Here is a 57,671-nt window from a genome sequence, read left to right on the forward strand (position 1 = left end):
GGCGGAGGGATCCCGAGGGCCGCTTCAGGTCGCCCGCCGCCAGCAACTGTTGGCCGCCCTGCAACGGGACGGCGCGATGCGCATCTCCGACCTGTCCCACGTGCTGGGCGCCGCGCCGGTCACCATCCGGCGTGACGTTGCAGACCTGGCCGCCGAGGGTCTGGTTCGCCGCGTCCACGGTGGGGTCGCCCTGATCCTGCCGGACGACGCCGCGGCAGCAGACGAGGCACCGGTCGCCGGCCTGGACCCGCTGGTCGGACGCGCCCTCGGCATGCTCGTGCCCTCGTTGGACTACTACTGGCCGGACGTGGCTCGCGGCGTCGAGGGAGCAGCCCGCGAGCTCGACATGCGCGTGGTCCTGCGCGGCTCCTCCTACGACACCGAGGACGACCAGCCGCAACTGGCCCGTCTCGTGGAGCGGATGGGCGTCGACGCGCTCATCATCGCGCCGAGCATGGACGCGCCGAGCGCCGAGCGCACCATCGAGTGGCTCGCCCAGGTCGGCGTCCCGGTCGTGCTGCTGGAACGCACTGCCACGGTAGGCAGCCACCACGCGGTCATGGAGTCGGTGGTCACCGACCACGCACTCGGTGCGGCCATGGCGGTACGCCACCTGACCTCGCTCGGACACCGCAAGGTCGGTCTGGTGCTCGACGCCAACAGCCCCACCAGCCAGCACATCCGGCGCGGCTGGCGCGACGCCACGACCGAGTGCGGCCTCGACTCGGACGCGACAGTGGTGGCCGTGGTGCCCGACGCACGCTCACCGGAGCGGGACACCGTACTCAACGACGTCCTCGACAGGTGCCAGGCGACCGGGACGACGGCTCTGCTGGTGCACGCCGACGCCGAAGCCGTCGCCCTGGTGCAGCACTGCGAGGAGCGGCAGCTCTCCGTTCCCGGCGACCTCTCCATCGTGGCGTACGACGACGAGGTCGCCGGGCTCTTCAGCCCGCCGCTGACCGCCGTCCGACCGCCTCGACGCTCGATCGGACGGGCCGCCGTGCGGCTCGTCGCCGACCGGCTCGTCGACCCCGGCCGCCCCACCCACCGGATCGTCATCAGCCCGTCACTGCGGATCCGGGAATCGACAGCGCCGCCTCCCGCCTAGGTGCTCTTCCGTCCTGGATCGCCACCCGAGTCCAAGCCCCGGACCCTCGAACGAACCGGCCGTCCGCATCTGCCGGAATGGCTTTCCGGACGTATTCCGTCACCGGGTCGGGAATCCGCACCCCGAAACCCCCACGGCGGATGAACCTGCCGTACCGTCCAAGGGCGAGCGGCCCGCCGGGCTGGTCGCCCGGTGGCACCGACGACACTCTCGGTACGGCCACTGGTGGCCACGACCGTCCAGCCGACCGCCAGGAGCAGTCGCGCGAGCGCCACCGCACAGCCGACGCCGCGTTGTCCAGCCGCGGGATCGAATTGAAGGGTTCTTTCTGGGGTCCACTTTTCAACCCCTAATTGAATGGCCAAGCCCTTGCCTGTTTCGCAATTTCCGGGCTATTTTCTCCGGGTTTACCGCAAGCTGTGCGGAGGAGAGCGCCCGTGGATCTCACCCTGACCTTCGACGCCGCGTACGCGGCACACGCCGCAGTCGTCATGTCGACGGTCGCCGAGTCGAACCCGGGCGAGCCGCTCAGGTACTGGCTCATCGCGGCGGACGACGTGTCGACCTCCTCCCGGGCCGCTCTCGTCAAGGCGGCGGGTCCACACGCCTGCGTCGAGTACCTGAAGGTGGACACCTCCACTGTCGACCTGCCCAAGGGGAAGGACCCCTTGATGGCGTACCTCTCCCCGGCGATGTACCTGCGCCTGCTGGTGCCCGCCGCGCTCCCGCCGGACGTGGAGCGGGTGCTCTACCTCGACTGCGACACCCTGTGCACGAACAGCCTCCAGCCGCTGTTCGAGGTGGACATGGGTGGCGTCCCGCTCGGCGCGGTCCGCGACCCGTTCAACCGCCGGCTGTACGACATGGGGGGCATCCCGGGCCTGTCGTCGTACGAGCACCTCGACCCACGGGGGTCCTACTTCAACTCCGGGGTGCTGCTGATCGACGTCGGCCGGTGGAAGGAATGCGAGGCGTCCGAGAAGGCGTTGGCCTACCTCATCCGCCACGCACACGAGTCGCGATACCCGGACCAGGACGCCCTCAACTACGCCACCTACGGCAACTGGCTGCGGATGTCCCACCGGTGGAACGACCTGATGGCCTGGCGGCTGGAGCCGGAGTACGGCGGCAAACTCAGCGACTCGGCCGTGCTCCACATGGCCGGACCGGTGAAGCCGTGGCAGCCCGGTTTCCCCAAGGGCGCCCGGCGGGACCTGTACTGGCGGCACCGGCGCAGCACCGGAGCACTGACCCGGACCTTCGGCAGGTGACCGCCGGTCGCACCCCTGAGGGGTCCCGCCCGACGTGACGACCTGCCACGCCACGTCGGAGAGCTGGGCGTCACGGGTACGGACCCGGTGCCGGAGCCGGGCGTCGTGCCGGCCCGCGCCGGACACCGGATCCGGGACCGGTCGCGGCTACTCGGCGATCCGGGTACGGCCGCTCCACTGGAAGACCACGGGCGTGCCGTCGACGACGCCTGTGGTGTCCCGCTCGAAGTGCTCGTACCCTCCGTAGTGAGGTAGCTTGATCTTGTGCTCCACCAGGGGGACCCGGTGGCTGCGCAGTTCGGCCGGCAGGGTGGTGGGCCCACCCTCCAGGACCGCGTCGACGATCCCGCCGGCCTCCCGGCTGATGTCGGTCCCTACCGGGGCTGAGGGGGCGATCCGGTCGTCATCGTCGACGAAGGGATCCGCCGTCCGGACTGTCGGGGCGGGATCGAAAGAACCTGTCATCGCACGACCTCCGTCGCTCGTCGTTCCGCCTCGCCATGCGCCGGTCCTTGCCGCGGCGCCGGTGCCGACGGGAGGGCCGTCGCGTCCCGTGACACCGGAGACGCAAGCGGCGGGACCAGTGGTTCCGCCGCAGGTGAGACGGCCTCTCGTCCGCCACGAACGTAATCCAGGTCACACTGCGACGAGAACCCTTAGCCGCCCCCTAGCGTGGTTTCACCGGTGTGGCGGGGCCGCGCCGGCCACCGGCGAGCCCGACGGACGGCGCGCCCGCGCAACCTCACTCCCAGCGGAAGAAACGGACCGCCAGTAGGCAGCCGACCACGGCGGTGACCGCCAGGGCCATCAGCTGCGGTACGGCCGGAGCGTCCCCCGCCCAGGCCGCCGCGATGGTGTCCACGGTGGCCCCGAGCGGCGAGTAGTCCCCGATCCTCGCCAGCACTGTCGGCATCTGGTCGCGCGGCAGCCAGGCCCCGGCGAGGAAGAGCAACGGGAAGAAGAGCGTCGGCCCGATGGACTGGGCCGACCGGGCCGAGGGGGCGAGCGCGGCGATGAGCAGACCCAGCCCGAACAGGCAGGCCACCCCGAGAAGGAAGGCCAGCACGAAGCCCGGCACGTTGGCCGGGGCCGGCTGGTCCAGCAGGAAGCGGACGCCGATGGCGGTCACCACCGCACCGGCGACACCCATGGCCAGGTTGACCACCACCTGCGCGACGAGCAGCAGGGCGGGGTTGACCGGCGTGGTGGCGAGCCGGCGCAGCACCCGCCGTTCCCGGTAGATGCCCAACGCCATCGGCAGGGTGAACAGGGCGAGCATCCCGATGGTGAGGGAGAGCGCGAGGGCCGGCAGGAACGTCAGCTCGCCGTGCTGACCGGTGCTCCCCTGCGTCGCCCCGCGCGAGGGGAGCCCGAACACGAGCATCAGTCCCAGCGGCAGGGCGAAGACGAAGAACAACGACACCGGCTCACGCAGGAACAGCTTGGCCTCGACCGCGACGAGCTTGGACAGGGCGTTCACGATGACCTCTCGTCGATCGTCTGGGGGGCACCGGTCTGGCCGGCACGACCGGTCAGGGAGACGAAGGCGTCGTCCAGGGTGGGCTGCTCCACACGCAGCCCGCTGTAGCGGACCCTCCGGTCGGCCAGCGCGGAGAGCACCGCCTGGGCCACGCCTTCGGGACCGGCCACGGTCACCTCGTCGCCGCTGCGACGCACGCCGGTCACTTCGGGCAGCGTGTCGAGCACCGCCTCGTCGAGCGGGTCGAGCGGCCGGAAGTGCACCTGGTGGGCCGAGCCGACGCGGGCGAGCAGACCGGACGGGGTGTCGATGGCGACGACCCGACCACCGTCGATCACGGCGAGCCGGTCGCAGAGCCGCTCCGCCTCCTCCATGAAGTGCGTGACCAGCATGACCGTCACACCACTGTCGCGGATCCGTTCGACCAGGTTCCAGGTGTCCCGCCGGCCCTGCGGGTCGAGCCCGGTGGTCAGCTCGTCCAGGATCGCGATCTCCGGTCGCCCGACCAGCGCCAGGGCCACCGAAAGCCGCTGCTTCTGGCCGCCGGACAGCTTGTGGAAGGCGGTGTCGCGCTGACCGGTCAGCCCGAGGTCGGCCAGGAGTTGGTCGATGTCGGCCCGGTTGCGGTAGAAGGACCGGTACAGATCCAGGGCCTCGCGTACGCGCAGCTTGTCGGGGAGTTGACTCTCCTGCAACTGGGCACCGACCCGCTGGCGCACCTCCGTGCGGTCCCGCACCGGGTCGAGACCGAGCACCCGGATTTGGCCGCCGTCGGCCCGGCGCAGTCCCTGCACGCACTCGACGGTGGTGGTCTTCCCGGCACCGTTCGGGCCGACCACGCCGAATATCTCGCCCTGCTCCACAGTGAGGGAGACGTCCTCGACAGCGACCTTGTCGCCGTACCGTTTGTGCAGGTGCTCGACTTCGATGACCGGCATGGGTGGTCCTCCGTCACGTGCGGCTGCCGTGGTGAGGGCGGGACCCTCGGAATGTCGGCGTCGGTGAGTGGAACGGTCCGGAATCGACCCGGGGGCCGACACCGCCCATCATCCGGGTAACCGCGGCGGTGATCAACCCGTCGGGGGACGGATCGGGGTGTAGACCCGGAACCACCGGCCCGTCAGGGGTTCTACGGGTTCACGCGGAGTGTCCGTCCTGTCCGGTCAGCCGCCGAGGCAGAGGGCGGCCAACTCCCCGATCCGGGTCACAGTGACGTCCGGGGCAGCGGCCCGGAGGGTCTCCGCGTCCGACTCGCCCCAGAGGGCGGCCACCGCGACCACTCCGGCGCTCCGGGCGCTGGCCAGGTCGGCCGGCGCGTCACCGACCATCAGCGCGCGTCCGGGTGGCACGTCCAGCAGGTCGAGGGCCCGGCGGACGATGTCCGGGGCGGGCTTGGGCCGGGGCACCTCGTCCGCGCCGACCACGTGGTCGACCAGGGGCAGCAGACCGACCCGGTCCAGCACGAAGCGGGCCCGTTCCCCGCTGCGGCCGGTCGCCACGGCCAGGCCGATGCCGTGCCCGCGCAGCTCGCGGAGGAGTTCCGGCACGCCGGGCACCGGTGTGACCAGGTGCGCCAGGCGGTTGCTCTCGCGCGCGAACGGCTCCGCCATCGCCGCCGGCAGGCCCATCAGCCGCAGCACCTCCGGCAGGTAGCGACCAGGGTGGCGACAGTACTCGTCGACCGGGACGACGCCCTCGCCGACCACCTCGCGGTAGGCGAGGGTGAACGCCGCACGGGCCACGGCGAGACTGTCGACGAGCACACCGTCGAGGTCGAGCACGACCGCGCGGACCCCGTCGGGGACGACCGTCCCTCCCACCGCCCCCACCGGACCCCCGGAACCGGACACCGGTCCCACCTCCTCCACCACGACGGCACGACGACGCCCGGACCGATCGATGGGGGTGGCCGACCCCGGGCGGCCCGACCACGGTCGGGGCTCCGGCCGGACGCGTAGGGGCCTCCCGACCGCCCACCGACCGTACCGGGGCCGGCGCCGCCACCGGCCGGCGGCACGCCACCGGGTGGCCCGCGCGGAAGGAGCGCCATCGTGCCGCTGCCGAGCTGGCTGTCCTAGTCCACCGACGAGCGGCCGGACGCGCTCCGCGTCGACGACCGGTCGGTGTCCTGGGTGGAGCTGTGCCCCCGGCTGGTCGACGACCTCTCCCGCAACGCGGTGGGCACGGTGCGGAACAACCTGCTCACCGACGCCTGACACCCGCCGTGGTGGCTACCCGGGCCCCTCCTGCCGTCTGGTGACGAGGAGGGGCCCGGCACCATCCCGACCCGGGCGAAACCGGGTCGGGAGGGTGACGGTGGTGAGGATCAGTCCGTCCTCGACCAGGAACCGGCCGGGGAAGGTGGTCACCTCCGTGCCGTCCAGCACCGGCCCGGGCACGAGCAGTCGGGCCGCGAACGTCCCGTCCGGTTCGACCACGATGTCCGCCTCGGAGAAGTCCAACCAGCGGCCGGTCAGCGGGAACCATGCCTTGTAGACCGACTCCTTCGCGCTGAACAGCAGGCGGTCCCAGCACACCGTCGGGTCGGTGGCGCGCAGCGCTGCCGTACGCGCCCGCTCGGTGGGCAGCGCGATCGCGTCGAGCACGCCGTCAGGCAGCGCCGCGTGCGGTTCGGCGTCGACCCCGACGGAGACGACCGAGGTCGCGGGGGCGAGGGCTGCGCACCGGTAGCCGTCACAGTGGGTCATGCTGCCGACCACCCCGGCCGGCCAGATGGGGACGCCCGGGCTCCACCGGGGCCGGACCTGGAGCTCAGGCCGGCGGCTCCTCCGGCCCCCTCACCCTGCCGCGATCAGCAGGCACTTCCTGACCCGACCCTGGGCGCTGCGGGGCAACTCGGTGAGGAAGTGCACGCGCCGGGGCCGGTGCACGGCCGACAGCATCCGTCCGACGTGGTCGATGAGCATCTGCGCGGTGAGTCCGTCCGCCGCCACGACGTACGCGACGATCTCATCCCCGAGGGCGCGGTGCGGCGTGCCCACCACGGCGGCATCGTGGACCCCGGGGTGGCTGAGCAGGACCTCCTCGACCTGCCGGGCGGGTACCGGTCGGTCGCGGCAGTGCACCACGTCGACCCGGCGCCGACCGATGATCTGGTGGCAGCCGTCCGGGCCGACGGTGGCCAGGTCTCCGGTGGCGTGCCACCCGCCCGAGGGGGTCCCCTGATCCGTTCGGCAGACGTAGCCGCTGAACAGGGTCGGCCCGCGGATGCTCAGCTCCCCGGCGGACTCACCGTCGGCGGGCACCGCCTGCCCGTCCCGGCCGAGCAGGCGGGTCTGCACGCCGGGCAGGGGGTTCCCGGCGGTGCCGGCGGTTCCCGGTGCGCCGGCGCGGCCGGTCACCACGATGAGGGTCTCGGTGGTGCCGTAGCCCTGGATGAGGGAGTGCGAGGTGAGCAACCGGATCCGCTCGCTCACCGCCGGCGCCAGCGGCGCGTCGCCGGAGATCAGGATCCGCGCCCCGGACAGGGTGCGGGCACACCCGACATCCCGGGCGATGCGGGCCCACTGGCCGGGTACGGCCAGGTAGATGGTGCCGACCGGACCGGTCGCCGGGAGTCCGTCGGAGTGGACGAGGCGACTACCCACCCGCAGCGCCCCGAACAGGCCGGCGACGAGGCCGTAGGCCCGGAAGAGCGGTGCCTCCTGGACGAGGATGTCGTCGGGGCTCCACCGCCAGGCGTCCGCGAGCAGGTCCAGCTCGGCCGCGATCGCCCGGCGGGAGATGCGGACGCCTCGGGACGTCCCGCCGGCACCGCCGGTGTAGAGGATGACCGCGTCGGTGGTGGGTTCCGCCTCGGGCTGGGCGGCCCAGGACCGCTGCCGCAGGTCGACGGGGACGACGGGGACGGCCGTGCCGTCGGCAGTGGCGGTGGAGGTGGCACCGAGGAAGAGGTTCGCGCCGGACTCGCGCAGGATTCGGCGACGTTCCGTCGCCGTGGCCAGTGGCGGCACCGGCACCAGCGGAACGCCCGCCTGAAGGGCTCCCACCATGCCGACCATCGTCTCGATGCTCGGGGTGGCCTCGACCGCCACCGCCCGGGCCCCCCGGATCCGGTCGGCGACGGCGTTGGCGCAGCCCTGGAGGTCCTCGCTGGAAAGCGTCCTGCCGCCGACCCGGAGCGCGTCGGCCCGGTCGACGCCGGACCCGCGGAGCGCCGGCAGCAGAGTCATCCGAGCTATCCCCTGTCGGCCGCGTCGACGGGTCTCGGCAGTGGCTGGAGCATCGCGCCAGGAACCCTTCGTACTCCGGGTGGGCGGGGGCCTCGGTGTCCGGTCATCTCCCGATCGGAGCGATGCCCCGAAATTAGGCTGCGCCAGGGTCGCGGACAACCCCTAGCTTCGTCGCCGGTCCGTGCCGGGACGGGACGGTACGCAGGACGGCGAGGCCACGGGCGGCAACAGTCCCGCCCACGACGACCGGCGGCAACCGTCCCGCCTGTGACGGTCGGATGGCGATCGGCGACCATCGATCGTAATCCGACTGCGGCCGGGCGAGGACGGCGGAGTCGGATGATCGTACGGATGTGCGCCTATCTCCCCCAATAGTTCCCCGATTCGACCGGAGCCTGAGCGACAGTTCGGACGGGTCGGCGGAACCGTGGCGCGCAACCGCGCCCACCGACGGCCCGGAATCCACGACACCGGGCGAACACCAACCGGCACTGATCGCGGATTCCGGCTCTCCTGATTGGCTCGCTGATTCAGCGGACAGTTCACGGCATGGGGCGAACCGATAGATTCCAGAAAGGCATCAAAGGGGCCGGAACCGGGCGGCGGAACCTACCGCGGATGCCGACATGCGACGGGGGTCGATCCGACGGAGAGACCCCGACGTCGCACGGACCGACACACCCGGGCGGGACCGGCCCCCGCCCGCCGCCCGGGTCGTCCACGTCGAACCGCCCATCGCCGTCGGGTGAGCGGCACAGCACCCGGATGACACAGGACCCCGCGCCACCACGCAGGGCGGGTCGCCAGAACGCCACGAACGACCCCATATCAGCCGACAACCCACCGTCGGGGCGAGACCGCGTCCACGTGGAGCGCGCCACCACGCTCCGTCGACACCGGGCAGGCGCCGACGGGCCGGACGCCGCCGCCGACCGGAAGCGCTCCCACCGTCGAGGTCGACGGGCACGTTCACGAACGCAATGCCGGTTCCCTGAATACAGATTGGCAGGTAGCCTGCAAAGCGCCCCGACCCAAACCGGGAGAGGATGTTCGATGTCACGCTCCGAATCGCCACTATGACGTTACGCTGCCGATCGAACGAAGCTCCGTCCGGCCAGTGGCGCGACAGCGTAGCTTTGTCGATCCTTCACATCGTTTGACTTGCCGCTCAATTGCCGGACTGCCATACTCCACACTATGCACTGAGATCGATGGCCGGGGGCACGGCGGAGCAGCCTCCGAATTATGGAATGCACCGGTCACAAGCCGCACGAACGCCATCGACCTCCGCAGCATAATTGTCAAGGATTTGTGGGTCTCTGACTTCGTTGAGTGACATGGGAGACCACAGCGGATGGACAACCAGGCGACCTCGGTCACCGGCACCCGCCAAGGGACCGGCCCGATGACGCTGATCGAGCGGGATCGGCAGCTCGACATCCTGACGCATCAGCTCGACGACCTGCTCCGGGCCGACGAGTCGTCGACCACGTCGGGACCGGTGACGGTGGTGACCGGGCCGGTCGGCGTCGGCAAGACCAGCCTGTTGCAGGCGTTCGCCCGGCGCTGCGCCGAGGCCGGCGTCAGCGTCCTGGTCGCGAGCGCCTCGCGCAGCGAACGCACCGTGCCCCTGGAGATCATCCGTCAGCTCGTGCGGCAGGCGGCCCTGGACGAGAGCAGCCGGGACCGGCTCGGACGGCTGCTGGACCGGGGCACCCTCGCCTGGTCCGAGCCGCACGACGACGGCGGGGAGGCCCTCGCCCCGCTCACCGCCGCGATCGGCGGCGAGCTACTGACGATCGCCGAGGAGAATCCCCTGGTCATCGCGGTCGACGACGTCCACCACGCCGACGGACCCTCGTTGCGCTGCCTGGACTACCTGGCCCGGCGCGTGACCGGCCTGTCCGTGCTGATCGTCCTCACCGAGGCGCACCGGACCCGACCGTGCCACCCCACCATCCACGCCGAGTTGGTGCAGCCGGCGCGGTCGCACCGGGTACGACTGCCCATGCTCTCCCCCGACGGGACCTACCGGGTGCTGGCCGACCGCCTCGGCGTCCCGGTGGGCCGCGCGACAGTCGACGAGGCGTACCGGATCAGCGGCGGCAACCCCCTGCTGGTGCACGCCCTGGCCGACGACCACCTCACCGGCGGCCAGGGCGACCGGCCTGCGACCGGGGAGGCGTTCCGCGAGGCCGTGCTCAGTTGCCTCTACCGGTGCGAGCACCTCGTCCTGAAGACCGCCCGGGTGCTCGCGGTGACCGGCGGGTCGGCGCACAGCCCGCTGGCGCCCCGACTCCTCGACCTCCCCGGTGAACTGGACGTCCACGCGGTGGACGCGTCGGCCAGCGCGGGCCTGGTCACCGAGGAGGGGCTCCGGCACCCGGCGGTCGGCCGGGCGGTGCTGGACAGCATGACGGTCGAGGAGCGTGGCCGGTTGCGACGGGCCACCGCCTGTCTGCTGCACGACGACGGCGCGCCACCCGCGCGGATCGCCCCGCACCTGCTCAAGACCGACGATCTGGACCAGCCGTGGATGCTCCAGGTGCTGCTGGACGCCGGAGAACAGGCACTCGCCGACGGTGACGTCGACGCGGCCCGACAGTACCTGCGGCGGGCCAACCGGGACGCCGTCGACGAGTGCGTACGGGCGCGGATCCGTTCCGCCCTGGCCCGCGCGGAGTGGCGGCTCGACCCGCAGGCCGCCGTCCCCCACCTGCTCGGCGTCGCCACCGCCGTCCAGGCGGGGCACCTCAGCACCCGGCAGGCCGCGGGTCCCTTCCAGTACCTGCTCTGGCACGGGCAGATCGACAAGGCGCTCGAACTCATCCGCCACCTGGGAGAACGGACCGATCGCAACGACCCGCAGTCCGCGACCGACCTGATCGTCCTGAAGAGCTGGATGGCGACCCTCTACCCGGGGGCTCCGGTCGGCAGCCCGACCGCCCACTCGGCGGGCCGGGACCCGCTGACCCTCGCCCGAGTCAAGCGGCAGCTTCGGGGGGTCACCCTGCTCGGCGCGGTGCTGGAGCGGGGGAACGCCAGCGCGGCCGAGGACGCCCCCCACATGCTCGGCGCGCTCCGCCTGGACGACGAGACGAGCTTCTGGAACGCCGTCTGCGCGGTGATCGCGCTGATCTACGCCGACCGGCTCGATATCGCCGGTGACTGGTGCGAGCGATTGGACCGCAGCGCCACCGGCCGGCACCACACCCCGTGGGCGCTGCTCGCCGCCCTCGCCGGTGTCGTCGCCGGCCGAAGCGGTGACCTCCGCCGGGCGCGGGAGTTGACCGAGGTGGCCCTCAGCCGGCTCTCCCCCCAGGGGTGGGGCGTCATGATCGGCATGCCGCTCGCCATCCGGCTCCGGGTGCTGACCTCGCTCCAGGAGTGGGACGAGGCCGCCGCCTGCCTGCGGACGCCGGTCCCGCCGGCCCTCTTCGAGACCCCGTTCGGCCTGCACTACCTGCACGCCCGCGGGTTGCACGCGCTGGCCACGGGCAACCCCGGGGTCGCGCTGGCCGACTTCCAGCTCTGCGGTCAGCTGATGACCTCGTGGCGGTTGGACCTGTCGTCCCTCGTCCCGTGGCGGACCGAGGTGGCCCGCGCACTGCGGCACATGGGCCGCCGGCAGCAGGCCGAGAAGCTCGTCCGGGAGGAGCTGGACCGACTGCGCCCGGACCAGGTGCGACCCCGGGGGGCCGCACTGCGGTTGCTGGCCAGCGTCGAGGAGGGCGCCGACCGTATCCGGCACCTGTGCGCCGCCGTACGACTGCTGCGGCAGTGCGGCGACCGGGTGGAACTGGCCCATGCGCTCATCGACCTGGGTCATGCGTACCAGCAGGCGGGCGACCTGCGACAGGCGCGTGAGGTGTCCCGGTGCGCCCGGGTCGTCGCCGACGAGTGCGGCATTCCGGTCCTGCGCCCCACGTCCCGTGCCGGCCGCAACGGCAGCGCCGACCGCAACGACGACGCGATCGTCCTGTTGACCGGGCTCAACGACACCGAGTCCCGGGTGGCCACGCTGGCCGCGCAGGGGTACACCAACCGGGAGATCGCCGAGAAGATGTACCTCACGGTAAGCGCCATCGAGCAGCGACTGACCCGCATCTACCGCAAGCTCGACGTCAACTCGCGCAGCGAACTGGCCGCCCGGCTCCGGCTCGACCGCTGACCCTCCCCCGGCACCATCAGACCGTCGGCGCCCTCTGACCTCGGCGGTCGGTGGCCGTGCGGACGAGGCGTGTGCCACGAAGAGGGGATAGCACCATGGGTAGGATAGTCATCACTGGTGGTCCGGCCTGCCGCGCTGACAGTCCGTAGTGTCACGTCGGCCGTCCATCCTGTCGTACCACCCGTCCGTCCTGTCATACCGCCCGTCCATCCTGGCGTTCCCGGCTGTTCACTCGGCTCGCCGAGGTGCTCCTCACGGCCAGCAGCGCAACCCCTAACGGCCCATTCGGACCACAGGTTAGCCCTCGTAATGGTGGGGTCTCGCGCCCGTTGTCGCACATCAATGCCGATGCCAGACTCCCTGCAACCGGTTCCGGCCGCTCGGTGGCGGGTTCCGAAGGGCAGGATCCAGGTCCACCCGGCGACACGGCCCGCGCACTTCCACCCCTACCCGAAGCACGGGTACGCGTGGCAGGGGCCGTGGTCAGCCTCGGGGTGGCGGTGCCGGGCGAAGTGACCCGCTCGGCACCGGGTATGAGAAAGGCTGACGCGAACGGTGCTGGTGCAGCGAGAGGAACAGATCACCCGGCTGCGGGAAGCCTTCCGGATGTCCGAGGAGCAGCAACGGGGCCATGTCTCCCTCGTGACGGGCGCGGTGGGCAGCGGCAAGACGAGCGTGTTGGAGTCGTTCGGTGAATGGGCGGTTGCCGCCGGAGGACGGGTGCTCAGTGCCGCAGGTTCCCGGGCGGAACGCGGACTGCACCTCGGGGTGCTGGGACAACTGTTCCACAGTGCGCGGCTGGGCCAGGAGGCCGCGGCCCGCGTCGAGAAGCTGATGCGGGAGGCTCCATCCGTCGTCCCCCTGCTGGAGGCGAGCCTGAACACGACGGACGAGTCGTCGGCGTGCAACCGGGCCTGGGCACCCGTGCTGCACGGGCTGTTCACCACGCTGCTCGATCTCGCCGAGCCCGGACCGCTGGTGCTGACCATCGACGACGTTCACCACGCCGACCCGGCGACCCTGCACTGCCTGCTGTACGTCACCCGCCGGTTGCGGCATGCCCCGATCGTGGTGGTGCTCACCGAGGCCACGATGCTGCGCCCACCACACCCGCACTTCCGGGCCGAGCTGTTCAGCCAGCCGCACTTCACCCGGATCACCCTGCCGCTGCTGACCGTCGAGGCGATCGCCGAACTGGTCGGCGGGGGCACCGAGGCCGCCGTACGGGAGACCGCGGAGCGCTGTCTGAGCATCACCGGCGGCAACCCGTTGCTCACCCGGGCACTCATCGACGAGCGGCCCCGCGAGGAGTCCGACGAGGATCCCGCCCCGGACACCGCCTTCGGCGACGCGTTCGACCAGGCGGTGCTCGGTTGCCTCTACCGGCACGAGCCGGGGCTCCGGCGGGTGGCCCAGGCACTGGCGGTACTCAGTCGGCCGGCACCGACAGAGCTGCTGGGCCACCTGCTCGACATCATGTCCGAGTCGGTCGTACCGGCCGTGCGGGTGCTACGCACCTCCGGTCTGATGAACTGCGACCAGCTACGTCACCCGCGCATCCGCCGGTCCATCCTGGGCGACATGTCCACCGAGGAGCGCAGGGCGACGCACCAGCGCGCCGCCGAGGTGCTGCACGAACACGGCATCGACCCGCGTACGGTGGCCGAGCACCTGGTCGCCGCCGGCTGGGCCGAGGCCGCCTGGACCGTTCCGGTGCTCCAGAACGCCGCCGCACAGGCCCTGGCCTCCGGACGGCCGCACGAGGCCGCCGCCTGCCTTCGGCTGGTCAGCCGGGCCGACGTGGACGACCAGCAGCGCACCACCACCACGGCAATGCTGATCAAGGCCCGGTGGCAGGTCAACCCGCTGACGGTCAACGGACACCTCACCCAGCTGGTGCGTACGGCCCGCGACGCCGGATGGCCCGCCGACACCACCCTGTCCGCCGTGCCGTACCTGCTCTGGCAGGGTCGGGCGGAGGAGGCCGCAGAGGCGATCGTCGGCTGCGGCACGGACGACGACCAGGCCCACCCGGCCGACGCCAGCCGGTTGGGGGCCATGCGGCTGCTGCTCTCCCTCTCCCACCCCGACCATCTCCCGGCGGTACGGGAGGCGGTCGCCGCCGGGGGCCGGATGCCGGTCCTGCCCGCCGTCGGCCACCTGCAACTGCACGCCCTGACCGTGCTCGGCTCGGCGTTGACGCCCGCCGCCGAGCAGGACGCGGTGGCCACCGCCGAGCAGCTGCTGCACCGGCACCACACCGACGACGGCGTCCTCCCCGTGCTGACCGCCCCGTTGCTGGCGCTGCTCTGGTCGGGCCGCTCGGACCGGGTGGCGGTCTGGAGCGGCACGCTGCTGGACCGCCCGGCGGTGCGGCACACCCCGGTGTGGCGGGCGGTGATCCGCTCCCTGCGCGCCGAGGCAGCCCTGCGCCTGGGCGACCTGTCCGGCGCCGAGCAGCACGCCCGCGCGGCCCTGGAGGACCTGCCGGTCCCGGCGTGGGGAGTGGCCGCGGCCGGCCCCCTGGCCACCCTGATCGCCTGTGCCACGGAGTCCGGCCGACACGGCGAGGCCGACCAGTGGCTGGCCCGGCCGCTGCCGCCCGGCGCGTTCCACACCCCGCTGGGCGTGCACTACCTGGCCGCGCGGGGCCGGCACCACCTGGCGCTGGGCCGCGCCCACGCGGCAACGGCCGACCTGCTCCGCTGCGGGGAGCTGATGCGGACCTGGGGCATCGACGTCGCCGGCCTGGTCCCCTGGCGGTTGGAGCTGGCCCGGGTACAGCTCAGCGTGGGCAACAAGGCGCACGCCAACCAACTGCTCCAGGAGCAGCTACGTGTGCCGCACGGCGTGGACGACCGGACCCACGGCCGTACGCTCCGACTGCTCGCCACCACCGCCGCCCCGGACCACCGGCGCAAGCTGCTCTTCGAGGCGGTCAACCTGCTGCAGAACTGCGGCGACCGGCTGGAGCTGGTCCGGGCGCTGGGCGACACCGGTCAGACACTGCAGCGGGCGGGCGACTGGGCGCAGGCCCGGCTGCTGGTCCGCCGGGCGTACCACCTCGCCCAGGACTGCGGGGCGCCGGTGCTGGCCCAACGGCTGGTCGGCCGCGAGCCGGGTGGGTTGCCGGGGTACCCGCCGGCCGAGACGCCGGAGTCGGAGGACGGGCTGAGCGAGGCCGAGCGGCGGGTGGCCGCGCTCGCCGTCCAGGGCCACACCAACCGGGAGATCTCCAGCAAGCTGTTCATCACGGTGAGCACGGTCGAGCAGCACCTCACCCGGGTCTATCGGAAGCTGGACGTGAAGCGTCGCTCCGACCTGCCGACCCGGCTCGTCGCCTACGCGGAGCCGCTGGCCGAGGAGGTGCAGGGGGCGGCGTCCTGACGCCCACGGCGGGGCGCGCGCCGGGTCCTGCCTGGTGCGCGCCCCGCCGACGTGGGTCCGTCGGGACGGTAGCGGCGGTCCTCCGCCCGCGTCCCGCGTGGGTGTCGTACCGCGCGACCCGGGTGCGGGTCAGACCGGGACCGGGGCGGGTGTCCGGCCGGCCGCGCCGGCCCGCAGCCGCAGCACCAGATCGGAGGCGGCGGTGACGCCGCCCGCCTGCCGCAGCCGCCCACGCCACAGCTCGGCGCGCTCCCGGAAGACCGGGTCGGTCAACAGCCGGTGCAGCTTGGCGACCACGTCCTCGACGTCCAGCGGGTCCTCCTGCTCGGCGGCGAGCCCGATCCCGGCGTCGACGACCCGGACCGCACCGTCGTGACAGTCGAGCCAGAACGGCATCACCAGTTGCGGCACCCCGAACCAGGCCGCCTCGTGGATCGCGTTGGCGGCGGCGTGGTTGAAGAACGCCCGCACGTTCGGGTGGGCCAGCACCTCGACCTGCGAGGGCAGCCACGACTCGACGCGGAGGTTGGCGGGCAGCTCGCTGGCCGGCGGGAGGAGGTGCTGCCGTTGCGCCGGCAGCTTCCAGAGCACGTGGTGCTCGGGCGCGAGCCGGGCGGCCACCTCGACCAGTGCGGCCACCTGGGCGGCCGAGGGCCGCATGATGGTGCCGAATCCGATGTAGAGCACCGACGGGTGGGCGTCGAGCCAGTCCCGCAGCTGCGTCCCGTCCGGGCTCGGCGTGACGTCCGGGTGCACCATCGAGCCGACCAGGCGCAGGTTCGCCGGGGCGGTGTCGAACGGGTACTCCAGACCGAACACCGTGTAGGCCAGCACCGCCTCCGCGGCGTCCGCGTACCGGGTGGGGCTCAGCTCGGCGTTGCTGATCCCGACGGCCCGCCGGTGCTCGGCGGCGGCGGTGCTGCGGGCCAGCCGCTCCGGCTCGGTCAACGCGCTCAGCAGCGCCGCCCGGTGGCGGTCGTTGGCGGCCCGCTGACTCGGGTTCATGTGCAGCGGCAGGCCGGACAGTGGCGTCGGGTACGCCGACGGCAGGCTGTCCTGCAGGAAGTTCGACGGCGGCACCGAAACGCTGATGACGTACGGGACACCCCGGGTGGTCATCGCGTCCATCCCGTAGGTGGCGAACGAGTCCACCACGGCCAGCGCCGGTTCCACCTGGTCGACCAGTTCCCGGCACCGCTCGTAGAGCTGGTGCAGGTGGTCGTAGTCGGTCGAGGCGTCGACGTAGCTGACGAAGTTCTCCACCCGCGACCCGGCGGACATCCGCTTGTGCTTCTCGTCGTCCCAGTGCTCGGGGCGCATCTCGAGCCGGGCCGGACCGAGTGACAGGAACCGCACGTCACCCTCGCCGGGCAGCGCCTCGATGTCGGCCCGACGCTCGTCGGTGCAGGCGAACCGGACCTGCCCGACGCCCCGGCGCTTCAGCTCACCGGCGAGGGTGAGCAGCGGGTTGAACAGCCCTGCGCTGCCCGAGCTGACGATCAGCAGCGGACGTTCGTCGGACGTCGTCACCGTCGTCTCCTAGTCCATCGCCCGGCGCATGAAGCCGCGGATGCCGACGACTGTGAAGAACACGAAGACCACCGTCAGGACCAGCAGGTCCAGCCAGAGCGGCACCGACTCGACCCCGGGCGGGGCGACAAGCGACCGGGTGGCCTCGCTGACGTAGGTGAGCGGGTTGAGCGCGCAGATCACCTGGAACCAGCGCATCGAGTCGAGCGCGCGCAGCGGGAACTGGGTGGCGCCGGTGAACATCAACGGCGTCATGATCACGGTGAACATGATCTGGATCATGTTCGGTGGGACCAGGGTGCCGAAGGTCAGCCCCATGGCCGCACCAACAAGCGAACCGATCACCAGCACGCCGAGCACCGACAGCACCGTCGACAGCGGCCAGCTCACGTCGAGCATCAGCATCCCGATCGGGATGAGCAACAGGCCGGCGATCAGACCCCGGATCGCGCCGAAGACGATCTTCTCGATGGCCACCAGCGGGATCGCCATCGGGGCCAGCAGCCGGTCCTCGATCTCCCGGGTGAACGAGAAGTCCATCACCATGGGCAGGGCGGTGTTCTCCAGGCCGATCAGGAACGCGTTCAGCGCGACCACGCCGGGCAGCAGCACGTTGGCGAAGTTGTCGCTGGCGTACCCGAGGTCACCGAGGACCTTGCCGAAGATCAGCAGCATGAACAGCGGCTGGATGAGAACCTGGGCGACGAAGCCGACCAGCTCGCCCCGGCTGGTGACGAAGAGGTCGCGCCAGAGCACGGCCCGGAAGGTGGCGAACTGGTCCGACCAGCGCACCGGCGTGGGCGTCGTGGCCGACGCCGGCGCGGACGGTGTGACGGGGGCGGTGACGCTCACCGAAGTTCCCTTCCGGTCAGGTGGATGAACACGTCTTCCAGGCTGGGCTGGCCGATGCTGAGATCACTTACCGCGCAGTTCAGGTCGGTGAGGATCTTCAGCGCCATCGGCACGGCGTTGGCCGGTGCGCCCGAGGTGTAGAGGCGGAACGACAGCGTGGTGTCCGGGTCGGCGGTGGCCTGCGGGGCCGGCGTCGGCATCGGGGGCATGCCCGGCAGCATCGGCATGCCCCCGGCCGGAGCGGCCGGGGCGCCGCCGGGACGCACACGCTCCACCCGCTCGACGTCCGGGATGTTGTCCAGGGCGGCCTGTACCTCCTCGGCGGGGGCACCGGCCGTGACCACCAGGGTCAACGTGCTGCTGCCCGGCAGGGTCCGGGTCAGCGCGGTCGGCGTGCCGAGGGTGAGCAGCTTCCCGTGGTCGACGATGCCGACCCGGTCGCAGAGCTTCGCCGCCTCGTCCATGTCGTGGGTGGTCACCACGACGGTGACCCCGGCCCGCTTCAGCTCGGCGATCCGGTCGTGCACGAACAGCCGCGACTGCGGGTCGAGGCCGCCGGAGGGCTCGTCGAGGAAGAGCACCCGGGGCTCGTGCATGAGCGCGCGGGCGATCATGGTGCGTTGCGCCAGGCCACCGGAGAGGAAGTCGGTCCGGGACTTGGCGTGCTCGGCGAGCCCCATCTGCTCCAGCAGCTCGTCGGCGCGGCGCAGCCGCTGCGACCGGGGGATCCGGTGGTACGCCGAATGGAAGAGCAGGTTCTCCCGGACGCTGAGCGACCGGTCCAGGTTCACCCGCTGCGGGACGACCGCCAGGAGCTTCCGCGCCACCGCCGGTGCGCCCAGCACGTCCGCGCCGCACACGACGGCCCGGCCGGAGGTGGCCCGGACCCGCGTCGTCAGCACGCCGATCGTCGTGGTCTTGCCGGCGCCGTTGGGCCCGAGCAGACCGAAGACCTCGCCCGCGGCGACGGAGAAGCTCAGCCCGTCCACCGCCGGCGGCATGTCGGGCCGGTACTTCTTGACCAGCTCCTCGACCACTACTGCGTCGTCCACGTCGTCATGCTCCCGTCCTGGGTCCCGGTGGGACAGTTCTTCTCGCTCCGATAGGGGGTGCTAGGGGCAGGCCAGGGGCACGGTGCCCGGCCGGCCTCAGAGATCTCGTCCGGCCAGCCATTCGTGCACGGTCGCGCCGAGGTCCGGACCCCGCTCGCCGACCATCGTGAAGTGGTCGCCCGCCGCGTCCGCCACCTCGTGCGGATACGGCCACCGGGAACGCCACCCGCCCGGCTCGCCGGACCACTCCCCCAGCGGCTCGCCGGCCCGGACCAGCAGGGTGGCCGACTCCATCGGCGCCGGCCGCCAGCCCAGGAAGAGGGGGAGGTAGCCGGCCCAGGCGGTGGCCCGGTGGTCGTCCATCGGGGTGTACGCGCTGTCCCGCTCGACCATCCCGTCGAGCAGCTGGTTCGTCCAGCCGCCGAGCACCTCGCTGTCGGCCGGATAGGTGTCCATCAGCACCACCGCGGCCGGTGGCCGCCCCTGCCGCTCCAGCTCCCGGGCGAGCACATTGGCCACCATCGCGCCGCCGGAGTGCCCGGCCAGCACCAACGGGCCGTCGCCGACGGTGCGTAGCACGGTGTCGGCGTGCACCCGCAGCAGCGCGTCGAGGTCGACGGGGAGTTCCTCCCCGACCCCGAAGCCCGGGTTCGGCAGCGCCCACACGTCGCGCCGGCCCCGCAGCCCGGCGGCGAACCGGGCGTACTCGTGGGCGCCGGACAGCAGCGACATGGTGCAGCAGCAGACGACCGGGGTGCCCGGTCCCTCGGCGAGCCGCACGATCCCGGCCGGACGGGTGAGCTGTCCCGGCTCGGTGAAACTGGGGCGGAACTGGGCGAGCTTCACCAGCAGTTCGGCGTACCCGGCGGCGTCCTCGCGCGCTTTCGCCCCACGGAACAGCGCGCCGAGGATCCCGCCCGCGCCCTCCGCGGTGGCCCCCTCGACCGGCGCGTCGCCGGCCGCGTCGCCGAGGATCCGGCCGAGCAGGTGACGGGCCAGCTCGGCCGGGGTGGAGTGGTCGAAGAGCAGGGTGGCGGAGAGTTCCGCCCCGGTGTCCTGGCGCAGGGCGTCGCGCAGTTCCAGTGCGGTCAGCGAGTCGAAGCCCAGCTCGAGGAAATCCCGGTCGGCCTCGATCGCGCCCGGCGAGGCGTGCCCGAGCACTGTGGACACGTGCGCCCGGACCAGGTCCAGCAGGATGCGGTGCCGGTCGGCGGCCGAGGCACCGGCGAGCCGGTCCCGCAGGGCACGGGCCGGGTCGGTCGCCGTCGCGGTGACCCGCCCGGCGGCCTCGTAGACCTCGGCCGCCTCCGGAACGCCGCGCAGCAGCGGCGACGGACGCACGGCGGTGAAGGCCGGCACGAACGCGGGCCAGTCGACGTCGGCCACCGCGACGGCGTCGTCGCGTCCCTCGACCGTCCGCAGCAGGGCGTCGGCGGCCAGCTCCGGATCGAGCGGCACGATGCCCCGCCGCCGCAGCTGGCCCGGCTCGGTGACCTCGTCGACCCAGGGTGCCCAGGCCACCACGGTGGCCGGTCGGCCGGCGGCCCGGCGACCGGCGGCCAGGGCCTCCAGCGCGGCACCGGTGGCGGCGGCGACGGCCGCGCCGCCACCTCCCCAGGTGGCGGCGGTCGAGGTGAAGACGACGAACTCGTCGAAGGGCCGGTCGACGCAGGCGGCGTCGAGGGCGGCCACGGCGGCGACCTGCTCGCCGACCTCGGTGGCGAGGTCGGCCGGGGTGACGGCGGAGACCGGGACGCCGGGTCCGCTGGAGTCGACGAGGTGCAGCACGGTGCGCACCGGTGTCCCGGCCGCGTCGAGCCGGTCCAGTGCCGCCGGCAGCGCGGCGGGATCGGCGACCGTGGTGAGGTCGACGCCACCGGCGGACAGTTCGGCGGTCAACCCGGCCGACACCGGGGCCCCGGCGAGGAGCAGGTGGGTCGCGCCCCGGGCGGCGAGCCAGCGCAGCACGTGTGGGCCGCGCACCGCCGCGCCACCGTGCACCAGCACCGCACCCCGGGGCCGCCACGCCACGCCCGTGGCGGCCGGACCGGTCGGGACGTGTTCCAGTCGCCGGGCATGCAGCACACCGGAGCGGACGGCGACCTGGTCCTCGTCCCCACCACCTGCGACGACCCGCGCCAACGTGGCCAGGTCCGCCTCGTCGCCGGCAGCGGGCAGGTCCAGCAGGCCGCCCCAGAGACGGGGCTGCTCCAGCGCCAGCACCCGGCCCAGGCCCCAGACGGACGCCCCGGCGGGGCGCGGCGCGGGATCATCCGCGTCGACGGCGACCGCCCCACGGGTGACGCACCACATCGGGACGGCGGCCCCGGCATCGGCGAGGGCGCGGACCAGTCCGGCGGTGTCGGCCAGCACTGCGGTGTCGGCCAGCACTGCGGGGCCGGTCAGCACTGCGGGGCCGGTCAGCACTGCGGGGTCCGACCGGTCGTCGTACGCGTCGAGCAGGGACAGCACCCGGGCCGGGGCGTCGGTGTCCGCGCCGAGCGCCGCCCGTACCGCGTCGCCCGGGTCGTCGCCGGGGCGGACCGGCACGGGCACCGGGGAGAGCCCCTCGGTGCGCAGCGCCGCCAGCACCGGCCCGATCGGCGCACCGTCCGGCGCGACCACCAGGCAGCGCCCGGCCGGGGCCGGCCCGGACGGTGCCACGACGGGCACCCAGCCGGTGCGGTACCGCAGAGCGTCCACGCGGGACACGCGACGACGCCGGTCCCGGTATCCGGCCAGGGCGGGCAGCACCGCCCGGAGCGCCTCCCCCCGGTCGGCGTCGACCCCGAGCACGGCCGCCAGCGCGGAGGTGTCCCCGCTCTCGGCGGCCGCCCAGAACTCCCGGTCCTCCCCGGTGTCCGCCGGAGGCAGGCCGAAGGTGATCGGGTCGGGCCAGTACCGCTCGTGTGCGAAGGCGTACGTGGGCAGGTCGACCCGGACGGCGTCGGTACCGGCGAAGAGTTCGGGCCAGCGCATTCCGCCGCCGCGCAGGTCCACCGCCGCGACGGCGGTGAGCAAGCCGGCCACCTCGCAGGAGTCCCGGCGGGCCGTCGCCACGAACGCCGCCGCCTCCAGGTCGGGCAGGCACTCCCGGGCCATCGGGGTGAGCGCCGCGTCGGGGCCGATCTCCAGGAACGTCCCGGTGCCCGCGGCGGCCAGGGTGGCGACGCCCCGGTGGAACCGGACGGTGTCCCGGGCGTGTTCGACCCAGTAACCCGGGTCGGTGGCCTGGGCGGCGGTGAGCGGCTCGCCGGTGCGGTCGGAGACCAGCGGCACGGTCGGCGGGTGCCAGGTGACCTTCTCGGCGACGACCCGGAAGTCGTCCAGCATGGCGTCCATCCGGGCGGAGTGGAACGCGTGGCTGACCCGCAGCCGGCGGATCTGTCGGCCCTGGCCGGCGAGCTGTTCCCCGGCCGCGAGCACCGCATGCTCGTCGCCGGAGAGGACCACCGACGCGGGGCCGTTCACGGCGGCCAGGGCCACCCGGTCGTCGAGCAACGCGGCCACCTCGGCCTCGGTGGCCCGCACGGCGAGCATCGCACCACCGACGGGCAGCGCCCCCATCAACCGGGCCCGCGCGGCCACCAGGGCCGCCGCGTCGGGAAGCGACAGCACACCCGCCACGTGCGCCGCCGCCAGTTCGCCGACCGAGTGCCCGAGCAGGTACGCCGGCCGTACCCCCCAGGAGGTGACCAGCCGGTACACGGCCACCTCGTAGGCGAACAGGGCCGGCTGGGTGAACTCGGTCCGGTCCAGCAGCGCGGCCTGCGGGGTGTCCGGTGCGGCGAACACCACCTCGCGCAACGGCCGGCTCAGGTGCTTGTCGAGTTCGGCCACGACCTCGTCGAACGCGGCGGCGAACCCGGGGAACCGCCGGTGCAGCCCGGCGCCCATGCCGACCCGCTGGGCACCCTGACCGGTGAACAGGACGGCGAGCCTGCCGCCCGGACGGGCCACCCCGCGCAGCACGTTGGGGGCCGGGCGGTCCTCGGCGACTGCCCGTAGGCCCTCGACGAGCGCGTTGCGGTCGTCCCCGGTGACCACCGCCCGGTGCGGCATCGCTGCCCGGGTGGTGACCAGCGAGTACGCCACGTCGCCCGGGCGCAGCCCGGGATCGGCGGCCAGCCGCTCCAGCAACCGGTGGGCCTGCCCGGCCAGCGCCGGGGCGGAGCGGGCGGTGACCAGCCACGGGGCGGGCGGGGCCTGCCGTCCGGCCGGGGTGGCCGCGACGGTGTCCTCCGCAGCGGCCTGCTCCAGGATGGCGTGCGCGTTGGTGCCGCTGACCCCGAAGGCGGAGACACCGGCCCGGCGCGGGCCGTCGCCGTCCGGCCACGGCATCCGTTCGGTCGCCAGCCGTACCGCGCCGGCGGACCAGTCGACGTGCGGGGTGGGCCGGTCGACGTGCAGCGTGGCGGGGAGCACGCCGTGACGCATGGCGAGCACTATCTTGATCACCCCGGCGACGCCCGCCGCGGCCTGGGTGTGCCCGATGTTCGACTTCACCGACCCGAGCCACAGCGGACGGTCCGCTGGCCGCCCCTGTCCGTAGGTGGCCAGCAGCGCCTGCGCCTCGATCGGGTCGCCCAGGGTGGTGCCGGTGCCGTGCGCCTCGACCACGTCGACCTGGTGGGCAGTCAGCCCCGCGTTGGCCAGGGCCTGGGCGACGACCCGCCGCTGGGACGGGCCGTTCGGGGCGGTCAGGCCGCTGCTCGCCCCGTCCTGGTTGACCGCGCTGCCCCGGACCACGGCGAGAATCGGGTGCCCGTTGCGACGGGCGTCGGAGAGCCGCTCCACGAGGAGCATGCCGACCCCCTCGGACCAGCCGGTGCCGTCCGCGGCGGCGGCGAACGACTTGCACCGGCCGTCGGTGGAGAGGCCGCGCTGGCGGGAGAACTCGACGAACACCGTCGGGGTGGCCATCACCGACACCCCGCCGGCGAGGGCGAGGGTGCACTCCCCCAGCCGGAGCGCCTGCGCAGCCAGGTGGAGCGCGACCAGGGACGAGGAACAGGCGGTGTCCACGGTGACCGCCGGCCCCTCCAACCCGAGGGCGTACGCGATGCGGCCGCTGGCGACGGCGGCGGCGCTGCCGGTGCCGAGGTAGCCCTCGACGCCGCCGCCGACCCCGGCCAGCAGGGCCGCGTAGTCGCCCTGGCTGCTGGTGGCCGCGTACACGCCGGTGGGCGTGCCGCGCAGCGTGGTGGGGTCGATCCCGGCGTGCTCGAACGTCTCCCAGGCGGTCTCCAGCAGGAGCCGCTGCTGCGGGTCCATGGCGAGGGCCTCGCGCGGCGAGATGCCGAAGAAGGCGGGGTCGAAGTCCCCGGCGTCGTGCAGGAACCCCCCTTCCCGCACGTACGAGGTGCCCCGGCTGTCCGGGTCGGTGTCGTAGAGCGCGTCGAGGTCCCAGCCCCGGTCGGCGGGGAACGGCGCCATCGCGTCCGTGCCGGTGGCGACCAGTTCCCACAACTGCTCCGGCGACCGGACACCGCCGGGAAACCGGCAGCTCATGCCGATGATCGCCAGCGGCTCGCTGAGCGTGGCGACGAGCTGCTGGTTCTGCTGCTTGAGCTTCTGGTTGTCGAGCAGGGACGCGCGCAGCGCACTGACGACCTCGTCCAGTGAGACGCTCATCGGAAACTCCTCGGGGCTGGCCGGGTCACGAGTCGGAGCCTTCGAGGGCGAGCCGGACCAGACTGGCGACGTCGAGTTCACGGATCTCGGCCTCGGGGGCGACCGGAGCGGTCGGCGCAGCGGCCGGATCCGGCTCCGGCGCGCCGGTGTCCCGCGCGAGCCGCAACAACGGGTCGAGCAGGCCGGAGCGGCGCAACTGGTCCAGTGGGATCGCCGCGAGGACCCGCCGGACCGTCTCCTCGTCGCCACCGTCGACGGGCTCGCCCTCGTCGCCGAAGAGCTCCCCGTAGAGGTGGCCGGCGAGGTCGGCCGCGGTCGGGTAGTCGAAGACGACGGTGGTGGCCAGTTCGTGCCCCGTCTCGGCGCTGAGCAGGTTGCGCAGTTCCACCGCGGTGAGCGAGTCGAACCCGAGGTCGAGGAAACCCCGTTCGGTGTCGACGGCGTCCGCAGTGGAGTGGCCGAGGACCTTCGCCGCGGTCACCCGGACCATCTCCAGGAGGCTGCCGCGCCGTTCGGCGGCGGGCAGCGGACGCAGCTCGGCGAGCAGGTCCCGACCGACCGTGGCAGGGGTGCCGACCGACTCGGCGGGACCGGCGTTCAGCTCCCGTACGGCCGGCAGGTCGGCCAGGAGCGGGCTGGACCGCAGCGCGGTGAACGGCGGGTGGAAGGTGGCCCAGTCGATGTCGACGATGGTGACGCAGGTGTCCCCGACGGCGAGGGCGTGCCGCAGCCCGGCCAACGCCACGCCGGGCGGCATCACCCGCAGGCCACGACGGCGTAGCTGCTCCGGCCCGCTGTCGTCGAACATGCCGGACTCCGTCCACGGGCCCCAGGCCACCGACGTGGCGGGCAGCCCCCGCGCCCGCCGTCGCTGGGCGAAGGCGTCCAGGTAGGCGTTGCCGGCCGCGTACGCGCCCTGCCCGCCGCTGCCCCAGACGGCCGCGATCGACGAGAAGAGCACGAACGCGTCCAGCTCGACGCCGTCGAGCAGTTCGTCGAGCAGTTCCGCGCCGACCAGCTTCGGGCCGATGACGTACGCCAGGTCCTCCAGGGTGGTGTCGGCCAGCGGCACCAACTCGCTGACCCCGGCGGCGTGCATCACCGTCCGCAGCGGCGGGCCCTCCCGCCGCAGCTCGGCGATCAGGTCGGTCATTGCGGCCCGGTCGGCGGCGTCGCAGCGGGCCACCCGGCAGTCGACGCCGGACGCCTCCAGTTCGGCCAGCAGCTCGGCGGCGCCGGGCGTGTCGATGCCGCGCCGGCTGGTCAGCACGATCCGTTCGGCGCCGGCGGCGGCCACCCAACGGGCGATGTGCCCACCGAGCGCGCCGGTGCCGCCGGTGACCAGCACGGTGCCCCGGGGCCGCCACGGCTCCGGTTCGCCGACGGTGGCGGCCGGGGCGAGCCGGCGGACGAACACCCCGGCGTCCCGGACGGCGAGCTGATCCTCGGCGACGCCGCCGGTGAGGAGGTCGGCGAGCCGCGTCGCGGTCCCGCCGTCGATCGCGGCCGGCAGGTCGACCAGCCCGGCCCAGCGGGCGGACTGTTCCAGCGCCGCCACCCGGCCCAGCCCCCACAGCGCCGTCTGCCGGGGGCTGGCCGGCGCGTCGCCGTCGGCGACCCCGACCGCGCCCCGCGTGGCGCACCAGAGCCGGGCCGCCACGTCCAGGTCGGTCATCGCGTGCAGGAGCTGCACGGTCGCCACGAGGCCACGCGGCAGCGCCGGGTACTCGGCGTGCGGGGAGTCGTCCAGGCCGAGGAGGGACAGGATCGACAGCGGCTGGTCGGTGCGGGCCAGCGCGTCGGCCAGGACGCCGACCAGCTCGTCCGGGTCGGCGGCGGTGTCCACCGGCACGGTTGTCACGTTCGCGCCGAGCGCCCGGACGCAGGCGTCCAGACCGGGGTCGCCCGCCAGGGCGGCGGGCAGCAGCACCAGCCAACGCTCCGGAGGCGTCGCCGAGGGGGTGGTCGGCGCGGCCAGCGGCTGCCAGAGCTCCCGGTAGCGGGCACTGTCCACCATGGATCGTTCGCGCCCGCGCCGCCGCCAGGCGGACAGCGCCGGCAGCACCGTGCCGAACGGCTGGTCCCGGTCGACGTCCAGCTCGCGCAGCAGCGAGTCGAGGTCCTCGGCCTCCACCGCCGTCCAGAACCGGCTGTCGGTCTCGGTCCGCTCGTCGACCGGCGCGGTGAGCCACGCTGGCGGTTCGGGCCAGAAGCGCTGCCTGTCGAAGACGTGGGTGGGCAGGTCGGCGGGCTGCGGTTCGGCGTCGGCGTAGAGGGCCGGCCAGTCCGGCGACCAGCCGTGCGCGTGCAGCGTGGCGACCGCCCGCAGCAGGGCGGCCGACTCCGGACGGTCCCGGCGCAGGGTGGGCACCACCAGCGCGGGCCGCCCGCCGGCCGACCCGCCGTCGGCGAGGGCGGCCTGGGTGAGGGCGGTCAGCACCCCGTCCGGGCCGACCTCCACGAACCCGGTGCAGCCCTGCCGGCGCAGGGCGGTGACCGCGTCGGCGAAGCGCACCGCGCCCCGGGCGTGCCGCACCCAGTACCCCGGCGTGCCCATCTCCGTCGCGTCGACCGGCGCGCCGGTGACCGTGGAGACCAGCGGGATGGTCGGGGCGTGGTGCGACAGCCGCGCGGCGACGGTGGCGAGGTCGTCGAGCACCGGGTCCATCAGCGGGCTGTGGAACGCGTGGCTGACCGCCAACCTACGGGTCCGTACGCCCCGCGCGGCCCACTCGGCGGTCACCTCCTCGACGGCGTCGGCCGGGCCGGAGAGCACCACCGCTGTGGGACCGTTCACCGCGGCCACGCAGACCCGGTCGGCGCGGTCACCGAGGCTGGCGCGCACGTCGGCCTCCGGCGCGGCGACGGCGACCATCGCCCCACCGTCGGGCAACGCCTGCATGAGCCGGCCCCGCGCGGCGACCAGTTCGGCGGCGTCGGCCACAGTGAGCACCCCGGCGGCGTGGGCGGCGGCGAACTCGCCGATGGAGTGGCCGGCGACCACGTCGGGGCGCAGGCCCCAGGCGCTCAGGAGCCGGAACAGCGCCACCTCGACGGCGAAGATCGCCGGCTGGGTGAACTCGGTCCGGTCCAGCAGGTCGGCCTCGACCGTACCGGCCTCGGCGAACATCACCTCGCGCAGCGGTCGGGGCAGGTGCGGGTCGAGGACCGCGCAGACCTCGTCCAGGGCGGCGGCGAAGACGGGGTACGCCCCGGCCAGCTCGCGGCCCATCCCGGGGCGCTGCGCCCCCTGTCCGGAGAAGAGGTACGCGACCTTCGGCGTTCCAGTGGCCGCCCCGGTGACCAGCAGCGGGGAGTCGTCGCCACGTGCCAACGCCCGCAGCCCGGCACGCAGTTCCTTCCGGTCGGCGGCCAGGACGACCGCCCGGTGCTCCAACACGGCCCGGGAGACCGCCGACGACCAGCCGACGTCGACCAGCGGCGCCGCCTGCGGCCCGGTGAGCCGGTCGGCCCACGGGCCCGCCTGGGCGGCCAGCGACGCGGCGGTCCGCGCCGACAGCAGCACCGGCACCAGCGGCAGTTCGGCCGGGGACACGACCGGCACGGCCGGTTCGGGGGCCTGCTCGAGGATGGTGTGGGCGTTGGTGCCGCTGATCCCGAAGGAGGAGACGGCGGCGCGGCGCGGCCGTCCGGTCAGCGGCCAGGGCCGCCCCTCGGTGAGCAGTCCGACCGCGCCGACGCTCCAGTCCACCTGGTCGGTGGGCTCGTCGACGTGCAGGGTCGGTGGCAGGTAGCCGTTCCGCATGGCGAGGACCATCTTGATGATCCCGGCGACACCGGCAGCGGCCTGGGTGTGGCCGATGTTCGACTTCACCGACCCGAGCCAGAGCGGACGGTCGGCGGGGCGCTCCTGTCCGTAGGTGGCGAGCAGGGCCTGCGCCTCGATCGGGTCACCGAGCCGGGTGCCCGTACCGTGCGCCTCCACGGCGTCCACGTCGGCTGCGGAGAGCCGGGCGTTGCTCAGCGCCTGCCGGATCACCCGCTGCTGGGCGGGGCCGTTCGGGGCGGTGAGACCGTTCGACGCACCGTCCTGGTTGACCGCGCTGCCCCGGATCACCGCCAGTACCGGGTGGCCGTTGCGCCGGGCGTCGCTGAGCCGCTCCACCAGCAGCATGCCGGCACCCTCACCCCAGCTCGTCCCGTCGGCGGCGGAGGCGAACGCCTTGACCCGGCCGTCCGGGGCCAACCCCCGCTGCCGACTGAAGCCGACGAACACGCCGGGGGTGGCCATCACGGTGACCCCGCCGACCAGGGCGAGGGAGCATTCGGCGGAACGGAGCGCCTGACAGGCCCAGTGCAGCGCCACCAGCGACGAGGAGCAGGCGGTGTCCACCGAGACGGCCGGCCCCTCCAGCCCGAAGGTGTAGGCCACCCGGCCGGAGAGCACGCTGCCGGCGTTGCCGGTCATCAGGTGGCCCTCGGCGCCCTCGGCGCCGATCATCAGGTTGCGGTAGTCCTGGTAGTTCGTGCCCACGAAGACACCGGTGGAGCTGCCCCGCAGCGCCTGCGGGTCGATGCCGGCCCGTTCGATCGCCTCCCAGGAGGTCTCCAGCAGCAGCCGCTGCTGGGGATCCATGGCGAGGGCCTCACGCGGGCTGATGCCGAAGAAGCCGGCGTCGAACTCGGCGGCCGCGGGGACGAAGGCACCCTCGCGGGCGTAGCTGGTGCCCTCGTTGGCGGGGTCGGCGTCGAAGAGCCGGGCCAGGTCCCAGCCCCGGTCGGTGGGGAACTCCCCGACCGCGTCGCCTCCGGCGGCGAGCAGCTGCCACAGCCGCTCGGGGGTGTCCGCCCCACCGGGGAACCGGCAGCCCATCGCGACGATGGCGATGGGTTCGTCGGACACGGCAGCCGCCGCGACGGGCGCGGTCGTGTCGACGGCGTTCCCGGTGAGCAGTTCGTCGAGGTGCGCGGCGAGCACCGTCGGGTTCGGGTAGTCGAAGGCGAGGGTGGCCGGCAGCCGCAGGCCGGTCGCGGTGGCGAGGAAGTTGCGCATCTCCACCGCGGTCAGCGAGTCCAGGCCGAGGTCCCGGAACGGGCGGGTGGCGGGGACGTCCTCGGCCGCCCCGTAGCCGAGGGCGGTTGCCGCACACTGCCGGACCAGGTCCCGCAGCTCCGCGTTCCGGTCGGCGGAGCTGATTCCGGCGAGCCGCTGGGCGAGTGCCGACGACGGCGCGTCCTGCGCTGCCTCCGCTGGCTGGTCCGCCGGCGGGGCCGCCCGCCGTACCTCAGGCAGGTCGCCGATCAGCGGGCTGGGCCGGACCAGGGTGAACGCCGGGGCGAACCGGGTCCAGTCGATGTCGGCGATCACCGTGGTGACCTCGCCGCGCCGCAGGGCCAGGCCCAGTGCCTCCACCGCGAGCTCGGGTTTCATGGCGACCATGCCGCCACGCTGGAGCCGCTGCCGGGCGACCTCGTTCTCGGCCGGCAGGCCGGCCCCGCTCCAGGCACCCCAGCCGACCGAGAGCGCGGGGCGCCCCTCGGCCCGGCGTCGCTCGGCGAGGGCGTCGAGGTACGCGTTCGCCGCCCCGTAGGCGCCCTGTCCGGCGTTGCCGGTGGTGCCGGCGACGGAGGAGAACAGGACGAAGGCGTCGAGGTCGAGGTCCCGGGTCAGCTCGTCCAGGTGCTCTGCGGCGGTGCACTTGGGTGCGGCGACGGCGTGCAGCCGGGCCGGGGTGACGGTGTCGACGATGCCGTCGTCGAGGACTGCGGCGGTGTGCAGCACGGCGGTGAGCGGGGCGTCGTCGGGTGTGCTCGCCAGCAGGGCGGCGAGCTGCGTCCGGTCGGTGACGTCGCAGGGGGCCACGGTGACGCGGACGCCGAGGTCGGTCAGCTCCGCCGCCAGGTCGGCGGCGCCCGGCGCGTCCGGACCGTGTCGGCTGGCCAGCAGGACGTGCGCCGCGCCGGCGCGGGCCGCCCAGCGGGCCATGTGCCCGCCGAGTCCGCCGGTTCCGCCGGTGATCAGCACCGTGCCGCGCATCCGCCAACCGTCGTCGCCGGGGTCGGTGGTGGCCGGCTCGGGCCCGGTGATCCGGGTGAGGCGGCGGACGAGTACGCCGGTCTCCCGGACGGCGACCTGGTCCTCGCCGCCGCTGCCGCCGAGAACCGCGCAGAGTCGTGCGCCGGTACCCGGGTCGAGGTCGGCCGGCAGGTCCACCAGTCCGCCCCAACGACCGGGGTGTTCGAGTGCGACCGCCCGGCCGAAGCCCCAGACGGCGGCAGCCACCGGGGTCGGCGGGGCGTCCCCGGCACCGACCGCGACGGCCCGTCGGGTGGCACACCACAGCGGGGCCTCCACGCCCAGCGTGCCGAGCGCCTGCACCAGTTGAGCGGCCCCGACGACGCCGAGCGGGGCCGCCAGGTGCTCCGGGTGCACGCGCTCGTCGAGGCCGAGCAGGGAGAGCACGCCGGCGAGGCCGTCGGTGGGGAGGGCCGCGCGCAGCCGGTCGGTGAACGCCGACTGATCGTCGATCACGTCCAGCAGCACGGGTACGACGTCCGCGCCGACGTTGCCGAGCGCCCCCAGCACACCGGCGACCAGCGGATCCTCGGCCAGGGCGGCGGGGACCGGGACGAGCCAGGTGCCGGAGAGCCGGGTCAGCGGCAGGTCGGGCAGTACCTCCCAGGTGACCCGGTAGCGCCACCGGTCGAGGTCCGGCTCCCCGTCGTCCTGGTTCAGGAAGATCGGCGGTGCCGGCCAGTACCGTTGGTGGTCGAAGGCGTACGTCGGCAGCGGCACGACCTCGGCCTCGGGCAGCACCCGGGTCAGGTCGACCGGCAGACCGATGGCGTGCGCGGTAGCCAGGTTGATCAACAACCGGGTCGGATCGTCCTCACCCCGACGCAACGTACCCAGGACGTGCCCGGTCACCTCCACGTCGTCCAGGATCGCGGTCACCGGCATCGTCAACACCGGATGCGGCGACACCTCCACGAACGTGCGGTAACCCGCCGCGACCGCCACCCGCACCGCAGCGTCGAACTGCACCGTCCGCCGCAGATTCTCATACCAGTAGTCCGCCGTCATCGACGACGGGTCCACCCAATCCCCGGTCAAGGTCGAGACGAGCCGGACGTGACCGGCCTGCGGCTTCACCTCCGACAGATCCGCACGCAACCGCTCCGCGACCTCCTGCACCGCCGCCGAATGCGACGCATAATCCACCGGAATCAACCGGGCCCGCACCCCATCGGCCACACATGCCGCCACCAGGTCAGCCACCGGCTGCGGCGGACCCGACACCACCACCGACGCCGGACCATTCACCGCCGCCACCCCCACCCCCGGGAAACCCACCAACCGCTCAGTGACCGCCCCAACAGACAAATCCACCGACGCCATCGCACCCGAACCCCGCAACACCCCCAACGCCCGCGACCGCAACGCCACCACCCTCGCCCCATCCTCCACAGACAAGACCCCCGCCACACACGCCGCACCGATCTCACCCTGCGAATGACCCACCACCACCCCCGGCAACACACCCACCTCCTCCCACACCGCCGCCAACGCCACACCCACCGCCCACAACACCGGCTGCACCACCTCCACCCGCCCCAACCACGACTCATCACCCCCCGTCAACACCGACACCACATCCACATCCACAAACGGCACCAACGCCCGCTGACACTCCGCCAACCGCGCATCAAACACCGGCACCCGCCCCACCAAACCCGCCGCCATCCCCACCGACTGCCCACCCTGACCCGGAAACACAAACACCGCACCCGCAGACGAACCAACCACACCCGAAACCACGTTCCCCGCCGGCACACCCGACGCCACCGCATCCAACCCCGACAGCAACTCCTCCACACCCGACCCGACCACCACCGCCCGCTGGTCGAGGCTGGCGCGGGTGGTCGCCAGCGACCAGGCCAGCGCGGAGGTGTCCAGGCCGTCGCGCTCGCGCACGTGCGCGGCGAGGCGGGCGGCCTGGCCGGCCAGTGCGTTCCTCGTCCGCGCCGACACGGGCCAGACGGTCACCTCCGAGCCGACCACGCCCGGAGCGCGGGTACGGGTCTCGGCCTCCTCGTCGACGGATTCGTCGGCCTGCTCGATGATCACGTGAGCGTTGGTGCCGGAGATGCCGAACGACGACACCGCCGCCCGACGCGGCCGCCCCACCGCCGGCCACGGCCGCGCCTCGGTCACCAACTCCACCGCACCCGCCGACCAGTCGATGTGCGGCGACGGCTCGTCCACGTGCAGGGTCGCCGGCACGACCCCGTGCCGCATCGCCTGCACCACCTTGATCACACCGGCCACACCGGCGGCGGCCTGGGTGTGCCCGAGGTTCGACTTCACCGACCCCAACAGCACCGGGGTGGCCTCCCCCCGGTCCTGCCCGTACGTGGCCAGCAGCGCCTGGGCCTCGATCGGGTCACCCAGGCGGGTACCCGTGCCGTGCGCCTCCACCACGTCCACGTCGGCGGTGGAGAGCCGGGCCGAGATGAGGGCCTGGCTGATCACCCGCTGCTGCGCGGGCCCGTGGGGGGCGGTGAGTCCGTTCGACGCACCGTCCTGGTTGACCGCACTGCCCCGGACGACCGCCAGGACCCGGTGGCCGTTACGGCGGGCGTCCGACAGCCGCTCCACCAGCAGCCAGCCGACCCCCTCGGAGAACCCGGCACCGTCGGCGGCAGCGGAGAACGACCTGCACCGCCCGTCCGGGGACAGGGCACGCTGCCGGCTGGAGCCGACCAGGAGGCCGGGGGTCGCCATCACGGTGACCCCACCGGCCAGGGCCAGCGTGCACTCCCCCGCGCGCAGCGCCTGCACGGCGAGGTGCAGCGCCACCAGGGAGGAGGAGCAGGCCGTGTCGATCGACACCGCCGGCCCCTCCAGCCCCAGCGTGTACGACACCCGCCCGGAGGCGACGGCCGCCGCCCCTCCGGTCATCGAGTGGCCCTCGTCCCCGTCCGGCGACATCATCAGCAGGGTGCCGTAGTCCTGCCCGTTGGTGCCGACGAAGACTCCGGTCCGGGTGCCGCGCAACGAGGCGGGGTCGATGCCGGCGGATTCGACCGCCTCCCAGGCTGTCTCCAGCAGGAGCCGCTGCTGCGGGTCCATGGTGAGGGCCTCGCGGGGCGAGATGCCGAAGAAACGGGCGTCGAAGTCACCGGCCCCGTCGATGAACCCGCCTTCCCGGGCGTACGAGGTGCCCGGGTTGTCGGGGTCGGGGTGGTAGAGCCGCTCCAGGTCCCAGCCCCGGTCGTCGGGGAAGAAGGTGACGGCGTCCCGGCCGTCCCGCAGCAGCTCCCACAGGTCGTCCGGGTTGCGCACCCCGCCGGGCAGCCGACAGCTCATCGCCACGATCGCCACCGGCTCCAGTTCCTGGGACTGGACCTCGCTGAGCCGTCGACGGGTGTCGTGGAGATCAGCCATGACCCGCTTGAGGTAGTCGCGGAGCTTGTCTTCATTGCCCATGTCGGAGCCGCTTCCTCGCAGGGGACGGAGAGCCGGGGTGTCGGCGGGAGAGCCGGAGTGGGTCAGGAGATCCCGAGGTCCTTGTCGACCATCGCGAACAGTTCGTCGTCGGTGGCGTCGTCGAGATGCCGGCCGATGTCGCCACCGCCGCCCTGGCCGAGCCACGAGAGCATCGCCTGGAGACGGACGGTGGCCCGGACCCGGGCCGCCTCGTCGCGTGCCACCACGTCGAGGCTGTCGGCGATCCGGTCGAGATCGTCGAGGAGCACGGTCGGGGTGACCACGTCCTCCTGGGCCACCTCGGCGAAGAGGTACTCGGCCAGGGTAGTCGGGGTCGGGTAGTCGAAGACCAGCGTGACCGGGAGGGCCACCCCGGTCGCCGTGCCGAGCCGGTTACGCAGCTCGACCGCGGTGACCGAGTCGAACCCCAGTTCCCGGAACGCCCGGTGTTCGTCGACCGACTCCATCGAGGCGTAGTTGAGGACGGCGGCGACCTGGCCCCGGACCAGCCCGAGCAGCACGGCCATCCGGTCGGCGGCGGGCAGCCCGGCGAGCCGGTCCCGCAGCGGGTCGGGGCCATCGGGCAACTCGGTGCCGGCGACGGCGTGTTCGGTGGCCTGGAGCCGACGGACGTCCGGCAGGTCGCTGATCAACGGGCCGGGACGGGTCGCGGTGAACGCGACGGCGAACCGCTCCCAGGCGATGTCGGCGATGGTGAGCGCCGGCTCGCCGTGGTCCACCACCTGGTGCAGAGCGGTGATGGCGGCCTCCGGGGGCATCTCCGGGACGCCGTGCCGGTGCAGCAGCTCGCCGAACGGGCCGTCGGCCATGCCACCGCCGGCCCAGGCGCCCCAGGCGATGGCGGTGGCGGGCATGCCGAGGCCACGCCGGTGCTGGGCGAGCGCGTCGAGGAAGGCGTTGCTCGGCGCGTAGTTGCCCACGCCGGAGCTGGCCACGGTCCCGGCGAAGGACGAGAACATGACGAACGCCGAGAGGTCCAGGCCGAGGGTCAGCTCGTGCAGGTGGTACGCCACGTCGACCTTGGCCTGGAGGACCCGTTCGATCTGGTCGATCCGGATCTCGTTGATCAGGGCGTCGTCCAGCACCGCGCTGGCGTGCACGACAGTGGTGAGGGGCTGCTCGTCGGGGATGCCGTCGATCAGCTCAGCCAGGGCCTCCCGGTCGGACGCGTCGCAGGCGACCACAGTGGTGCGGGCACCAAGGGCGGTGAGATCGTCCACCAGTTGCCGGGCACCCGGCGCGGCCATGCCACGCCGGCTGACGACGATGATGTTCTCCACTCCGCTGCGGGCCAGCCAGCGGGCGGCGTGCCCACCGAGGGCACCGGTACCGCCGGTGACCAGGGCCGTCCCGGAGGGTTCCCACGGGTTGGCGGGCTGGCTGTCCCCGAGCGGGACACGGGTGAGGCGGCGGCCGAGCAGTCCGGTCGGGCGGACGGCTATCTGGTCCTCCTCGCCGGCGGTGGTGAGGGCCGCGACGAGCAGGTCGGCGGAGCGCTCCTCGACCGCCTCGGGCAGGTCGACGAGGCCACCCCAGCGTTCCGGGTGTTCCAGCGCGGCGACCCGGCCGAAGCCCCAGACCAGCGCCTGCATCGGTGCCCGGAGCTGGTCGACGCGGCCGACGGAGACGGCACCGGAGGTGACGCTCCACATCGGGGCGGACAGGCCGATGTCGCCGAGGGCCTGGAAGAGCGCGACGGTCGCGGCGAAGCCACCGGGTACGGAGGGATAGAGCGGGTGGACCAGTTCGTCGAAGGCGAGCAGCGACACCACGCCGGTCACCTCGGCGTCCCCACCGTCGGTGCCGGTACCGGTGGCGAGGGCCTCCCGCAGGAGCTTGCCGAGCAGGTCACGGTCGACGTCGGTGGTGCTGACGGGGACCGGTACGACGTTCGCGCCGGCCGCGGCGATCGCCTCGACGGAAGCGTCCTGCCAGGGCTCGACGAAGTCCCCGGTCGGCAGCACCACGAGCCAGGTACCGCTCATGCCCCGGTTGGCCACTCCGGTCAGCGGCTTCCAGGTGTCCTGGTAACGCCAGCTGTCGATGTCGGACTGCCGGCGTCGCTGCCGCCGCCACGAGGTGAGCAGCGGCAGGGCGGGCCGCAACGCGTCGGCGGCATGCTCGGCGGGGGTGTCGGCGGGGGTGACCACGTTGGCGAGCGCGGCCAGGTCGCCGCGTTCCACGGCCGCCCAGAAGCCGGCGTCGCCGGGGTCGGCGGTGCCCTGGGTCAGGCCCTCCAGCTGGGGTCCGCCGCTACCGTCCAGCCAGTAGTGCTGGTGGTCGAAGGCGTAGGTGGGCAGGTCGACCGTCGCCGTCTCGGCGAGGACCTTCCGCAGATCCACCGGGAGGCCGATGGTGTGGGCGGTAACCAGGCTGGTCAGCAGGCGGGTCGGGTCGTCCTCACCCCGCCGCAACGTGCCCAGGGCGTGCCCGGTGACGCCCACGTCGTCCAGGATCGCGGTCACCGGCATCGCCAACACCGGATGCGGGGACATCTCGATGAACGTGCTGTGGCCCGCTGCGGCGGCAACCCGGACGGCCGGATCGAACAACACCGTCTGCCGCAGGTTCTCGAACCAGTACTCCGCCCCCATCGACTCCGGGTCCACCCACTCCCCCGTCAGAGTCGACACGAGACGGACCTGACCCGCCCGGGGCGTGACGTCCACCAGATCGGTGCGCAACTGCTCGGCGACCCCCCGCACCGCCGCCGAGTGCGACGCGTAGTCGACCGGGATGATCCGCGCCCGGACGCCCTCGGCCTGGCACGCCGCCACCAGATCCCCCACCGGCTGCGACGGACCCGACACCACCACCGTCGCCGGCCCGTTCACCGCCGCCACCCCCACACCCGGGAATGCCGGCAGCCGTTCCGCGACAGCGTCGGCGGACAGGTCGACCGAGGCCATCGCCCCGGTGCCCCGCAACACCGCCAACGCACGCGACCGCAGCGCGACAACCCTCGCCGCGTCCTCCAGGCTGAGGATCCCGGCGACACAGGCGGCACCGATCTCACCCTGCGAGTGACCGACCACCGCCGCCGGACTGACACCGGCGTGCTGCCACACGGCCGCCAGCGCGACACCCACCGCCCACAACACCGGCTGGACGACCTCGACCCGCTCCAGCCACGACTCGTCATCCCCGGTCAACACCGAAACCAGGTCCACATTCAGGTAGGCGGCCAACGCCCGCTGACACTCCGCCAGCCGCACGTCGAACACCGGACAACGACCCACCAGACCAGCCGCCATCCGCGCCGACTGCGCGCCCTGGCCCGGGAACACGAACACCGGACCAGCAGACGAACCGACGGCCGTACCGGACACCAGGTTCCCGGCCGGCGAGCCGGCGGCCAGGGCGTCCAGACCGGCCAGCAGCTCGTCGAGGTCCGCGCCGACCACGACGGCCCGCTGGTCGAAGGTCGACCGGGTGGTCAGCAGCGACCAGCCCACCGCTGTCGGGTCCACCGCACCGTGCTCGCGCACGCGCTCGGCGAGGCGGGCGGCCAGAACGGCCAGCGCGCCCTTGGACCGCGCCGACACCGGCCACGCGGTCACGTCCGAGGCGACCAGGCCGCAAGCCCGGTCGCGGGTCCGGGTAGGCTCGTCGGCCTGCTCCGCGTCGGTGGTGACGGACGGCCGGTACTCCTCGACGATCACGTGGGCGTTGGTGCCGCTCACCCCGAACGAGGAGACACCGCCTCGGCGGGGTCGATCCAGCTCCGGCCACGGCCGGCGCTCGGTGAGCAGCGAGACCGCCCCGGCGGACCAGTCCACGTGCGTCGACGGCGCGTCGACGTGCAGGGTCTCCGGCATCACGCCGTTGCGCAGGGCCATCACCATCTTCACCATGCCGGCGACCCCGGCGGCGCTCTGGGTGTGGCCGATGTTCGACTTCACCGAGCCGAGCCAGAGCGGCCGGTCGGCGGGCCGGTCCTGCCCGTAGGTGGCGATCAGCGCCTGTGCCTCGATCGGGTCGCCCAGGGTGGTACCCGTGCCGTGCGCCTCCACCATGTCGACGTCGGCGGTGCCGAGCCTGGCGTTGGCGAGAGCCTGCCGGATCACCCGCTGCTGCGACGGGCCGTTCGGAGCGGTGAGGCCGTTGGACGCGCCGTCCTGGTTGAGGGCGCTGCCCCGGATCACGGCGAGGATCGGGTGGCCGTTGCGTTCCGCGTCGGCGAGCCGCTCCAGGACGAACACCCCGCCGCCCTCGCCCCAGCCGGTGCCGTCCGCGCCTGCCGCGAACGCCTTGCACCGCCCGTCGACGGACATGCCGCGCTGCCGGGAGAAGACGACGAAGACGCCGGGGGTGGCCATCACGGTGACGCCACCGGCGATGGCCAGGTCGCACTCCCGCCGGCGCAGCGCGTGCACCGCCAGGTGCAGGGCTACCAGGGAGGACGAGCAGGCGGTGTCGACGGTGACGGCGGGGCCGTTCAACCCGAGGGTGAACGAGATCCGGCCCGAGGCGACACTTGTGGTGTTGCCGGTGCCGAGGTACATGTCGACGCCCTCGGGCACATGCGGCAGACCCATGCCGTAGTTGGACGTGCTGAGCCCGACGAAGACGCCGGTCTGGCTGCCGCGCAGGGACAGCGGGTCGATGCCGGCCCGCTCGACCGCCTCCCAGGAGGTCTCCAGCAGCAACCGCTGCTGCGGGTCCATGGCGAGGGCCTCGCGCGGGGAGATCCCGAAGAGGGAGGCGTCGAAGTCACCGGCGGCGTCGAGGAACCCACCGACCCGCGTGTAGCTCTTGCCCGGCTGGTTCGGGTCGGGGTCGTAGAGCGACTCCAGGTCCCAGCCCCGGTCGTCCGGGAACTCGGTGAGGGCGTCCCGACCGTCGGCGACGAGGTCCCAGAGGTCCTCAGGCGTACGGACGCCGCCGGGGAACCGGCAGCTCATCGACACGATGGCGAGGGGTTCCTGGTCGCGGGCCTCGACGGTCTGCAGCTTGCGCTTCGTGTCGTGCAGATCGGCGGTCACCCGCTTGAGGAAGTACCGAAGCTTGTCGTCGTCGCTCATCGGGCCGCACCTGCCTCGATCCGGGGGTCGGTCATGTCAGGAGATTCCAAACTCTTTGCTGATGAAGTCGAAGATCTCGTCGTCGCTGGCTGATTCGAGATCGGGCCGGTCCTCCTCGGCGGCGGGACCGTCGGCCAGGTCGGACACCTTGGCCAGCAGGTCGCGCATCCGGGCGGTGAACCGCTCCCGGTTCGCCGGATCGAGGGGAATGCTGGTCAGCAGGCTCTCCACGGTGTCGATGCCCTGGAAGAGGGGCTGGGTGGAGGGGGCCTCCCCGGCGGTGATCTCGCTGGCCAGCTTCTCCGCGAGCGTGGTCGGCGTCGGGTAGTCGAAGACCAGCGTCGCCGGCAGCCGCAGCCCGGACAGGCTGTTCAGGCGGTTGCGCAGGTCCACTGCGGTGAGCGAATCGAAGCCGAGCTCGGTGAAGAGCCGGCCCGGATCGATGGCGTCGGCGCCCGCGTGGCCGAGGACGGCGGCGATGTTCGCCCGCACCACGTCCAGGACGACCTTGAGCCGCTCCGGCTCGGCCAGGCCGGCCAGCCGCTGGCTGAGCGGCACCCCACCGGCCCGGGTGCCGGACCCGTCGACCGAGCGTCGCAGCGGCACCCGGACCAGGGCCCGCAGCATCGGCGCGAGGGCACCGGACTCCGCCTGCGTCCGCAGTGTCCCGACGTCCAGCCGCATCGGCACGATCGCCGCGGCGTCGAGCCGCCAGGCCGCGTCGAACAGGTCCAGGGCCTGCTCGGTGGGCAGGCCGGCGGCGCCCTGCCCGGTGATCCGCCGCACGTCCGCGTCGCCGAGGTGGCCGGTCATGCCGCTGGCCTGCTCCCACAGACCCCAGGCGAGGGAGATGCCGGGCAGCCCCCGGGCCCGTCGGTGCGCGGCGAGGGCGTCGAGGAACGCGTTCGCCGCCGCGTAGTTGGACTGGCCGGCGCTGCCGAGGGTGGCCGCCGCCGAGGAGAAGAGCACGAACGCCGCGAGGCCCGCGCCCTCGGTGAGTCGGTGCAGGTGCCAGGCGGCGTCGATCTTCGGCACGGCCACCGCGTCGAGGCGTTCGGGGGTCATCGACTCCACCACGCCGTCGTCGAGGACGCCGGCCGCGTGCACCACGGCGGTGAGCGGGTGCGCGGCCGGCACCCCGGCGAGCAGCGCGGCCAGGGCGTCGGGATCGGCGGCGTCGCAGGCCGCGACGGTCACCTCCGTACCGGCGGCGGCCAGTTCGGCGACAAGGTCGCCGATGCCCTCGGCAGCCGCGCCGCGCCGGCCGGCCAGCAGCAGGTGCCGCATGCCGTGGGTGGTGGCGAGGTGCCGGGCCAGCAGGCGACCCAGTACCCCGGTGCCGCCGGTGATCAGCACGGTGCCGTCCGGGTCGACGTCGCCGGAAAGCGGCTGCACCCCCGCGGGGACCCGGCCGAGGCGCGGGGTGCGCAGCTGCCCGGCCCGCAGGGCGAGCTGCGGTTCGCCCGAGGCGACCGCAGCGGCCAGCGCGGCAGCGCTGTCGGGGTGCTCGTCGAGGTCGACGAGTTGCAGCCGGCCCGGGTGTTCGATCTGGGCGGTGCGCAGCAGTCCCCACACCGGGGCCTGCCGCAGGTTGACCACGGCCTGCTCCCCCGCCACGACCGCGTCGCGGGTGACCAGCACCAGGCGGGACTCGGCGAACCGGTCGTCGGCGAGCCAGGTCCGCAGCCCCGCGAGCGTACGGTGCGCGGCGGCCCGCGCCTGCCCGGCCAGCGCCGGGTCGGTCGGGTCGCCGGTCCCGCCGACGGGGACGATCACCGCCTCGGGCGCGGCCCCACCCCCGGCGAGCAGGTCCCCGAGGGAGTCCAGGCCCACGTCGGTGCGTACCCGCACGCCCGCCGCCTCGCAGGCGGCGCTGAGGGCGAGGTCGTCGCCGCCGAGCACCGCCCACCGGGTGGCGGCGGGCACCGGGCCGGTGGGCAGCGGCAGCGCCGGCCAGTCGACCTGGAACAGCGACTCCTGCCGACCGGAACGGGCCGCGCCGAGCGAGTCGCCGGAGACCCGGCGCATGATCAGCGAGTCGACGTGCATGACCGGGGTGCCGGTGGCGTCGGCCACCTGGAAGGACACCCCGACCTCGCCGGCCGCCGCGACGCGTACCCGCAGGGCGGTGGCACCGGCGGCGAGCAGGGTGACCCCGGTCCAGGCGAACGGCAGCCGCGGCGCGGCGGCGTCGGCGCCGTCGCCCATGCGGCCCAGGAAACCGCCGATCGACATGGCCTGGAGCGCGCCGTCGAGCAGCGCGGGGTGCACGCCGAACCGGCCCGCCTCGCTGTGCTGGTCGGCCGGCAGCTCCACCTCCGCGAAGACCTCGTCGCCGCGCGTCCACGCCGCGCGCAGGCCCCGGAAGACCGGCCCGTAGCCGAAGACGCTCGTCTCGAGGCCGGCGTAGAAGCCCTCGGACGGGACGGGGGTCGCGCCGGGCGGCGGCCACACCCCGAGGTCGAAGCCGGGGGTGCCCGCGTCGGCGGGCCGGGGGCCGAGCAGGCCGGTGGCGTGGCAGGTCCAGCCGACGTCGGCCAGGATCTCGTCCGAGCCCTCCCGGTACGGCCGGGAGTAGAGCTGGACGCCGCGCCGACCGTCGTCGTCCCGGTCACCGACCAGCAGCTGCACCTGGAGCGCGCCGAGTTCGGGCAGGACGAGCGGGGCGAGCAGGGTCAGCTCCTCCAGCCTCGGGCAGCCGGCCTGCTCGCCGGCGTACGTGGCCAGTTCGACGAAGGCGGTGCCGGGCAGCAGGACGTTGTCCATCACCCGGTGCTCCCCGAGCCACGGGTGGGTACGCACCGACAGCCGGCCCGTGAAGACCATCCGCTCGCTGTCGGGGAACGTCAGCGTCGCGCTGAGCAGCGGGTGCCCGGCGTCCTGGAGGCCGGCGGCGCTGACGTCCTGCACCCGGTGCGCGGGCGGGTCGAGCCAGTACCGCTGGTGGTCGAAGGCGTACGTCGGCAGCGGCACGACCTCGGCCTCCGCCAGGACCCGGGTCAGGTCCACGGGCAGGCCGATGGCGTGCGCGGTGGCCAGGTTGGTCAACAGCCGGGTCGGGTCGTCCTCACCCCGCCGCAACGTACCCAGGACATGCCCCGCCACCCCCGCGTCGTCCAGGATCGCCGTCACCGGCATCGTCAACACCGGATGCGGGGAAACCTCCACGAACGTGCTGTGCCCCGCCGCGACCGCCACCCGCACCGCCGCATCGAACTGCACCGTCCGCCGCAGATTCTCGTACCAGTAGTCGGCATCCATGGTTTCCGGCCCGACCCAATCCCCGGTCAGGGTCGACACGAGCCGGACGTGACCCGCCTGCGGCTTCACCCCCGACAGATCCGCACGCAACTGCTCGGCAACCTCCTGCACCGCCGGCGAATGCGACGCATAATCCACCGGAACCAACCGCGCCCGCACCCCGTCGGCCTCACACGCCGCGACCAGGTCGGCCACCGGCTGCGGCGGACCGGACACCACCACCGTCGCCGGACCGTTCACCGCCGCCACCCCCACCCCGGGGAACCCCACCAACCGCTCGGTGACCGCCTCCACCGACAGATCCACCGACGCCATCGCCCCCGAACCCCGCAACACCCCCAACGCCCGCGACCGCAACGCCACCACCCTCGCCGCATCCTCCAAGGACAAAATCCCCGCCACACACGCCGCACCGATCTCACCCTGCGAATGACCCACCACCACCGCCGCAGACACCCCCACGTGCTCCCACACCGCCGCCAGGGCTACACCCACCGCCCACAACACCGGCTGGACAACCTCCACCCGCCCCAACCACGACTCGTCATCCCCGGTCAACACCGACACCACATCCACATCCAGATACGGCACCAACGCCCGCTGACACTCCGCCAACCGCGCATCGAACACCGGCACCCGACCCACCAAACCCGCCGCCATCCGCACCGACTGACCACCCTGACCCGGAAACACGAACACCGGACCAGCACCGTGCCCCGAGGCGGATCCCGTCACGACATTCCCCGCCGGGGAACCCGCCGCCACCGCCTCCAACCCGACGAGCAACTCCTCGACGCCCGCCCCGACCACCGCCGCGCGCTGGTCGAAGATGGACCGCGTGATGGCGAGGGACCAACCGACCGCCGACCGGTCGATGTCGTGATGCATCCGCGCATACTCGGCGAGACGAGCGGCCTGCCGGGCCAGGGCGGCCTTCGACCGCGCCGACAACGGCCACACCACCACGTCCGAGTCGACAAGCCCCGGGGCGGCGTCCACGGCCACCTCGTCGACCTCGTCGGCCTGCTCGACGATGACGTGCGCATTCGTGCCGGAGATACCGAACGACGACACCGCCGCCCGACGCGGCCGCCCCACCACCGGCCACGGCCGCGCCTCGGTCACCAACTCCACCGCACCCGCCGACCAGTCGATATGCGGCGACGGCTCATCCACATGCAACGACGCCGGCACCACCCCGTGCCGCATCGCCTGCACCACCTTGATCACACCCGCCACACCAGCAGCCGCCTGCGCATGCCCGATGTTCGACTTGACGGACCCGAGCAGCAGCGGCCGGTCGACGGGCCGGTCCTGCCCGTACGTGGCCAGCAGCGCCTGCGCCTCGATCGGGTCACCCAGGGTGGTGCCGGTACCGTGCGCCTCCACCACGTCCACGTCGGCCGTGGACAGCCGGGCGCTGGCCAACGCCTGCCGGATCACCCGCTGCTGCGACGGACCGTTCGGCGCCGTCAACCCGTTCGACGCACCGTCCTGGTTCACCGCCGAACCACGCACCACCGCAAAGACCTTCCGACCCTCCCGACGGGCATCGGAAAGCCGCTGCACCAACAGCATGCCCACACCCTCGGACCAGCCGGTACCGTCCGCCGAAGCAGCAAACGACTTACACCGCCCGTCAGCCGCCAGCCCACGCTGCCGGGAGAACTCGATGAAGGCGGTAGGGGTGGCCATCACCATCACGCCCCCGGCGAGGGCCATGTCGCACTCGCCGCGACGCAGCGCCTGCCCGGCCCAGTGCAGGGCCACCAGGGACGACGAGCAGGCGGTGTCCAGGGACACGGCCGGTCCCTCCAGCCCGAACGTGTACGCCACCCGTCCGGAGATGACGCTGCTGGTGAGCCCGGTCAGCGCGTAGCCCTCGGTGCCCTCCGGGGCGAACGCGAGCAGGCTGGCGTAGTCCTGCCCGCTGGTGCCGACGAACACGCCGGTGCTGCTGCCCCGTGCGGTCGCGGGGTCGATGCCGGCGGACTCGAAGGTCTCCCAGGTGGTCTCCAGCAGCAACCGCTGCTGCGGGTCCATGGCGAGCGCCTCGCGCGGGCTGATGCCGAAGAATCCGGGGTCGAACCGGTCGACGCCGCTGAGGAAGCCGCCGCCCCGGGTGTAGAAGGTGCCGGTGGCGTCGGGGTCGGGGCTGTAGAGCGAGTCGAGGTCCCAGCCCCGGTCGGTGGGCAGGTCGGTGATGGCGTCGACCCCGTCGGCGACGAGGTGCCACAGGTCGTCCGGGGACCACACCCCGCCGGGCAGCCGGCAGGCCATGCCGATGATCGCGAGGGGCTCGTCGTCGCCGACGGGGACGGTGGTGGTCGTGGGTCGCACGGGTACGGGCGTGCCGGCGATCTCCGTTCCCAGGAAGACCGCCAGGTCGTACGGGTTCGGGTAGTCGAAGACGAGGGTGGCCGGCAGGCGCATGCCGAACGCGTTGTTCAGCCGGTTACGCATCTCGACGGCGGTGAGCGAGTCGAACCCGAGCTCGTTGAACGCCCGGCGCGGCTCGATCGCCCCCGGGTCGGGGTAGCCGAGCACGGCGGCGGCCTGGCCCCGGACGATCTCGACCAGCGCGGCGAGCCGGTCGGTGTCGCCGAGAGCCGCGAGTTGTCGGACGAGAGACGCGCCAGTGGTGGCCGCGGCGGCGCGGGCGGGGGTACGGATCAGCGCCCGGTACAGGGGCGGGACGCTGCCGGCGAACTGCACCTTCATCGCGGCGAGGTCGAGGCGGGCGGGGACGAGCGCCGCGTCGGGGGTCCGGCAGGCGGCGTCGAAGAGGGCCAGCCCCTCCTCGGCCTCCATCGCGGCGACGCCGGAGCGGGAGATCCGGTTGAGGTGGACGTCGTCCAACTCGGTCGTCATGCCGCTGCGGTCGGCCCAGAGGCCCCAGGCGAGGGTGAGCGCGGCGAGGCCGTGCGCCCTGCGGTGGTGGGCCAGCCCGTCGAGGAACGCGTTGGCGGCGGCGTAGTTGCCCTGGCCGGGGCCACCGGCGGTGGCCGCGAGGGACGAGTACGAGACGAACGCCTTCAGGTCGAGGTGGGCGGTCAGCTCGTGCAGGTTCCAGGCGGCGTCGACCTTCGGCCGCAGGACGCCGTCCATCCGCTCGGGGGTGAGCGAGGGGATGATGCCGTCGTCGCGGACGCCGGCGGCGTGGATGACGGCGGTGAGCGGGTTCTCCGCCGGGATGGCGGCGAGCAGCTCCGCGACGGCCTCCCGGTCGGCGACGTCGCAGGCGGCGACGGTGACGGTCGCGCCGAGCGCCTCCAGGTCGGCGCAGAGTTCGGCGACTCCCCCGGCGGACCGGCCCCGCCGGCTGGTGAGGATCAGGTGCCGGACGCCGTGGACGGTCACCAGGTGCCGGCTCATCAGCTGGCCGAGGGTGCCGGTGGCACCGGTGATCAGGACGGTCCCGTCGCCGTCGAAGGGGGCGGCGGGCGGCTCGGCCCGGGCGGGGACCCGGTTGAGCCGGGCGCCGGCGGCGACGCCGGCCCGCACGACGATCTGCGGCTCGTCGGTGGCGAGGGCCGGCACCAACGCGGCAGCGCAGCCGGCGATGTCGTCGACGTCGACGAGCACGAACCGGTCGGGGTTCTCCGACTGGGCGGAGCGCAGCAGGCCGATCACCGCCGCGCCGGCCAGGTCGGTCAGGTCGGCATCCCGCACGGTAGCGACGGCACCCCGGGTCAGCACGACGAGACGGGAGTCGGTGTACCGGTCGTCGGCGAGGAACTGCTGGAGCACGGCGAGTGCCCGGTGGGTGGTCTCCGCGACCGCCCGGGGCAGGTCGGCCGGCCCGGGCGGGTCGAGGAAGGGCACGACCAGCACGCCGGGGGTATCGGCACCGTCGTCCAGCGCTGCGGCCAGGGCGTCCAGGTCGGGGTACGCCGCGACGGCCGTCCCGGTGGCGGCGACGGCGTCGGCGAGCCCGCCGTCGGTGCCGACCACCGCCCAGGCGACGGTGGCCGGGGCGGCGGGCGGGGCGAGCGGCGCCCACTCGATGCGGAACAGCGACTCGGTGTCGCCGCCCCCGGCCGCCCGGAGCTGGTCGGCGGAGACGGGCCGCAGGACGAGGGAGCCGACGGAGATGATCGGGGTGCCGGTGACGTCGGCCAGCACCAGGGAGATGCTGTCGGTGCCGGTGTGCGTGACGCGGACCCGGGCCGCCGCCGCGCCGGCGGCGTGCAGGGCGACGTCGTTCCAGGAGAACGGCAGTCGGCCGTAGCCGGGCGGGATGTTCGCCCCGGTCGGGGCACCGCCGGGCGGGGTGAGGCCGAGGGTGTGCAGGGCCGCGTCGAGCAGCGCCGGATGCAGGCCGTACGCGCCGGCCTCGGCGGCGGGCGTCTCGGGCAGCGCCAGTTCGGCGAAGACGTCGTCGCCGCGCCGCCAGGCCGAACGCAGCGCGATGAAGGACGGACCGTAGTCGTAGCCCTGCGCCGCGAGGTTCAGGTACAGGTCGTCGGTCGCCACCTCGGTCGCGCCGGCGGGCGGCCAGGCGGCCAGGTCGGACCAGCCGGCGGGGCCGCTGGACCCCGCCGGCCCGCTGGCCAGTACGCCGCTGGCGTTGCGGGTCCAGGCGCGCTCGCCTGAGGCACCGTCGGTGGGCTCGCCGTCCGGGGCGGAGTGCAGCGACACGGACCGGCAGCCGGTCCCGTCGGCCGGACCGATCCAGAGCTGGATGTCGACCCCGCCGGTCTCCGGCAGGATCAGCGGCGACTCCAGGGTGAGTTCCCGGAGGTGGTCCGCGCCGACGTGTGCGCCGGCCTGGAGGGCGAGTTCGACGAAGCCGGTGCCGGGCAGCAGCACTGTGTCGAACACGACGTGGTCGCTGATCCACGGGTGGGTACGCCGGGCCAGCCTGCCGGTGAACAGGAAGCCCTCGGCGTGGGCGACCCCGACGGCGGCGCCGAGCAGGGGGTGCCGGGCGGGGCGCAGACCGACCGTGGTGACGTCCCCGGTCCACCCGGCACCGGCCTCGGGCCAGTAGCGCTGGTGCTGGAACGCGTACGTGGGCAGGTCGATCCGGGTCGCGCCGGTGCCGGTGAACCAGGGCCCCCAGGCGACCGGAACCCCGTGGACGTGCAGCTCACCAAGGGCGGCGAGCAGGGCCTCCACCTCGGACCGGTCCCGGCGCTGCGCGGCGACGGCGAGCACACCCCCGTCACCCGGCAGGATGTCGCCGGCCAACGCGGTCAGCACACTCTGCGGACCAACCTCCAGGAACGTGTCGACGCCAGCGGCCCTCAGGACAGCGATCCCGTCGGCGAAACGGACCGCCTCCCGCACATGCCGCACCCAATACTCCGCCCGGGTCAGCTCCTGCGGGTCAGCCAGCGCCCCGGTCAGGTTCGACACCACAGGCACCAACGGCGTCGAAAACGTCAACCCCTCCAACACCGCCCGGAACTCCGCCAACATCGGCTCCATCAACGGGCTGTGGAACGCATGGCTCACCGTCAACCGACGCGTCCGCACACCCCGACCCCGCCACACCGCCTCCACCTCGTCCAGGGCGTCGGCCACCCCGGAGACGACCACCGCCGACGGACCGTTCACGGCGGCGAGGCCGACCCGATCGGTCCGACCGACAAGTGTCTCGGCAACCGCCTCCTCCGACGCGCCCACCGCGAGCATCCCGCCCCCGACCGGCAGCGCCTGCATCAACCGACCCCGCGCCGCCACCAACACACACGCATCGGCCAACGACAGCACCCCGACCACATGAGCAGCGGTGACCTCCCCGACCGAGTGACCACCGACGAAGTCCGGCACGACCCCGAACGACTCCACCAACCGGAACAACGCCACCTCGACCGCGAACAACCCCGCCTGCGTGAAGACGGTCTGATCCAACAACTCCGCCTCCACCGAACCCACCTCGGCGAACAACACAGCCCGCAACGGCTGCGGCAGGAGCGGGTCGAAATGGCCGCACACCTCGTCCAACGCGGCAGCGAACACCGGGAACGCCGCGTACAACTCCCGACCCATCCCGGCGCGCTGCGCACCCTGACCGGAGAAGAGCACCGCGAGCGAACCCCGGTCTCCGACCTGGCCGGCGACCACCGCGCCGGACGGCTCCTCCGCCGCCAGGGCGCGCAGCCCGGCCAGCAGGTCGTCCCGGGTCGTGGCGGCGACCACGGCCCGGTGGTCCAGCACGGACCGGGAGACCACCGACGAGAAGGCGACGTCGAGGGGGCGAAGGGCCTGGTCGGCGGCCACCCGGGCGGCCCAGTTACCCGCCTGGGCGGCGAGTGCGGCGGCGTCGCGGGCCGACACCGTCACCGGCACGACCGGGCGTGCCACCGTCGGCGCGGCGTCGACCTCGGCGGAGGCGGGGGCGGGGGCGGGGGCGGGGGCCTGCTCCAGGATGGTGTGCGCGTTGGTGCCGGACACCCCGAACGACGACACCGCCGAGCGGCGGGGACGGTCCACCGCAGGCCACGGCGTCGCCTCGGTGACCAGCTCGACGGCACCGGCGGACCAGTCGACCTGCGGGGTGGGCTCGTCGACGTGCAGGGTGGGCGGCACGACGCCGTGCCGCATCGCCATCACCATCTTGATCACACCGGCGATGCCGGCGGCGGCCTGCGCGTGCCCGACGTTCGACTTGACCGAGCCGAGCAGCAGCGGCTCCGCACCGCCCCGGTCCTGCCCGTACGTGGCGAGCAGCGCCTGCGCCTCGATCGGGTCGCCGAGCCGGGTGCCCGTGCCGTGCGCCTCCACCACGTCGACGCCGCCGGCGGAGAGGCCGGCGTTGGCGAGGGCCTGCTGGATGACGCGCTGCTGGGAGGGCCCGTTCGGGGCGCTCAGGCCGTTGGACGCGCCGTCCTGGTTGACCGCGCTGCCCCGGACGACGGCGAGGATCGGGTGGCCGTTGCGCTTGGCGTCGGACAGCCGCTCCAGCAGCAGGACGCCGACGCCCTCGGACCAGCCGGTCCCGTCGGCGGCGGCGGCGAACGCCTTGCACCGGCCGTCGGCGGCGAGGCCACGCTGGCGGGAGAACTCGACGAACGCAGCCGGGGTGCACATGGCGGTGACCCCGGCAACGAGGGCCAGGGTGCACTCCTGCTGGCGCAGCGCCTGGGCGGCAAGGTGCAGGGCGACCAGCGACGACGAGCAGGCGGTGTCGATCGTGACGGCCGGGCCCTCGAGGCCGAACGTGTAGGCGATCCGGCCGGAGACGACGCTGCCGGCGTTGCCGGTCATCAGGTGGCCCTCGAGGCCCTGCGCGGCGCCCATCAGCACGCCGCCGTAGTCCTGGCCGGTGCTGCCGGCGAAGACGCCGGTCCGACTGCCCTTCAGCGAGTGCGGGTCGATGCCGGCCCGTTCCAGGACCTCCCAGGAGGTCTCCAGCAGCCACCGCTGCTGCGGGTCCATGGCCAGGGCCTCGCGGGGGGAGATGCCGAAGAAGCCCGGGTCGAAGTCGGCCAGGTCGTGGACGAACCCGCCCTGCGCCGTGTACGTCGTACCGGGCCCGCCCTGCTCCTGGTCGCCGTCGTACAGGGACGCGAGGTCCCAGCCCCGGTCCTCCGGGAAGTCGGAGATCACGTCCTGCCCGGACGCGACCACCTCCCACAGATCCTCCGGCGTCCGTACCCCGCCCGGGAAGCGGCAGCTCATGGAGACGATGGCGACCGGTTCCTGCTCGCCGGCCTCCACCTCACGCAGCCGCTGCCGCGCCTGGTGCAGGTCGGCGGTGACCCGCTTGAGGTAGTCGAGAAGCTTCGCCTCGTTAGCCATGGACCGCCCGCTCCTTGTGTTGACCCGTGCACGCAACGATCACGTCAGGACATCCCCAGCTCCCGGTCGATGAAGTCGAAGACCTCATCGGACGTGGCGTCCTGGAGCTTCTCGGCGACGGTGTCCCCGTCGCCGCCCGCCGGGGTGTCGGCCTCGCTGAGGGAGGCCATCAGCGCCCGTAGCCGCTCGGTGATCCGAATCCGGGCGCTGCGGTCCGGCGCCGAACCGGTTAGCGCCGCTTCCAACCTGTCCAGCTCGCCGAAGACCGGTGCGACGCCGACCACGCCGCCGTCGACGATCGCCGCCCGCACGTACTCGGCGAGGCCTGCGGCGGTCGGGTAGTCGAAGACGACAGTGGCGGGCAGCCGTACGCCCGTCGCCGCGGTCAGCCGGTTACGCAGCTCGACCGCGGTGAGCGAGTCGAAGCCGAGCTCCCGGAACGCCCGGTCCGGCGCGACGGCGTCCGCCGAGGCGTGCCCGAGGACGGCGGCGGCCTGGCCGCGTACCAGGTCGAGGAGCGTCTTGCGCCGCTCGGCGTCGGTCTGCCCGGCGAGCAGGGCGGCGAGGGACTCCGCGGACGACCCGGCGTCCCCGGCCCGCTCGGCGACGGCCCGCTGCGCCTCGGCAACGCCTGTGAGCAGCCGACTGGGCCGCACCGCGACGAATCCCGGCACGTACCGCGCCCAGTCGATGCCGGCCACCAGCGTCGCCGGCTCGCGGCGTGCCACGCACCCGGCGAGCGCGGCGAACGCCGTCGCGGTGTCGAGGCGGGCGACACCGGTGCGGCGACGGCGCTCCTCCACGGCCCGGTCGGCGGCGGCCATCCCGCCGGCGACCCAGGGGCCCCAGGCGATCGACGTGGCCGGCAGTCCCTGCTGGTGCCGCTGCTCGGCGAGCGCGTCGAGGTACGCGTTGGCGGCGGCGTAGCTGCCCTGCCCGGCGGCCCCGAGCTGGCCGACCATCGCGGAGAACAACACGAACGCGCGCAGCGGCAGGTCGGCGGTCAGCTCGTGCAGGTGCAGCGCGCCGAGCACCTTGGGCCGCAGGACGACGGCGAGCCGGTCGTCGGTGAGGCCGTCGAGGACACCGTCGTCGAGGACCCCGGCCGCGTGCACCACCCCGGTCAGGGGCACGTCGGCGGGCACCTCGGCGAGCAGCTTCGCCAGCGCGGCCCGGTCAGCCACGTCGCAGACGGCGACGGTCACCCGCGCGCCGGCGTCGGTCAACTCACGGACCAGGTCGGCCGTGCCTGGAGCGTCCGGGCCCCGGCGACTGGCCAGCAGCAGGTGCTCGGCGCCCCGGGCGGCCAGCCAGCGGGCCACCTCCGCGCCGAGGGCGCCGGTGCCGCCGGTGATCAGCGTCGTGCCGGAGTGGTCGGGCTCCTCCGGAGCGGCGGTGCCACCGGATGCCCGGACCAGCCGGCGGACGAGGATCGTGGTGCCGTCGACGGCGAGCTGGTCCTCGCCGTCGAGACCGGCCAGGGCGGCGCAGAGCAGGTCCCAGCCGTGGCCGTCGAGGGTCGCCGGCACGTCCACCAGCCCACCCCAGCGCTCCGGGTGTTCGAGGGCGACGACCCGGCCGAGGCCCCAGAGCAGCGACTGCTCCGGCCGTGCCGGGGTTCCGCCCCGGGTGGTGCCGGCGGCGCCCCGGGTGACGCACCACAGCGGGGCGGCCACGTCGAGGTCGCCGAGGGCCTGCACCAGGGCGAGGGACCGGGCCAGGAAGGGCGGCACCGGCTGGGTGTCGTCGACCGGGGCGTCGGCGAGGGCGAGCAGGGACAGCACGCCGTCCACCGGCACGTGTCCGCCGTCGTCGGTACGGGTTGCGGCGGCCAGGTGCGCGGCGACGGCCGCCCGGTCGGTCAGCTCCTCGGGCAGCAGCACGAGCCGGACGTCGGCGCCCCGGTGGGTCAGCTCGGCCACGGCGGCCTCGCCCTCGGCCGCGCGGTGCACGTCCGCGACCACCCACCAGGCGCCGGGGAGGAAGCTGACGGGCATGCCCGGGTACGGCTGCCAGACACTGCGGTAGCGCAGGTCGTCCAGGGCGGACCTTTCCCGCTGCTGGCGACGCCAGGACGCGAGCACGGGCAGAGCCGCGCCCAGCCGCTCCAGCGACTCGCCGGCGTCCTGCGCGGTGAGTTCCGCGAGCGCCGCCAGGTCCTCCCGTTCGACGGCCGCCCAGAACGCCGAGTCGACGCCGCTCGACGCCAGGTCCGCGTCGCCCTGCCCGTCGGCCCGGCTCGGCCAGAACCGGGCCCGGTCGAAGGCGTACGTGGGCAGGTCGACCGTCGGCGTCCTGCCGAGGACCCGGGTCAGGTCGACCGGCAGACCGAGCGTGTACGCGGTGGCCAGGTTGGTCAACAGCCGGGTCGGGTCGTCCTCGCCCCGACGCAACGTGCCCAGGACATGCCCCGCCGTACCCGTGTCATCCAGGATCGCCGTCACCGGCATCGTCAACACCGGATGCGGGGAGACCTCCACGAACGTGCTGTGCCCCGCCGCGACCGCCACCCGCACCGCCGCGTCGAACTGCACCGTCCGCCGCAGATTCTCATACCAGTACTCCGCCGTCATCGAGGTCGGGTCCACCCAATCCCCGGTCAGGGTGGAGACGAGCCGGGCGTGGCCCGGCCGCGGGGTGATATCGACCAGATCGGTGCGCAACCGCTCGGCGACCTCCTGCACGGCGGCCGAGTGGGACGCATAATCCACCGGAACCAACCGAGCCCGCACCCCGTCGGCCACACACGCCGCCACCAGATCGGCCACCGGCTGCGGCGGACCCGACACCACCACCGTCGCCGGACCGTTCACCGCCGCCACCCCCACCCCGGGGAACCCCACCAACCGCTCGGTGACCGCCTCCACCGACAGATCCACCGACGCCATCGCCCCCGAACCCCGCAACACCCCCAACGCCCGCGACCGCAACGCCACCACCCTCGCCCCATCCTCCAAGGACAAAATCCCCGCCACACACGCCGCACCGATCTCACCCTGCGAATGACCCACCACCACCGCCGCAGACACCCCCACGTGCTCCCACACCGCCGCCAGGGCTACACCCACCGCCCACAACACCGGCTGGACAACCTCCACCCGCCCCAACCACGACTCGTCATCCCCGGTCAACACCGACACCACATCCACATCCAGATACGGCACCAACGCCCGCTGACACTCCGCCAACCGCGCATCGAACACCGGCACCCGACCCACCAAACCCGCCGCCATCCGCACCGACTGACCACCCTGACCCGGAAACACGAACACCGGACCAGCACCGTGCCCCGAGGCGGATCCCGTCACGACATTCCCCGCCGGGGAACCCGCCGCCACCGCCTCCAACCCGACGAGCAACTCCTCGACGCCCGCCCCGACCACCGCCGCGCGCTGATCGAAGATGGACCGCGTGATGGCAAGGGACCAACCGACCGCCGCCGGGTCAAGACCACCATGCCCACGCACGTACGCGGCCAGCCGACCCGCCTGACCCGCCAACGCGCCACGGGTCCGCGCGGACACCGACCACACGGTCACCTCCGAGTCGACAAGCCCCGGAGCAACCTCCACCGGCAGCTCGACCTCGTCGGCCTGCTCGACGATCACGTGCGCGTTGGTGCCGGAAATACCGAACGACGACACCGCCGCCCGACGCGGCCGCCCCACCACCGGCCACGGCCGCGCCTCCGTCACCAACTCCACAGCACCCGCCGACCAATCGATATGCGGAGACGGCTCATCCACGTGCAACGTCGCCGGCACCACCCCGTGCCGCAAGGCGAGGACCATCTTGATCACACCCGCCACACCCGCAGCGGCCTGGGTATGGCCGATGTTCGACTTCACCGACCCCAACAGCAACGGCCGGCCATCCGGCCGCTCCTGCCCGTATGTGGCGAGCAACGCCTGCGCCTCGATCGGATCACCAAGCGTCGTACCCGTACCGTGCGCCTCCACCACATCCACATCCCGCGCGGACAACCCCGCCGCGCCGAGCGCCTGACGGATCACCCGCTGCTGCGACGGACCATTCGGCGCCGTCAACCCGTTCGACGCACCGTCCTGGTTCACCGCCGAGCCGCGCACCACCGCCAGCACCGTGTGGCCGTTACGCCGCGCGTCCGACAACCTCTCGACCAGCAGCATGCCGGCCCCCTCGCCCCAGCCGGTGCCGTCCGCCGCGGCGGCGAACGCCTTGCACCGCCCGTCGGCCGCCAGCCCACGCTGCCGGGAGAACTCCACGAACAGGCCCGGCGTCGCCATCACTGTCACGCCCCCGGCCAGGGCAAGATCACACTCGCCCCGCCGTAGCGACTCCACCGCCAGGTGCAGCGCGACGAGGGACGACGAACACGCCGTGTCCACCGACACCGCCGGCCCCTCCAACCCCAACGCGTACGCCACCCGACCCGACAGGACACTCGCGGCGTTCCCCGTCGCCCCGAACCCCTCCACCTCATCGGAGGCCATCATCAACAGGGCCCCATAGTCCTGACCGTTCGTGCCCACGAACACCCCTGTTCGCGAACCCCGCAAGGACCCCGGGTCAACCCCTGCCCGCTCGACCGCCTCCCACGACGTCTCCAGCAACAACCGCTGCTGCGGATCCATCGCCAACGCCTCACGGGGGCTGATGCCGAAGAAACCGGGATCGAAGTCCGCGACGTCGTACAGGAAGGCACCGCTGCGGACGTAGGAGGTGCCTGTGGAATAGGGGTCGGGGTCGTACAGCCGGTCGACGTCCCAGCCCCGGTCGCCCGGTAGGTCGGAGACGGCATCGCGGCCGGCGTGCAGCATCTGCCAGAACCGCTCCGGGTCGTGGCCACCACCGGGGAACCGGCAGGACATGGCGACGATGGCGACGGGCTCGTCGTCGGCCAGGGTCACCGGGGCGGCGGCGGCCACCTCGGCCCCGCCACCCAGCTCCTCGTGCAGGTGCCGGGCGAGCACGGTCGGGGTCGGGTAGTCGAAGACGAGGGTCACCGGCAGCCGCAGACCGGTGGCGGTGGCGAGCCGGTTGCGCAGCTCCACGGCGGTCACCGAGTCGAAGCCGACGTCCCGGAAGGCGTGGTGCGGGTCGACGGCCTGGCCGCCGGCGTACTTGAGGACCGTGGCCGCCTGGTCGCGGACCAGGTCCAGCAGCGCCTGCTGGCGCTCGCCGGCGCTCATCCGGGCGAAGGTGGCGGCGGGGCCGGTCTCGTCGACCTCCGCCCGGACGAGCCCCTTGGTGGCCGCGATCGCCCGCGCCTCGGGGATCTCGGCGATCAGCGGCCCGGGTCGGGTCGCGGTGAACGCCACGTAGAACCGGTCCCAGGCGATGTTCGAGATGGTCAGGAACGTCTCGTCGTGCTCGACGGCCTGGTGCAGCGCGGTGACGGCGAGCTTCGGATCCATCTCGGGGGCACCGTGCCGGTACAGCAGCTGGCCGAAGTCGCCCTCGGCCATGCCACCGCCGCCCCAGGCGCCCCAGGCGATCGACGTGGCGGGCAGCCCGAGGCCGCGCCGGTGCTCGGCCAGGGCGTTGAGGAACGCGTTGCCGGGAGCGTAGTTGCCGACGCCGGAGCTGCCGACGGTGCCGGCCATGGCGGAGAACAGGACGAACGCGTCGAGGTTGCGGTCGCGGGTGAGCTCGTGCAGGTTGACCGCCGCGGTGACCTTGGCGCTGAGCGCGTGGTCGACCTGGTCGAGGGTGAGCGAGCTGATCACGGAGTCGTCCAGCACCGCGGCGGTGTGCACGACGGTGGTCAGCGGGTGCTCGGCCGGCAGACCGTCGATGACGGTGGCGAGGGCCGCCCGGTCCGCGGCGTCGCAGGCGGCGACGGTGACCCGGGCGCCGAGGCCGACCAGCTCGGCCTCCAGCTCGGCGATGCCCTCGGCCTGCCGGCCGCGCCGGCTGAGCAGCACCAGGTGGGGCGCGCCGTTGGCGGCGAGCCAGCGGGCCACGTGCCCGCCGAGGGCACCGGTGCCGCCGGTGACCAGGGCGGTGCCGGTGGGCCGCCAGGTGCGGGCGGCCGGAGCGCCGCCGAGCGGGGCGCGCAGCAGCCGGCGACCGAACGTGCCGGCGCGCCGCAGCGCCACCTGGTCCTCCCCGTCCCGTCCGGCGAGGACGCGGACGAGCCGGCGGCCGGCGGCGGCGTCGAGCTCGTCGGGGAGGTCGAGCAGGCCACCCCAACGGTCGGGGTGTTCCAGGGCGGCGATCCGGCCGAAGCCCCAGGCGAGCTGCTGCACGGGGTGCGGCAGCGGGTCGCCGGAGTCGGTGGTGACGGCACCCCTGGTGAGGCACCACAGCGGCGCACGGACACCGGCGTCACCGAGGGCCTGCGTCAGCGTGACGGTGCCGGCGAAGCCGACGGGCACCGACGGGTGGGCGGGGGCCGGGGTCTCGTCGAGCGCGAGCAGGGAGACGATCCCGGCGACGGGTACGGCCGTGGCGAGGTCGCGGGCCCGGGCCGCGAGGGCGGCGCGGTCGGTCCGCTCGGCCTCCAGCTCCACGGGTACGACAGTGGCGCCGTGCCGGACGAGTGCGTCCCGACAGAACGCGGCCTGGTCGGCAGCGGTGTCGGGGCCGGTGACGAGCCACCACGTGCCGGTGACGGCGGGCTCGTCGCCGTCGGCGACGGGCAGCCAGGCGTCGCGGTACCGCCACGAGTCGACGGCGGCCTGGTCGCGGTGCCGGCGCCGCCAGGCGGCGAGCACGGGCAGCACGTCGGCGAAGGCCGCCCCGGGCACCGTGTCGGCGTCGACGGTGTCGGCGAGTTCGGCGGTGAGCGCGGTCAGGTCCTCCGCCTCGACGGCGGCCCAGAACCGGGCGTCGACCTCGTCGTCCGCCACCGCTGCGGCGGCCGGACCGGCGGGACGGGCCGCGGCGGAGGGCTGCGGCCAGTAGTGCTGCCGTTGGAAGGGGTAGGTGGGCAGGTCCACCCGACGCCCCCAACCACCGAACGCCTGCCGCCAGTCGACCGACACACCCCTGACGAAGACCTCCGCCAGAGCACAGTGGAACCGACCCAGACCACCCTCACCACGACGCAGACTACCCGTCACCGTCACCGCCGCCGGATCAGCAGCGACCAACTCCACCGACTCCTGCACCGCCATCGTCAACACCGGATGCGCACTCACCTCCACAAACGTCGAGTAACCCACCCCGACCAGACTCCGCACCGCCTCATCGAAACGCACCGTCTGCCGCAGATTCCGATACCAGTACTCCCCATCCAACCCCGCAGTGTCCAACCACCCCCCCACCACCGTCGACCAGAACCGCACCCCCCCGGAACGCGGACGCAACCCCGCCAACAACTCCAGCAACTGCTCACGCAACGGCTCCACATGCACCGAATGCGACGCATAATCCACCGGCACCCGCCGAACCCGAACCCCCCCGGACTCGTAGTACGCCACCAACTCGTCAAGCGCAGCCACATCACCGGACACCACCACCGACGTCGGCCCATTCACGGCCGCCAACGCCACCCGGCC

The 57,671-nt window shown here is 73.6% G+C and carries 18 protein-coding genes (2 of these 18 only partly in view); 4 read left to right on the forward strand and 14 right to left on the reverse strand.

From position 1 onward, the window contains the following. A protein-coding gene (locus OHQ87_RS13015) for a substrate-binding domain-containing protein (protein WP_328348211.1) crosses the window boundary here: on the forward strand, window positions 1–1,111 show its 3' portion. Its footprint begins 29 nt before the window's first position; only the last 1,111 of its 1,140 coding nucleotides appear in the window; its start codon lies beyond the left edge, outside the window; it ends in the stop codon at window positions 1,109–1,111. Window positions 1,112–1,548: 437 nt separating this feature from the next. Beyond that, complete coding sequence (locus OHQ87_RS13020; RefSeq protein ID WP_328348213.1) at window positions 1,549–2,382, forward strand: glycosyltransferase family 8 protein; 834 nt, start codon at window positions 1,549–1,551, stop codon at window positions 2,380–2,382. Between the two features lie 147 nt (window positions 2,383–2,529). Here OHQ87_RS13020 and OHQ87_RS13025 read toward each other — a convergent pair whose 3' ends face one another. From OHQ87_RS13025 to OHQ87_RS13050, 6 genes are all read right to left on the reverse strand, one after another. Next, complete coding sequence (locus OHQ87_RS13025; RefSeq protein WP_328348215.1) at window positions 2,530–2,847, reverse strand: DUF5988 family protein; 318 nt, start codon at window positions 2,845–2,847, stop codon at window positions 2,530–2,532. Between the two features lie 277 nt (window positions 2,848–3,124). Further along, the gene (locus tag OHQ87_RS13030) at window positions 3,125–3,862 is read right to left on the reverse strand and encodes an ABC transporter permease (RefSeq protein ID WP_328348217.1); all 738 of its coding nucleotides are present in this window, start codon (window positions 3,860–3,862) and stop codon (window positions 3,125–3,127) included. Next, window positions 3,859–4,800 carry an ABC transporter ATP-binding protein gene (locus OHQ87_RS13035; RefSeq protein WP_328348219.1) on the reverse strand — a complete coding sequence of 314 codons (942 nt, stop codon included), beginning with the start codon at window positions 4,798–4,800 and terminating at the stop codon, window positions 3,859–3,861. The genes OHQ87_RS13030 and OHQ87_RS13035 overlap by 4 nt, the downstream gene beginning before the upstream one ends. Before the next feature lie 225 nt (window positions 4,801–5,025). Next, window positions 5,026–5,691 carry an HAD-IA family hydrolase gene (locus OHQ87_RS13040; protein WP_442930819.1) on the reverse strand — a complete coding sequence of 222 codons (666 nt, stop codon included), beginning with the start codon at window positions 5,689–5,691 and terminating at the stop codon, window positions 5,026–5,028. A 402-nt stretch (window positions 5,692–6,093) separates the two neighbouring features. Beyond that, on the reverse strand, window positions 6,094–6,597 hold the full coding sequence (locus tag OHQ87_RS13045) for a 4'-phosphopantetheinyl transferase family protein (RefSeq protein ID WP_328348832.1): 504 nt from the start codon (window positions 6,595–6,597) through the stop codon (window positions 6,094–6,096). A gap of 63 nt (window positions 6,598–6,660) precedes the next feature. Then, window positions 6,661–8,055, reverse strand: coding sequence for an AMP-binding protein (locus OHQ87_RS13050; RefSeq protein ID WP_328348223.1), 1,395 nt, complete (start codon window positions 8,053–8,055; stop codon window positions 6,661–6,663). A 1,354-nt stretch (window positions 8,056–9,409) separates the two neighbouring features. Here OHQ87_RS13050 and OHQ87_RS13055 point away from each other — a divergent pair. Together OHQ87_RS13055 and OHQ87_RS13060 are read left to right on the forward strand one after the other, a co-directional pair. Next, the gene (locus OHQ87_RS13055) at window positions 9,410–12,226 is read left to right on the forward strand and encodes a helix-turn-helix transcriptional regulator (RefSeq protein ID WP_328348225.1); all 2,817 of its coding nucleotides are present in this window, start codon (window positions 9,410–9,412) and stop codon (window positions 12,224–12,226) included. A 555-nt stretch (window positions 12,227–12,781) separates the two neighbouring features. Further along, the gene (locus OHQ87_RS13060) at window positions 12,782–15,613 is read left to right on the forward strand and encodes a helix-turn-helix transcriptional regulator (RefSeq protein ID WP_328348227.1); all 2,832 of its coding nucleotides are present in this window, start codon (window positions 12,782–12,784) and stop codon (window positions 15,611–15,613) included. Between the two features lie 129 nt (window positions 15,614–15,742). Here the strand turns inward: OHQ87_RS13060 and OHQ87_RS13065 are convergent, their stop codons facing one another. From OHQ87_RS13065 to OHQ87_RS13100, 8 genes are all read right to left on the reverse strand, one after another. Then, complete coding sequence (locus OHQ87_RS13065) at window positions 15,743–17,143, reverse strand: glycosyltransferase (protein WP_328348229.1); 1,401 nt, start codon at window positions 17,141–17,143, stop codon at window positions 15,743–15,745. A 9-nt stretch (window positions 17,144–17,152) separates the two neighbouring features. Next, the gene (locus OHQ87_RS13070; protein WP_328348231.1) at window positions 17,153–17,995 is read right to left on the reverse strand and encodes an ABC transporter permease; all 843 of its coding nucleotides are present in this window, start codon (window positions 17,993–17,995) and stop codon (window positions 17,153–17,155) included. Next, complete coding sequence (locus OHQ87_RS13075) at window positions 17,992–19,047, reverse strand: ABC transporter ATP-binding protein (RefSeq protein ID WP_328348233.1); 1,056 nt, start codon at window positions 19,045–19,047, stop codon at window positions 17,992–17,994. The genes OHQ87_RS13070 and OHQ87_RS13075 overlap by 4 nt, the downstream gene beginning before the upstream one ends. A 96-nt stretch (window positions 19,048–19,143) precedes the next feature. Continuing rightward, on the reverse strand, window positions 19,144–24,681 hold the full coding sequence (locus tag OHQ87_RS13080; protein WP_328348235.1) for a type I polyketide synthase: 5,538 nt from the start codon (window positions 24,679–24,681) through the stop codon (window positions 19,144–19,146). Between the two features lie 25 nt (window positions 24,682–24,706). Beyond that, window positions 24,707–34,198, reverse strand: coding sequence for a type I polyketide synthase (locus tag OHQ87_RS13085; RefSeq protein WP_442930821.1), 9,492 nt, complete (start codon window positions 34,196–34,198; stop codon window positions 24,707–24,709). Beyond that, window positions 34,195–39,138: a type I polyketide synthase gene (locus OHQ87_RS13090; RefSeq protein WP_442930822.1), complete on the reverse strand. Its 4,944-nt coding sequence runs from the start codon at window positions 39,136–39,138 to the stop codon at window positions 34,195–34,197. The genes OHQ87_RS13085 and OHQ87_RS13090 overlap by 4 nt, the downstream gene beginning before the upstream one ends. A gap of 75 nt (window positions 39,139–39,213) precedes the next feature. Further along, window positions 39,214–50,187: a type I polyketide synthase gene (locus OHQ87_RS13095; protein ID WP_328348238.1), complete on the reverse strand. Its 10,974-nt coding sequence runs from the start codon at window positions 50,185–50,187 to the stop codon at window positions 39,214–39,216. Between the two features lie 44 nt (window positions 50,188–50,231). Next, on the reverse strand, window positions 50,232–57,671 hold the 3' portion of the coding sequence (locus OHQ87_RS13100; RefSeq protein ID WP_328348239.1) for a type I polyketide synthase. The gene runs 6,711 nt beyond the window's last position; 7,440 of the gene's 14,151 nt are visible here — the last part of the coding sequence; the start codon falls outside the window, past its right edge — the gene reads right to left on this strand; its stop codon occupies window positions 50,232–50,234.

The sequence above is a fragment of the Micromonospora sp. NBC_00421 genome, from assembly GCF_036017915.1.
Classification (GTDB): domain Bacteria; phylum Actinomycetota; class Actinomycetes; order Mycobacteriales; family Micromonosporaceae; genus Micromonospora.

Bases quoted from the DNA above. Each gene is read 5' to 3' on its own strand.
- OHQ87_RS13025 (WP_328348215.1), bottom strand. From the start codon at position 2,847: ATGACAGGTTCTTTCGATCCCGCCCCGACAGTCCGGACGGCGGATCCC.
- OHQ87_RS13035 (WP_328348219.1), bottom strand. From the start codon at position 4,800: ATGCCGGTCATCGAAGTCGAGCACCTGCACAAACGGTACGGCGACAAG.
- OHQ87_RS13050 (WP_328348223.1), bottom strand. From the start codon at position 8,055: ATGACTCTGCTGCCGGCGCTCCGCGGGTCCGGCGTCGACCGGGCCGAC.
- OHQ87_RS13055 (WP_328348225.1), top strand. From the start codon at position 9,410: ATGGACAACCAGGCGACCTCGGTCACCGGCACCCGCCAAGGGACCGGC.
- OHQ87_RS13080 (WP_328348235.1), bottom strand. From the start codon at position 24,681: ATGAGCGTCTCACTGGACGAGGTCGTCAGTGCGCTGCGCGCGTCCCTG.
- OHQ87_RS13095 (WP_328348238.1), bottom strand. From the start codon at position 50,187: ATGGCTAACGAGGCGAAGCTTCTCGACTACCTCAAGCGGGTCACCGCC.